We start from the raw sequence: 57,671 nt of genomic DNA on the forward strand, positions 1-57,671 counted from the left end.
GCGCCATCAGGTAATCCCCTTGTTGGCCACGGCCGTTGCCGCCAACCGCAACGTCAAACGGATATTGGCCTCCACACACCAGTCGCATGGAAACGCCGTTCTGCTGCGCCCAGTGCATCATCGACGCGGCAATGGTGATGCTGTGTTCAAAACTGCACCTTGGGTATGGGCCAGTATTGCTGGCAGGGTCGGCGTCCAGTACCAGCAGGAAATCCTGGTGGCTGATGCTGTCGAACTCTCGCACCATCATTTGCTGATGGCGGGCTGACGCAGCCCAATGGACGTGACGCAATGAATCGCCATGGCGATAGTCACGGATGCCAGCGTATTCATTGTGTGCCAGAGCAGCACTGCTGTGGGTCGGATTGGGTGCCATCGGTTGTGGCTGAGCAGCAGTGGTCGCCGGTATGGCGGTAATGGGCACAATTTCGGGTTCAATCAATAACTGGCAATGTGTCAGCGGCACTGTGCGGTAGTGGGTTTTCAGTCCGAATGGCCAGCTGCATCCAACTCGTACATGCGTTAGTTCGAATCGGCCGCGTTGGCCGGTTGCGACCTGGATGACAGGACGGTCCTCGGTTGTCCACCACACCAGAGTGCGGCGAGCGATTCCGGATTCTGTATTTTCTGAATCGGCGTTTTCAGTGTCAGTGCTTTCTGAATAGCTAGTCGATACGAAGGGTAACGACTGTTCGATCACACACATGGCCAATGGGTCATGGGAACGCAGTCGGTATTCAATACCGACCTGGCCATTGGCATGGGCCTGCCCGGATTGCCGAGCTGATACCTGCACGGAGCGTAATGGCAGCAGCGGCAGCAACCAGCTGGCCAGCCATAAGGCCAGCACCAGTGCCACCATGCCGTACAGCAGATTAATGCCACGATTCCAGGCCACCAGAAAACACACGACGGCGATCACCAACAACAGCCGATGGCCACCCAGCTGGGCTCGAATGGCTGCCAAGGCCGGGTGCGTGGACGCAGCCGCCATCAGACGGTCTCGGTTGTGCCGTTGGTATTGGCTGTCTGCCCGGGTGTTTGTCCAGAAGCTTGTCCAGACGAATGCCCAGAAGTCTGTTTGGCGTCGTCGTTCGGCTGCTTGGCAGTTGCCGCTGTCTGGTCTGGCAGTGGCAGGTCGGCAAACAGCTTGCTCCAGAACTCAGCCCGGGCTTCCGCTTTTTGCAGCGCCGGGTCGCGGAAAATAATCCGATGGCTTAATACCGGCTCGGCAAGAGTCTGTACCGTGGCTGGCGTCACCTGTTTTTTGCCGGTCAGCAAGGTCAGGGCTCGGGCGGCGCGCATCAGCGCCAGTGCGCCGCGTGGGCTGGCTCCCAGTGTGACTTGCGGATGCTCGCGGGTGGCGCGCACCAGTTGATTGATGTATTCGAGCAGGCCTTCGCCAAGCGGAATCTTGTCGCAATGGGCTTGCAGTGCTTGCAGGGCTTTTTCGCTCATCACCGGTTGCAGGGTGTCCAGTGGGTGGCCATTGAGCTGGGATTTCAGAATCTCCAGTTCCTGGGCTTCACTTGGGTAGCCCAATGACAGCCGCATAAAGAAACGGTCGAGCTGGGCTTCCGGCAGCGGGTAAGTACCGCTGAATTCAACCGGGTTTTGAGTGGCGATGACCATAAATACCTTGGGCAAGGCATGGATGTCGCGGTCGAGGCTGACGGTGCCTTCGGCCATGGCTTCCAGCAGTGCCGACTGGGTACGGGGCGTGGCACGGTTGATTTCGTCAGCCAACAAAAGATTGGTGAACACCGGGCCCTTGATCAGCTCAAAGCGATGTTCACTCTGGTTGTAAACACTGACGCCGGTAATGTCCGACGGCATCAGGTCGGGGGTACACTGCAGGCGTTTCATGTCCACCTGTACCGATTTTGCCAATGCCCGCGCCAGTGTGGTTTTGCCCAGACCGGGAACGTCTTCCAGCAGCAGGTGGCCACGGCACAGCAGGGTGGTGAGCGTCAGCAGCAGCGATTGAGGTTGACACATGACGACGGACGACAGGTTCTTGTGCAGTTGTTGCAGCGCGGCGACCGGGTTGCTCACAGGGAATTCCTTGAATGGCTGGGCAAATAGGTCGGTCAATATAAAGAGCCTGTGTGACAAGCGCAAAAATTGGCGCACATAACAGCCACTGCATTTGTTCTCAGAGTCGACAGTGGGGTCTTGTAACCAGCGGTTTTACTGGCACACTGAGGTATTCAGAGGGTTCCTTGCCTCATACTGGACGGATATGAAATCAGCCCAAATTATTTATAAGGCCATGGCGTGTGTTGGCGTTTCGCTGCTGTTGCAGGGGTGCTCGGATGATTCCTTGAGCCGCGCCATCAACAGCCCGCACCCGGCGGGTGAAGACAGCCAGCAAGTCGTTTATTACTCCAGCTTTTCCCAACGCCCGAAGCATCTGGACCCGGCGCGTTCCTACAGTGCTGATGAAGGCCGCTTTATTGACCAGATATACGAGCCGCCGCTGCAATACCACTATCTGAAACGGCCCTACGAGCTGATTCCGTCCACCCTGACCGAAATGCCCGTTATTACCTACACCGATGCCGACGGTAACCCGGTCGCGGAAAACGATCCTGCACTGGCCTTCAGCACCTATACGTTGACCATCAAACCGGGCATTCGCTATCAGCCGCACCCGGCTTTTGCGCAAAATGACCAGCAACAGCCACGTTATCGATTTGCCGATGCCGCCGCATCGGCGAGCTACCGAACGCTGGCGGATTTCACCGAAACCGGCAGCCGTGAGCTGGTGGCTGAGGATTATGTTTACCAGCTCAAGCGGATTGCTGATCCGGCCAACCTGTCGCCGATTCGCGGGGTGCTGGCGGAGTACATTGTTGGCATGGACGAATTTGCCGAAACCGTCAGCGAGGCCCGCAAGCAGCAAGAGAGTGATCCCCGTTACCAGCAAACGGGCTGGCTCGACTTGCAGCCGTTTGATCTTACCGGTGTGCAGGTGCTGGGCAAGTATCAATACAGCATTCGCCTGAAGGGCAAGTATCCGCAGTTCAAATACTGGCTGGGTATGCGCTTTCTGGCCCCGGTTCCCAGACTGGTGGACGAGTTTTACCACCAGCCCGGATTGGCCGATCGCAACATTGTGCTGGACTGGCACCCGGTCGGCACTGGCCCCTTCATGATGACGCAGAACGATCCCAACGAAGCCATCATTCTGCAACGCAACCCCAATTATCACGACGACCGCTATCCGTCAGAAGGCGAACCGGGCGACGCCGAACACGGCTTGCTGGCCGATGCAGGCAAGCGGTTACCCCTGATCGACAAGGCAGTGTATCGACTCGAAAAAGAAAGCATCCCGCTGTGGACCAAGTTCTTGCAGGGCTATTACGACCGTTCGGGCATTGGCAGCGACAGCTTTGATCAGGCGGTGTCGGTCAGCAGCACGGGTGTTGATCTGAGTCCGGAACTGAAAGACATGGGCATCAGTCTGAGTGTCGAAGTGGTGCCTGCTACCTATTACTTTGGCTTCAATATGCTCGACCCGGTGGTGGGTGGGCAGTCGTTGCCGGGAGCAGAGCAACAAGCCGATTCAGAAGCCCAGAAACAAGCCCAGAAACAAGCCCAGGAACGTGCTCGCAAACTGCGTCAGGCCATCGCCATTGCCTACAGCGAGGAAGATCGTATTTCCATTTTTCTGAATGGCCGCGGTGAGACCGCCCAAAGCCCGATTCCGCCGGGCATCTTTGGCTATCAGCAAGGGCCAGAGGGCATTAACCCTTATGTGTTTGACTGGAACCCGACCATTCGTAAGGAAGGCTCGGACAGCGTCGGCGCGCCGGTTCGCAAGCCCATTGACGTGGCTCGCAAGCTGCTGGCGGAAGCCGGTTACCCGGATGGCCGCGATGCCCAAACCGGTGAGCCGCTGGTGTTGAATCTGGATACCCCAACCGGTGGCGGTGCTGCCAGTGCGCAACAGGTTTGGTTGATCAAGCAATTCAAGAAGCTGGGTATTCAGCTGAATATTCGTGGCTCTGACTACAACCGCTTCAAGGACAAGATGCGTTCGGGTAACGCCCAGCTGTTCCAGTGGGGTTGGTCGGCGGACTACCCGGATGCCGAAAACTTCCTGTTCCTGCTGTATAGCAAGAATGGTCAGGTGATCACCGGTGGCTCCGGGGTTAACGCCAGCAATTTCAGCAATGCGGAATACGATCGCTTGTTTGAACAAATGAAGCTGATGCCGGATTCGCCAGAGCGACTGGCGCTGATTCGACAGATGCTGGAAATCTATCACCACGAGGTACCCTGGGCGTCGGGGCTGCATTTGCACTCTTACGTGCTGGATAACCCCTGGGTTCGTAACACCAAGCCTCATGGCATCAGTACCGCAACCCTGAAATACATGGGCATCGACAGTCGCATGCGTGAGTCGCTCCGAAAAGAGCGCAATCAACCGGTGTGGTCGCCGCTGTGGATTGTCGGGCTGGTGGTGCTGGTGTTGATGATTCCGGGTTATCAGGCCTATCGCCGCCGCCAGAACCAGCGCGTGCTGGTATCCCCCACAGCCAAAGGAGGGCACAACTGATGCTGGCATACATAGTTCGGCGTTTGCTGTACGCCATTCCGATTCTGATCGGGGTTAACCTGCTGACGTTTGCGCTGTTTTTTATGGTCAACTCGCCCGATCAGATGGCTCAGGCCCAGCTGGGCGACAAACATATGGACCCGCAGGCCATTGAGGCCTGGAAAGCCCAACGCGGCTACGACAAGCCTTTGTTTATCAACGATGCCGAAGACAGTGACGGCTTGCTGACCGACACCATTTTCTTCGATAAATCCGTGCGCCTGTTCGTGCTCGATTTTGGCAAATCGGACGAAGGCCGCTCAATCGCCGAAGACATCCTGCAACGCATGTGGCCAAGTCTGGCGGTGGCTCTGCCGACCTTTGTGATTGGTCTGGCGGTGAACATTGTCTTTGCCCTGTTTGTGGTGATGTTCCGCGCCAGTCTGTTTGATACTGCGGCCATGGTTGCCTGCGTGGTGCTGATGTCGATATCTGGGGTGTTCTACGTGTTTGCCGGTCAGTTCTTTTTTGCCCGGATGTGGAATCTGGTGCCTATCTCCGGATATCTGGGCGGAATGGATGCCATTCGCTTCCTGATCCTGCCAGTGATCATCGGCGTGATTGGTGGTATCGGCAGCGGCACCCGTTTGTATCGCACCTTGTTTCTGGAAGAAGCCAACAAGGATTACGTGCGCACCGCCCGCGCCAAAGGCGTGCCTGAATTGACGGTACTGTTCCGTCATATTTTGCCCAATGGCCTGATTCCGATTCTGACCAGTGTGGTGGTGGTTATCCCGTCGCTGTTTATGGGCAGCCTGCTGGTGGAGTCGTTTTTTGGCATTCCGGGGCTGGGCAGTTACACCTTGGATGCGATTCAGGCCCAGGACTTTGCCGTGGTGCGCAGCATGGTGTTTTTGGGTTCCATTTTGTACATCGTTGGACTGATCCTGACGGACATTTCCTACACCCTGGTTGATCCACGAGTGAGGTTGTCCTGATGGAAATGCTGATGACGGTAAAACCGGTGTTGCTGTGGAGCGACTGGCTGATTTTCCTGCTGGTGCTGACGCTGATTCTGTTTTTTATCAACCTCGGTAAAAACCCGGTGGCGCGCAAACGCTGGCGCTCGGTGTTTGCTTCCCGGGTGGGCATGGCGTCGTTTCTGGTGATTGTGTTTTACGTGCTGATCGCCTTGCTGGATTCGATGCACTTTCGGTATCCACTCGACAAACTCGAAGGTTCGGATGAGCAGCACTACAGTCAGGAGGTCAACAGCCTGCTGGACGTGGTGCTGGTGGACTTGCGTGGCCATGATGAAAAAACCTATTCGTCGCCATTCGCCATTCACTCGTTCTCGAAGGAAAACCGTACCCTCGACAACGGTCAGGTGGTACGTGATTACCCCAGACTGGAGTATGCCGGTAGCCACTTGCGCAAACACGAAACCGTTGGCTCCGATGTGTTTGAACGGTCAATGAATGCGCTGGTGGTGGGGCTCGGCATTGCGCTGGTACTGGCGTTGCTGATTCAGCTGCTGCGACGGCTGACCGGCAAACAGGCATCGGCATGGCTCCCCTGGAAAACCGTGTATCTGACGCTCGGCGGCCTGATTCTGGTGACCGTCTGGATTTTGCAGGTGGGCGGCTATTACCACATTCTGGGCACCAACAAGGTTGGTCAGGATGTGCTGTTTCAGGCGATTAAAGCAGTGCGCACCGGGGTATTGATCGGCACGCTGGCGACGCTGATCACCTTGCCGATTGCCGTAATACTGGGCATTGCCGCCGGCTATTTCAAAGGCCTGATCGACGACGTGGTGCAATACATCTACACCACGCTCAGTTCGATTCCCGGTATTCTGCTGATTGCCGCGTCGGTGTTACTGATTGATGTCTACATCGAAACCCATGCCGAGCAATTCCGGCTGTCGGCCGAACGGGCTGATTTCCAGTTTTTGGCACTGTGTTTCATTTTGGGTATGACCAGCTGGACCGGCCTTTGCCGCTTGCTGCGGGCAGAAACCCTGAAGGTGAGTCAGCTCGACTATGTGCAAGCCGCACGGGCTTTTGGGGTTAGCCACAGTCGTATTATTGGCAAGCACATCCTGCCTAATGTCACCCACATTGTGCTGATTGCGCTGGTACTGGATTTCAGTGGTTTTGTATTGGCCGAAGCGGTGCTGTCTTATATTGGCGTCGGGGTTGATCCGTCGATGGCCAGCTGGGGCAATATGATCAACGAGGCCCGCGCCGAGCTGTCTCGTGAGCCGGTGGTCTGGTGGTCGGTCAGTGCCGCGTTTGTGATGATGTTTGTATTGGTGCTGGCAGCCAACCTGTTTGCTGACCGCGTTCGTGATGCCTTCGACCCAAGGACGGTGAACTGATGTCGCTGCTTGAAGTTTCCAATCTCACCATTGAATTGCCTGCCAGTCGTGGCCCGTTTGCCAGTCCGGCACAGACATTGGTGAATGGCATTTCCTTCGCCATTGAGCCGGGTGAGATTCTGGCTCTTGTTGGTGAAAGTGGTTCGGGTAAATCGCTGACGGCCCTGTCTATCTTACGCCTGTTACCCGATGCACTGAGGATTACTGCAGGCAGTGTGCAGTTGCAGGGCGAAGAGCTGTTTGCCCTGACGGAAAGGCAGATGAATCGGGTACGTGGTTTCCGCGCCGCGATGATCTTTCAGGAACCGCAGGTGGCACTGAACCCGGTGCAAACCCTCGAACAGCAGATAGGTGAAGTGCTGACCCTGCACAAGGGACACACTGGCCAGGCTCGACGAGATGCCGTGGTTGGCTTGTTGCAGGAAGTTGGCATTCCCGACCCACAGCAGCGCCTGAGCTGGCACCCGCACCAGCTCTCTGGGGGTCAGAAGCAGCGCGTAATGATTGCCATGGCACTGGCGTGTGAGCCCGATTTGCTGATCGCTGACGAGCCAACCACGGCTCTGGATGTGACCATTCAAAAGCAAATTCTGGAGTTGCTGAATCAGCTGCGCAAACAGCGTCAGCTGGGTGTGCTGTTAATTACCCACGACATGGGCGTGGTGTCGGAAATGGCGGACCACGTCGCTGTGATGCGCCATGGCGACATTCTCGAATATCGCTCAGCAGCGGAGTTCTTTGCCAATCCCCAGCATGAATACAGCTGTCAGTTGATTCATTCATTACCGGAACGCCGTTTCCGACCTTCCCAGCAGCAGCCGCAAGCGCTGCTGACCGTAGATAACCTGAAAGTGTGGTTTCCACAGCGCCAGGGCATTTTGCAGCGTGTCGTGGGCCATACCAAAGCGGTGGATGGCGTGTCGTTGCAGATTCACAAAGGCGAAACCCTGGCTCTGGTCGGCGAATCCGGCTCCGGCAAGTCGACGGTCGGGCGGGCCATTCTGGCTCTGGAACCGGCGACCGAAGGCGATATCCGTTTTTCCGGACAGTCGTTGCAGGGGCTGTCTGACAAGCAGTTTTTGCCCTACCGAAAACGCATTCAGGTGATCTTTCAGGACCCGTTCTCGTCGATGAATCCACGCATGACCATTCGTCAAATTCTGGCCGAAGGCATGACCAGTCTGGGGTTGGCAGGCAAGGGAGAAGAGCACGAAGCCAAACTGGAGCAACTGCTGGAAAGGGTGGGACTGGAAGCCCAGCATCTGGATCGTTATCCGCACGAATTTTCTGGCGGTCAGCGCCAGCGCATCGCCATTGCCCGTGCCATTGCGGTTGAGCCCGAACTGATCATTTGTGACGAGCCAACCAGCGCGTTGGATGTGTCTATTCGTGGTCAGGTGATGGAGCTTCTGTTGGAGCTGCAGCGTGATATGGGGCTGAGCTATTTGTTCATCACCCACGATTTGTCGATCATTCCGCATTTGGCTCATCGGGTCGCTGTGATGAAAAACGGCGTACTGGTGGAACAAGGGCTGTGTGCTGATGTGATGGATGCCCCTCAGCACGAATACACCAGGGCATTGCTGGCAGCAGCGCCGGTGCTGTAATCAAGGGCAGAAATTTCACCGCAAAGGGGGATGAAACCGACATCGCCCTTGAATACCGCGCACTTGCCACCATAACCTGTGGCAATCGTTATTTTTGCCTGCCGGATTCCGAGGCAGGCCAATGTCTGGAGCATTGCGTGAGCCAACTGACCCAAAGCCAGGTAGAAACTGCCCTGGCGAGCTACACCGACCCGTACCTTGAAACCGATTTGATCTCAGCCGGTGCCTTGCGCTCGGTGCAGATTGAAGGTGCCCGTGTGGATGTTGAACTGGAGTTGGATTATCCGTCCGAATTCCTCAAGGGCGGTGTTGCCCAGTTGCTGCAAACGGCGCTGGAAAACATCGACGGCTGTGAGCAAGCGACCGTCAACATCGGTTGGCATGTAGACGCCCACAAAAGTCACGACGGCGGCGAAGCGCTGACGGGTGTGAAGAACATCGTCGCAGTGGCGTCTGGCAAAGGCGGCGTTGGCAAATCGACCACCACGGTGAATCTGGCCCTGGCGCTGGCCAAAGATGGCGCCAAAGTCGGCTTGCTGGATGCGGATATTTACGGTCCGAGCCAGGGCATCATGCTGGGTGTGGTGGACGGCACCCGGCCGGAAACCATCGAAGGTAAATGGTTTGTGCCAGTGGAGGCCCACGGTCTGAAAACCATGTCGATGGCGTACCTGGTTACCGAACAAACGCCAATGGTATGGCGTGGCCCGATGGTGGCCGGAGCACTGACCCAGATCCTGAATCAAACTCAGTGGGGCGAGCTGGATTACCTGTTGATCGACATGCCACCGGGCACCGGTGACATTCAGCTGACGTTGAGCCAGAAATACCCGATTGCCGGCTCAGTCATCGTCACCACCCCGCAGGATATTGCCTTGGCGGATGCCAAGAAAGGCGTCGAGATGTTCCGTAAAGTGGGCATTCCGGTGCTGGGTATGATCGAAAATATGAGCATGCACATCTGCTCGAACTGCGGCCACGCCGAACACATCTTTGGTGAACACGGCGCGGATCGTTTGGCAGAAACGTACAGCACCAGGGTGCTGGGTTCACTGCCGCTGGCCAAATACATTCGTGAGCAGGCCGATGCCGGTACGCCAGTGGTGGCAGCGGATGACAGCTCGGAAGTGGCCATGATGTATCGTCATGCAGCTCGCCGCTTGGCCGTTGCACTGGCTCGTGGTGGTGAGGCCGCCAGCGATATGCCAGAGATTGAAATCTCGGACGATTAATCTGTGTCTGCTGCCGTTGCCGCTGGATCGGGCATCGGCAGCAGAGCGGAAACTTACGGTTTCCGACGGATCTATTCAGCTGATAAGTGTTCTCATTTGGGTGCAAAAGCGTCAGGGCCTTACTGAATAACTCAGTGCCCGGTCCATACCAACCCTTTGTCAGGACAGACAATGACTCCCAGATCCATGCTTATCACTGCACTGGTGGCTGCCGGTGCTTTCTCCATTGCGCTGGCGTTAACCCAATCGCGCCAACATACCTCCAGTGACACCTTATCGACACCGACTTCGGATGCCACCCCGGCTGACCCGACGCCGAGTGATCCTTTGCAATTTCCAGCCGACGACTTCACGGTAGAAACGGTCACCGTGAAAACCGCCAGTGGCGATCAGCAGATCACGGTGCACAGCTACAAACACATTCCGTATGTCGCCAACCCGGTTGACGCAGACTATCAGAGCCTGGATGTGCAGGTGCCGGTGGCCATCAATGGTCAGCCGCTGGACGCCAGTGCCGCGCCGGTGCTGCTGAACATCAAGATTGGCGGCTACCGCTCGGTCAACAACGCCAACCCGGATCAAGGGTTTGGTGGGCGTCGTGGCGGCGAGGGTAAAAGTCGGCCTGGCCCTGGTGAGGGCAGAGCTCAAGAAAGGGTTCAGGGAACTGCTCAGGGAATGCAAGCAGGCCTGGAAGCGCCAGCAGAGGGCTTTGGTCCTCGTGATGGTGGCCGTAAAGGGCGTGATGGTTCTGATAGTAAGGGCCCAGGCCCGCAACGCGGTGCCCGGATGGGTGAAGGCATGGGCTCAGACAAGGCGCAGTTAGCGCTGGCCGCCGGCTATGTGGTGGTTACGCCGGGCGCCCGTGGCATCGATAACGTCAATGCCGACGGTATTTACTACGGCACGGCCCCTGCTGGAATCGTCGATTTGAAAGCGGCGGTGCGTTATATCCGTCACAACGATGCGGTGATGGCGGGTAACGCCAACTGGATTGTGTCAGCAGGTTGCAGCGCGGGTGGTGCCATGTCGGCGCTGTTGGGCGCTTCCGGCAATCAGGACTGGTACGCGCCGTATCTGAAGGCGCTGGGCGCAGCGGATGAGCGCGACAATATCTTTGCCAGCGCTTGTTACAGCCCGATCACCGACCTGGATCATGCCGATATGTCCTATGAGTGGATGTTTGGCTATCAGCCTCTGCGTGGTGAGCTGGTCGACCAGCAGGTATCCGGTCAGTTACAGCAGCAATACCGTGACTATCAGGCCGGGCTGGCCTTGCATGGACACCATGGTTTTGGCGTGTTGACGGCGGATAACTACGCCGACTACCTCAAGCAGCAATACCTGCAACCCATTGCCACAGCCCATATTCGCACGCTGGATGATGAAGCGCGGCAGCAGTACCTGACGGACAACAGCTGGATTCGTTGGGATGGCCAGCAAGCGGACTTTGACTTTGCAGACTATGTGGCTGATTTTGGCCGCATGAAAGGCGCACCGTCGTTCGACAGCTTTGAACTGTCGACGCCCGAGAATCAGCTGTTTGGTCTGGATAGCCAGCGCGCCAATCATTTCACGACGTTCAGTCAGGACTACAACTCGGCCTCCGAGGCGCCCTTGGCCGATGAGCTGCAACAGCGGGTGAATATGATGAACCCAATGTATTTTATCACCGCGCCCAAGGATCAATCGCGCAGCGATATCGCACCACATTGGTGGCTACGCAACGGCAGTCATGACAATAACAACGCCGCGGTGGTGATGTTCAATCTGGCGCTGGGGCTGGAACAGCAGGGCGTTGATGTGAATACCGCACTGTTTTGGGAGGGCGGTCATTGTGCCGATGATGACCCACAAGGCATGGTCGACTGGATTGCTGCCATTACCGGTTATCAAGCGGGTAGTGCGGGTCAATGATTGGCTGGAACTGAGTGAACAGCAGACATCAGAACAAGATGTCAGAAAACAAAAAAGCGGCCCTCCATGGCCGCTTTTTTGAGGTGGCGCCGTCATGGTTTCCCATTAACCAAACGCTCCTTGTTTGGGCTGACGCCCGGGTGCTGTGGCTTGGCCACATTCTGACAGCCACGGGTGGCTGCCTGGAATCTGATGCTTCGACCTGGTTCTACGTCGATAAGAGTGCTGTCGCTTTTGGCATAAACGCCAGCTAAGTCAGCCTTACTGTCATCAAAGTATCCGAGCTATTGATAAAAAGGAATATTAGATAATACCGTGGGGTTTGATCGAAAAATTAGAAAGGTTTTCCATTTGAGAAGCAATCTTATTGGTAGAGCCAATAGCGCTGCCAACGATCGAGGACTTTTTCAGGGTAGGTGGTGCGGCCAAGGCTGCCGTTGTAACGAGCCAGTGCCCGTATCCAGTTGCCTTTTTCCTTGTCGAGGTAATGTTTGAGAATGGTGCAGCCGTAGCGCAAGTTGGTGGCCATGCTCATCAGATTATCGTCTTCACGGCCAATCTCACGTTTCCAGAATGGCATGATTTGCATGTAGCCCTGGGCGCCTACACGGGACACAGCAAAGCGGTCGAAGGCACTTTCAACGTGAATAACCGCAAGCACCATTTCTGGCGAGATACCTGCCCGGGTGGCTTCCTGATGCACCAGCCGGAGGAATTCCAGCCGTCGTTTGCGGTTCTTGAGTTTGATCCAATTCATGCCAGCCAGTCGGGCTTGCATATCAACCAGCCAGACTTCGGCATCAAAACGATCAGGGAAAGACTCAGCAGCAGAGGCGGCTTCAAGCAGGGCCTGACGCAGCTCCGGGTCGTGATTGGGCATGGCTTCTGCCTGGCTCTGGAGTGAGAGGCCCCAGAGCAGGCAGCAGGTCAGCGATGCTGTGACAAGGGCGCTGAGGCCCTTGTGCAGTGGTTCTATCAGCATTTCGCCTGGGACGTCAGGAAGGCCACCAGTTCTTCAGCGGCAATTTCCTGTTTCTCATCGCTGCGACGCGCCTTGTACTCAATGGTGCCCGCTTCCAGGCCGCGATCAGAAATCACGATGCGGTGCGGAATACCCATCAGCTCCATATCAGCAAACTTGACGCCCGGGCTGGTCTTCTTGTCGCGGTCGTCCAGGTACACTTCCAGACCCGCAGCGGTCAGCTCGGCGTACAGAGCTTCGGTTTTTTCACGCACGGCTTCGGAGCGGTGGTAGTTCATTGGCACGATGCCAACGTGGAACGGTGCGATGGCGTTTGGCCAGATGATGCCATTGTCATCGTGGTTCTGTTCAATCGCAGCCGCAACCACACGGCTGATGCCGATGCCGTAGCAACCCATCATCATGGTGCGATCCTTGCCGTTCTCGTCCAGTACGGTGGCCTTCATGGCTTCGGAGTACTTGGTTCCCAACTGGAAGATATGACCGACTTCGATACCGCGTTTGATCTCGATGGTGCCTTTACCACATGGGCTTGGGTCGCCAACCACCACGTTGCGCAGGTCGGCAAATTCCGGCAGTGGCAGATCGCGCTCCCAGTTGATGCCGAAGTAGTGCTTGCCATCAATATTGGCGCCAGCGCCAAAATCAGACACGACGGACAGGGCATGATCGGCAATGATGCGCATCTTCAGGCCAACAGGGCCAATGGAGCCAGGGCCGGCACCGACGATTGGGCGCATTTCTTCTTCGGTGGCAAACTCAAAAGGAGAGGCCACACCGTCGAGTTTTTCGGCTTTGATTTCGTTCAGTTCGTGGTCGCCACGAACCAACAGGGCAATCAGCTCGTAGTTGCCATTTTCGTCTTTCTCGCCACGAACAATCAGGGTCTTGATGGTTTTTTCAATGGCAATGCCATGCTGTTCAACCAGAGCAGCAATGGTCTTGGCATCCGGGGTGTCCACCAGCTCCATGGCTTGAGTGGCTGCTGGGCGCTCGCCAACCGGTGGCAGTGCTTCTGCCAGTTCAACGTTGGCAGCGTAGTCACTGGCGTTGGAGAACACGATGTCGTCTTCACCAGAATCGGCCAGTACCTGGAATTCGTGGGACTTGGCACCACCAATGGAGCCGGTGTCGGCCATTACCGGACGGAAGTCGAGATCCATACGCTTGAACACGTTGCAGTAGGCTTCGTGCATCTTGTCGTAGGTCTCTGCCAGGCTTTCCTCGTTGGCGTGGAATGAGTAGGCGTCTTTCATGATGAATTCACGTGAACGCATCACACCGAAGCGAGGACGGGTTTCGTCACGGAACTTGGTTTGAATCTGGTACAGGTTCAGTGGCAGCTGCTTGTAGCTGCTGATGTTGTTACGAGCCAGGTCGGTGATGACTTCTTCGTGGGTTGGGCCAACACAGAAGTCACGGTTGTGACGGTCTTTCAGGCGCAGCAGTTCGCCACCGTACTGGAACCAACGGCCGGTTTCTTCCCACAGCTCGGCAGGTTGTACGGCGGGCATCAGTACTTCCTGGGCACCGGCGCGATTCATTTCTTCACGTACGATGTTCTCGACCTTACGCAGGGTGCGCAGGCCCAGAGGCATCCAGGTGTAAAGGCCAGCGGCCAGCTTGCGAATCATACCTGCACGCAGCATCAGCTGGTGACTAACAACAACCGCATCAGCGGGAGTTTCTTTTTCAGTGGCGATCAAAAATTCTGTTGCGCGCATATCAGCTCGTCGAATCCGGTTGTCAAAACGTGTAATTGGCCCCGATTCTACTGTCTGAGCTGGCTCGCGGCAATTTGGCGAATTATTTGATATTTTCGTCGTTTGTATACTTGTGTCGTATTCGGCGCTGGAATACTCTGCCGCCCAGTGTGCTGCGGTGGCACGCCTCTTAGCCCCGATCCAACAGGAAACCTTATGACCCCGGCTGATCAACTACCGGAATTCCAGATTCTTGAGCATGCTGACTTGCCGGTTTCGGAAGCCTGTCTGCGCAATCAGCAACCCATTGTGGATGTGCTGGAATCCGTGCTGGAGCCTCATTCGGTGGTGTTGGAAATCGGCAGTGGCACAGGCCAGCATGCGGAATACGTGACCGCCCGGCTGGCTGAGGTTACCTGGCAACCCTCGGAGCTGGCTGAGCGTATTTCAGTGATCAATGCCCGTCGATTGCGAGCTGGCCGTAATAATTTCCTGCCGCCTTTGGTTCTTGATGTGGCGCAGGACCTGTGGCCGGTGAAGCAGGTTGATGCCGTTTTTGCTGCCAACGTGGCGCATTTCATCAGCTGGCCGAAGTTGCGCAGTATGATGGCTGGTGTGGGGCGGGTATTGCGTCAGGCCGGAGTGGCGATTCTTTATGGCCCGTTTAATTACGACGGAGCGTTCACCAGTGATGGCAATAAGGCATTGGATGAGTGGGTCAAGCGGGACATCGACCCGGCAGCGGGCATCAAGGATATGGAACAGGTGGTGTTGGCGGCGCGCAAAGAAAAGCTGCGTTTGATTAAAGACATTGCCATGCCGGCCAACAACCGCATTCTGATTTTGAAAAAATACGCCTGATCAGGCTCTTACACTGTTTTCTTCACTGAAGCTGCGCAGTCGTGAGCGTTTACGGCCAGGCTGCTGTAGCTGAATCCATTCTTTCAATGGGGTGAAATCGACCCCCAACACTTCAAAAAATACCACCTGTTTGTCGTCCATCAGACTCACGGTTCGCACCAGTGCATCCAGCACGGGCTCCGACTCGGATTCCAGCGCTTTACTGATTAGGGTGGTGAGCTCTTCAACACTTTTATTGGCGCGCACTGCGTGCCCGTCGTGCAATTCCAGTTGCAGTTTCAGCACCTGAAGTGCCGTTTGAAGTGTGCTGTTGAGTCTCAGTCGTTTGATATCCATTGAAGGCTTCCTGATACAGCTAACAATTATTTTGTGAAGTAGATAACATTTTTTAGGTGTTCTGAGTTACAGCTTTGTTAAGAATGTTGTCTTTGTGGCACTTAATGGAACAAAGAACGGGTTTGCCAAGTGGTTAATTATACGGTGTGAAAAACAGCAGCCCGGCAGCCTCAGGACACTTTGTGCTCATCGCGGTTTCTTGTTCGGAAGTATCCCGCATTGGCCTGTGCTGAGCGGTGCGGGCCATCTTTCGGGCATAAAAAAACGCCCGGCGAACAAGCCCGCCGAGCGCTAAACAGGTAATTGGGTACCTGTCGGTTCCCTGAGAGCACAACGTAAACGACGCAAAGCCGTACGTTACTGTTGTTGTATCAAGATCAATGCCATCGACAGGATCGACCTGTTAGGGCAGCTGACCATGCTGACAATGTCGCTGTGCAGCTCGAAACAGGATGCGGTTGGGCATTGATAGAGCCAATTAATGCCCCTGCCTGTGTGATGTAGCGACAACGGCTGTCGCAAATTGGCAACCGATCACATGGGGTATGGTTTTAACGCAGGTTGCTGATGCTGTTGTGCTACCGCATGGGCCCATAACTATTCAGCCCGATGCGCAGCGGCAGTTCTTTGTCTGCATGTTGTGCGCTTTGTCAGTGCGTTTTTAGTCTGCTGGTTTTGTATGCGGCTGGGTTTGAGTGTGGCAGGGGTTTTGTGCGGAGATGCAGATAGCAAAACGCCCACCGTGCTCAGACTCTGTTGCCTGGTAGGGTGGGCGTTTCGAATGAACCGCGAGAAAAGCGCTTAGCGAGCGGCTTGCTTCTGGGCAGACTCAAGCTGAACGTAGTCGAGCAGGATGCGACCGGATTCTGTCAGTAGGGCATCCTCTTCGGCTTTTTCATCTTCTTTTTCGTCGGCCTCGTCAGCGTTTTCCGTGGCTTTGTCATCGGCGGCTTCTTTCTCGTCCAGCGACGTCAGCAGTTCCAGCCCTTTGGCTTTACGACGTTTGTTTTCCAGGTCCAGGCGCTTGGCATCGTTGGCATCACGTTCTTGCTTGCGCAGCTGCTCGTTAAGAGAGACATCCGTCTGTTCGCGCAGCTGCTCAACCAGTGCTTTCTGTTCGCGCATGAAGATGAAGTCCGGATCATCCTTGACGCGTTCGGCGTGCTCTTTGCGCAGCACCGCAATGGCGTTGGAAATCTGGTTGTCGTGTACGTACTTGGCCGGACGAATGGTGTCCCAGGGCAAGGCACGCTCCAGCGAGCTTTCGCCAATTTTGTCGGTATCAAACAGGGTTGGGTACAGGATGTCCGGGATCACGCCCTGGTTCTGGGTGCTGTCACCAGACACCCGGTAGAACTTGGCCTGGGTAATTTTCAGCTGGCCATGACGCAGTGGGCGCAAGGACTGTACGGTGCCCTTACCAAAGGTTTGGCCACCCACCACAATGGCGCGGCCATAGTCTTGCATGGCTCCCGCAAAAATTTCCGAGGCCGACGCGCTGAGGCGGTTAACCAGCACCACCAGTGGACCGTCGTACAACACGCTTGGGTCCTGGTCAGGCAGAACATCGACATTGCCGCGGGCGCTGCGTACCTGCACAACCGGGCCTTGAGGAATGAACAGGCCGGTCAGGCTGATGGCTTCTTCGAGGGAGCCACCGCCGTTGTTGCGCAGGTCGATCACCAGACCTTCAATATTCTCTTTGCGCAATTCCTTGATCAGCTTGGCGACATCTCGGGTGGTGCTTTTGTAGTCCGGGCGATTTTCCATCTTGCCCTGAAAATCAACGTAGAAGGTTGGCAGGTCGATCACGCCAATTTTGTGCTTCTTACCGTTTTCTTCGATGGTCATCACCTCTTTCTGAGCTGACTGCTCTTCCAACTTGACTTCATCACGGGTGATGGAAACCACTTTGGTGTCGGTGGTGGTGGCATCTGACGGGATGATTTCAAGGCGAACGGTGCTGCCTTTGGGGCCACGAATCAGGTCGACCACTTCATCCAGACGCCAGCCAATCACGTCGACGATTTCGCCATCTGCATCCTGACCAACGCCAATAATCTTGTCCGCAGGCTGCAGATTCTTGGCCTTGTCGGCCGGGCCTGCCGGCACCAGGCGCACCACCTTGGTGTATTCATCTTCGCTTTGCAGTACCGCACCAATGCCCTGTAAGGACAGGCTCATATTGATATTGAAGTTCTCGGTGTTGCGTGGCGAGAAGTATTGGGTGTGCGGGTCAAAAGAGCGGGTCAACGCATTCATGATGGCCTGATAGGCATCTTCCGGCTTGGTTTGGTGAATTCGATTCAACTGGTTCTGGTAACGCTTGTGCAGCAGCTCCAGCGCTGCCTTGTGATCCTTGCCGCTCATGGTGAGGTTAAGGATGGAGTTCTTCAGGCGCTTGCGCCACAGGTCGTCCAGCTCGGCGGTCGACGTCGCCCAAGGGGCGTTTTCACGATCAAGGTCGAGGCGCTCGGTATCATCGAAGCGGTAGTTGGCCGCGTTCTCATCCAGCTCCTTGATCATAAAGGTCAGGCGCTCATTGATGCGCTCTTCCAGACGATTGTATATGGCGAACGGGATGCTCAGGTCGCCACGCAGCAAAACGTCGTCCAGCTTCTTGCGGCTGCCGGTGAATTCGTTGATGTCGGATTGCAGGAAGTAGCTGCGGGTGGAGTCGAGGTCGTCCAGATACAGATCGAACACGCGTTCGGACAGGGCGTCATCGAGTCGTTGCAATTCGTAGTGGCCGCGCAGCAGGTTGTTGAGAATCTGCTGAGTAGTAACCGCTTGCTCGCGGGTTGGCTCAAGCGGTTGGATTGGTGTGCCAGGAACCACATCCGGGATCTGGGCAACCGCATTCAGGCTGCCAGCCAGAGTCAGGCACAGCAGCAGGGACGAAACAAAGGGTTTGAAAATCTTTTGATACATAAAATAGTCAGCCGGTTCGCTCAGTGTCTCGGGTAGGTATCCGCGTATTTGCTATCTTGCGGTGCATCGCTATTCTTTTTGACGCTATTGATTCACCATAAAACACGGCAATCAATATGCCAAGTATAGCCCGTTGTAATGCGGGTGATGGTGAAGTAGCCGGTAGCCCAAGTATAGATACAAATAACGAAAATAAATTCCCCCGCGCGACAATGGTCATGCGAGGAAGTGTCAATGCAGGAGGTAGTAGTATGGCGCGCATAACCCTTGATTTACCTGAAGAATTTGAATTCAAGGTGGATCTGGATGTACGGGTATCCGATATCAATTATGGCAATCATCTGGGTAATGACCGGATGGTGACCTTGCTGCACGAAGCGCGGCTGCGCTACCTGCGTCATTTTGATTTTGCCGAGTTCAATATTGGTGGGTTTGGTTTGATGGTAACGGACCTGGCCGTGTGTTTCCGGGCCGAGTCTTTTGTTGGCGATATGTTGACGTTTGAAATGAGCTTGACCGAATTCAACAAGTACGGCTGTGACATGGTCTATCGCGTCAGCAATGCCGATCAGGAGCGTTTGGTCGCAGAGGCCAAAACCGGCCTGGTATTTTTTGATTACGACGAACGCAAATTAGCCCGTGTACCGCCGGTGTTCTTGCAGCGCTGTGCACCGGACAGAGTCGGGGAATCGTAGGGGGAAGTAGCAGGGGAATAGCAGTATCAGGACGGCGACTGCTCAGCCGCCGTCCTGTTAAAGAAACTCAGGCTTCTTCAGAGCTGATGCCAAGGTCGTCGAAGTACTCGGTAATGAAGTCGAGGAAAGCGCGGCTTTTGGTCGCCAGATAACGGTTTTGCGGGAACACCACCTTGATGGTGCGAACCGGAATTTCAACATCACTGAACAGCCGCACCAGTTCGCCGGTTTGCAAGTGGTGGTCGGCAATGTAGGTCGGGATAGCAGTGATGCCCATGCCTGCCAAACACGCCTCATAGACCAGGTCGATGTCGTTGACCGACAGTTTGCGCTCGACGCTGGACAGGGTGAAGCCATGGTCTTTTTCAAACTGACGCAGCCAGTTGATACGGGCAAATTCCGCATTGGTGACCATCAGAATGCGGTGCTTGTTAAGGTCTTCCAGCGACGTCGGTGTGCCCCAGCTTTTCAGGTACTGAGGGGAGGCACAAATCACAATGTTCTGACGGGCGACCGGCTTGGCGATCAGGCGGGAATCTTCCAGCGTGCCAATGCGCAGAGCGAAGTCGTAGCCTTCCTTGACGATATCCAGTGGTCGATCAGAAATGTGCAGGTCGAAGCTGATGTCCGGGTACTTTTCTGAAAAATCATTGAACATGCGCGCCAGCTCGCGGCGACCAAAATTTGACATCGCCGTGATGCGCAAGCGGCCGCGTGGGGTAACGTCGAAATCCGTGACCAGCTTTTCTGCCTCGGAAATGGACTCGAGGATGTTCTCACAGTGCTGATAGAACATCTGCCCCGCTTCTGTGGGACTCACCGAACGAGTGGTGCGATTAAGCAGGCGTACACCCAAACGTTCTTCGAGGCCGCTGATCTGCTTGCTGACAGCGGACGGCGTGACGCCAAGTGCGTCAGCAGCAGAAGTGAAGTTGCGTGCACGCACCACGGAAACAAAGGTTTGCAGAGTGTCTATTCTGGACATAGGGCTAGGCGGCCATCGTTTGTGTAAGTCATCGAGCTTGCCGAAATTATAGTTAAATGAAAGGAAATAATCAGCTCTATTAGTTCCTGATTCTTGCAAGTGGCTCGATAAATAACATCTTTGACAGGAAATTACCGGTTTGGGGGCGACGGTCGCTCCTTTACGGCCCCCTTACTGATTTCTTGCCGTCTTTGGGTCAGGCCGTCGGCGGACCGTTTTGAACATGGCCATCCGGTTTTGCCTTGGCGGCCTTGGGGGATTTCAGGTTGATCAGCCCTGCCAGCACAATCAAGGCGGCCCCCGCGACGGTGGCCCAGGTCGGGATTTCATCCCAGAACAGCCAACCCATCAAGGCGCCGTACACCACTGCGCTGTATACGTACACACCGACTTTGCCGGTCGGGGCGATGCGATAGGCTTTGGTCATGGCTAACTGACCGGCAGTGGCCACTGCGCCCATGGCAACGATGACCCACCAGGCGGAGCTTGGCACTGGCTGCCAGTTGAGTAGCGCCGCCGGGAAGGACACCAGCGTGGCGACAACACCAAAATAGAACACGATGCGTTGGCTCGGCTCGGTGGCGGACATCCGACGAATGGTGACCTTGGCGAGTGCAGCCAAAAAGGCCCCCAGCAAGCCGACCAGCGCGGCCTGGGTCAAGGCGCTGTCGCCGCCAGGGCGCAGAATAACGAAGACACCGGCAAAACCGACCAGCAGTGCCAGCCAGCTATACTTGCCGGCGGGCTCTTTCAGCCACCACAGCGCGATCAACGGCATAAAGAAGGGACTCGACAGCTTGACCAGAAATGCTTCGGTCAGCGGCATGTTACCCAATGCCCAGAAGTAGCAGTACATGGCGCTGAGGCCAACGATGCCGCGCATCAGGTGCCAATGCCACTGGCTGGTCTTGAGCATTTGCGAGCCACTGCGAAGTAGCAGTGGCATCAGCACCAGCAGCCCAAACAAATTACGAAAGAAGACAACCTGTTCGGTGGACAGATCGTCTGACAGGGACTTGATGATAGCGCCCATGATGGCCAGCAAGGCTTCGCCAGCCAGCAAGAACAGAGCACCGCGTTTGATATCCTGGGACAAGAACGAATCCGGGTCTTTAAAAATGGAAGATAGCCACTATTTAACGGTTTGATGACCGTTGTTTTCTCGGTTCGCTGCTCTCCTGTGCGTGCTTACGGGAGACGCTGCATGAAGCTGCTGGTTGATAGCGGCTGTTGGTTGATAGCGATAGTGGTGTGAAGACAGCAGAGTATATCGGATGTGAACCGTCGGGTGTGCTGGGAATGTCTATTAATTATTTTAAATTTTAACGTGATGGACTTGAAATATGTTCAAGTTGACTCCAGATAAGGATCATCACAAAGAACTGCAGCGGTCGCGTGTTGTGTAACAAAGTCTGCAGTCATTACGTTGGAGATTTTTCGTATGCGTATGGATCGTTTGACAACCAGTATGCAAAACGCCCTGGCTGAAAGCCAGAGTCTGGCACTGGGACAAGACCACAATCAAATTGACACTGTGCACTTGCTGTTGGCACTGCTACAGCAAGCTAATAGCTCGGTAAAAGACGTGCTGCGCCGTGGTGGCGTGCATGTGCCGCAATTCGAGCAGCGTCTGCAAACAATATTGAGCGACCAGCCGAAGGTCAGCGCACCGGATGGCCAGATTCAGATTTCTCCGGAGTTGGGCCGACTGCTGAACCTGACCGAGAAGAAAGCCCAGCAGATGCACGACCAGTACGTATCCAGCGAAGTGTTCTTGCTGGTGGCACTGGAAGATCGTGGTGCAGTCGGCAAGGCGCTGAAAGACGTCGGCCTGACTGCCGAAGCTGCAGAAAAAGCAATCAAAGATATGCGTGGTGGTGAAACTGTGAAAGACGCCAATGCCGAAGACAGCCGTCAGGCACTGGAAAAATTCTGTATCGACCTGACCGAGCGGGCTGAAGCGGGCAAGCTCGATCCAGTGATTGGTCGTGATGAAGAAATTCGCCGCACCGTCCAGGTGTTGCAGCGCCGTACCAAAAATAATCCGGTGCTGATTGGTCCGCCAGGTGTGGGTAAAACCGCCGTGGTGGAAGGTCTGGCTCAGCGCATTGTGAATGGCGAAGTGCCGGATACGCTTAAAAACAAACGCATTTTGTCACTGGATATGGGCGCACTGGTTGCCGGGGCCAAATACCGCGGTGAGTTTGAGGAGCGTCTGAAAGCCGTGCTGAAAGACGTGTCCAAAGAAGAAGGCCGCATTGTGCTTTTTATTGACGAGCTGCACACCATGGTTGGCGCTGGTAAGGGCGAAGGCTCCATGGATGCGGGCAACATGCTCAAACCGGCGTTGGCCCGTGGCGAACTGCACTGCGTGGGTGCTACGACGCTGGATGAATATCGCGAGTTCATTGAAAAAGACGCCGCGCTGGAACGTCGTTTCCAGAAAGTGCTGGTGGACGAGCCATCCGTGGAAGACTCCATCGCCATCCTGCGTGGCCTGAAAGAACGTTACGAAGTGCACCACGGCGTGCAGATTACCGACAGCGCCATCATTGCGGCGGCCAAACTGTCACAGCGCTACATTACCGATCGCCGTTTGCCGGACAAAGCCATCGATCTGATCGATGAGTCGGCCTCGGTGATCCGTATGGAAATCGATTCCAAGCCGCAGGAAATGGATCGTCTTGAGCGTCGTTTGATTCAGCTGAAGATCGAGCGAGAGGCTCTGAAGAAAGAAAAAGACGACGCAGCCAAGGCGCGTTTGAGTGGTCTGAACGAAGAAATTAACAAGGCAGGTCGTGCCTATGTAGAGCTGGAAGAAGTCTGGAAACACGAAAAAGCCCTGCTGGAAGGTGCCAGCAAAGCCAAGGAAGAACTGGAACAGGCCAAACTGGAACTGGATGCTGCGCGCCGCAGTGGTGACTTGTCGCGCATGTCTGAATTGCAGTACGGCAAAATCCCGGAACTGGAAAAGCAGCTGGCCAACGCCAACGAGGCCGAAGCGACAGGCACTCAGGAGTTCACCTTGCTGCGTAACAAGGTGACCGAAGACGAAATTGCCGAAGTGGTATCGCGCTGGACCGGTGTGCCGGTGACCAAAATGCTTGAAGGTGAGCGTGAAAAACTGCTGAAAATGGAAGAGGTTCTACACGACTCGGTGGTTGGTCAGGACCAGGCCATTCAGGCAGTATCCAATGCGGTACGTCGCAGTCGGGCGGGACTGTCTGATCCGAATCGTCCGAACGGCTCGTTCCTGTTCCTTGGCCCTACTGGTGTGGGCAAGACCGAGTTGTGCAAGGCGTTGGCGACCTTCCTGTTCGACAGCAAGGACGCCATGGTGCGGATTGATATGTCTGAATACATGGAGAAGCATTCGGTGGCTCGCCTGATTGGAGCGCCTCCGGGCTATGTCGGTTACGAAGAGGGTGGCTACCTGACCGAAGCCGTGCGCCGTAAACCGTATTCGGTGATTTTGTTGGATGAGGTCGAAAAAGCGCACCCGGATGTTTTCAATATCCTCTTGCAGGTGTTAGATGATGGTCAGCTGACCGACGGTCAGGGCCGCAAGGTCGATTTCAAAAACACCGTGTTGGTGATGACGTCGAACCTGGGCTCGGATGTCATCCAGACCCTGTATAAAGACGAGCCATACGAGCAAATGCGTGACGCCGTGATGGAAATTGTTGGTGCGCACTTCCGCCCTGAATTCATTAACCGGATTGACGAAGCTGTGGTGTTCCATCCACTGTTGAAAGACCAGATTCGTGGCATTGCCGATATCCAGCTGCAACTGTTGCGAGGCCGCTTGATGGAGCGGGAGCTGACGCTGGAACTGACGGATGCTGCGTTCACTCGGCTGGTGGACATTGGCTACGACCCGGTATTTGGAGCACGTCCTCTTAAGCGGGCGATACAGCAGTGGATTGAAAATCCGCTGGCACAGGACATTTTGTCTGGCAAGTTTATGCCGGGTGACGTCATCCTGGGCGATGTTGCTGAAGACGAAAGTGGCAAGGCCCGGCTGGTGTTTCGCAGCCAGTAAGGCCAAATCCTGAAGTGACGGCGGTTCACCGCCGTCTTTAATATGCTATTGATAGAATTGTTGTTTGTGTTCACTATAGCCCCGCCTTGGCGGGGCTTTTGCGTTTAAATGCGATAGATTCCTAACTGGAAAGTCTGTTTTCTGAACGGCAGGTGACTGTATTTGCGTACGCCGCGGGCGTTTTAAGTCAGAATAGTGGCTGCACGTGTCATTGCTCCCATCAATAAATGAGCTAGCATGCTGTGCCACACTGAATGGAATCTATTTGGAATTGATCGATGATGAATCGCTTTTGGGCTTCTTCGGCACTGATCGCCGTATTGGCAGCCACAACCGGCTGCGCAACCACTTCTACCTCTGATGTGTCCGCAGCCCCTGTTGAGCAGCCGCAGGCTGTGCGACTGGCACAAGAATCTGAACTGCGTTGTTACGGTAAGGCCGGTGTGTATATCCAGGACGAAGAACGTCGCGTGCGCATTGCGCTGGGTCGCCGTCCAACCGCTGGTTACAACGTGATGGTGACTGAGTCGACCGTAACCGGAGCTTCGGTAACGCTGCATTTTCGCGAGACTGCCCCAGAGCCCGGCATGATGGTGCCGCAAGTGCTGACCTATCCGTGTTTGCGCGTCTCACTGCCCGATAACTGGGGCCATCTGCACGTGGTGGATGACAGCAGTGGTGCGGAGTGGGATTTCTATCACTCTGGCTATAACAGCGTCAGCGGTGATTCTTGAGCATTATTCTTGGCATTGACCCCGGCTCCCGCTTGACGGGATTCGGGGTGATTCGTGTGATTGGCCAAAAAACGGAATACCTGACCAGCGGCTGCATTCGCTGCGGTGAAGGTGAGATCCCTGACCGGCTCAATATCATTCATAGTTCGATTTCCTCATTGATTGATCAGGTGCAACCGGATCAATACGCCATTGAACGGGCTTTCATGGGTAAAAACGCCGACTCTGCCCTGAAGTTGGGTCAAGCCCGTGGTGTAGCGCTTTTGGTTGCTGCCCAGAAGGGCCTGCCAGTGTTTGAATACGCGCCTCGTGCCATCAAACAGGCAGTGACCGGTATGGGTGGCGCCGACAAAACTCAAATCCAGCACATGGTGCAAAGTTTGCTCAAGTTGCCAGGCAAGCCGCAGGCGGATGCCGCCGATGCGTTGGCGATTGCGTTGTGTCACGCCTTTATGGTCAATAATCTGGCCATTACCTCCGGCCGTACATCTGGCCGACGCTCCCGTTCCATGCGCAGTTTTGTGCCCCCGTCGAGCTAGCCGAATCTGTTGAGCTGGCGCTCCCTTTACTGCTACGCTAGGCCGCTTTACAAACAGGTAAACTCGCTATGATCGGCCGCTTGCAGGGCATTCTGCTGGAAAAATCTGCTCCTGAACTTTTATTGGACGTTAACGGTGTGGGCTACGAAATTCAGGCTCCGATTTCCACCTTTGCCGTCCTTGGCCGAATCGGTGATCCGGTAATTCTCTATACCCATCTTGCCATCCGCGAAGACGCCCATCAGCTGTATGGTTTCAGCGACAAAAGCCAACGCACGTTGTTTCGCACCCTGATCAAGGTCAGTGGTGTCGGGCCAAAACTGGCGCTGGCCATTCTGTCCGGTATGGACGTCAATGCATTTGCCAGCTGCGTACACGCCGAAGACGTAACGGCGCTGACCAAGTTGCCAGGGGTCGGCAAAAAAACCGCTGAACGTTTGATTGTTGAGATGCGTGACCGCCTCAAAGAGTGGCAGTCCGCTGGCCCATTATGGGACGCCGTCGACCAGCAAGCGCAAGCGTCTGCCGACTCCATGCTGCAAGACGCTGAATCGGCGCTGGTAGCGTTGGGCTACAAGCCAACCGAAGCCGCCAAAATGCTGAACAAGGTTGCCGGTCAGGCCGACAGTTCGGAAGATCTGATTCGTCTGGCGCTTCGCAACAGTCTGGGTAACGCATGATAGAAACAGATCGCTTCATCAGTCCGATCAGTACGCCGTCGGAAGACCATCAGGACCGCGCCATTCGTCCCAAGCAGCTGGCTGACTACATCGGTCAGCCTGCTGTGCGGGAGCAAATGGAAATCTTTATTGGTGCTGCTCGCGCCCGTAACGAAGCATTGGACCATACGCTGGTGTTTGGTCCGCCGGGCCTGGGTAAAACCACGCTGGCCAACATCATTGCCGAGGAGATGGGTGCGTCGATCAAGTCAACGTCAGGGCCGGTGCTTGAAAAAGCCGGTGATCTTGCGGCCTTGCTGACCAACCTTGAATCTGGCGACGTACTGTTTATCGACGAGATTCATCGCCTTAACCCGGCGGTGGAAGAAGTGTTGTATCCGGCGATGGAAGATTACCAGCTGGACATCATGGTCGGCGACGGCCCTGCCGCCCGTTCGATCAAGATTGACCTGCCACCATTTACCCTGGTGGGTGCAACGACCCGGGCAGGTTTGCTTACCTCGCCATTGCGGGACCGTTTTGGCATCGTTCAGCGTCTGGAGTTTTATAACGTTGATGACCTGTCACACATTGTCTCCCGTTCCGGACGCCTGTTAGGTCTGGAAGTGGACGATCACGGTGCGACGGAAATTGCCCGCCGCTCCCGTGGCACACCGCGTATTGCCAACCGCTTGTTGCGACGGGTGCGGGATTACGCTCAGGTGAAAGGCAATGGTCAGGTCGACAAACAGTGCTCCGATCTGGCGTTGAACATGCTTAACGTCGATTCCCAGGGCTTTGATCATATGGACCGTCGGTTGTTGCTGACACTGATGGAAAAATACGATGGCGGCCCGGTCGGTGTGGATGCGTTGGCGGCCAGTATTGGCGAAGAGCGCGATACCATTGAAGATGTGTTGGAACCCTATCTGATGCAGCAAGGCTACATCACTCGTACGCCGCGTGGCCGCACGGCCACCAAGTTGGCGTATCTGCACTTTGGACTGGACCTGCCAGACCGGTTTGGAGCGTCCGAATGACACAGTTTGATTGGCCAGTGCGTATCTACATCGAAGATACCGACGCTGGCGGCATCGTGTATTACGCCAATTATTTGCGATATACCGAGCGCGCTCGCACCGAATGGCTGCGGGCAATGGGCATCAGTCAGGAGCTTTTACGAGAGCAGGGCATTCTGTTTGTGGTTACCTCGGTGGAAGCCAAATATCGCAAGCCGGCCCGTCTTGATGATGAACTCAATGTATCGGTTCAAGTCGATAGTATCGGCAAGGCGAGGCTGGGTATCCGTCATCAGGTCACTCGCATGGCAGAATCGGGTCAGTCGGAAGTGTTGGTAGAAGCGGGCGTTACCATCGCCTGCATGTCGACTGCCGGTAAGGCCATGGCCATCCCGAAACAGATTTTGGAAAACATTCAGGGTAACTAACCCGACCGAGAGAATCAGGAGCTGTAGTGAACGAGTCCCTTTCCATTTTTGGTTTGATCGCCGAAGCCAGCATTGTGGTGCAGCTGGTGATGTTGTTGTTGCTGGCAGCCTCGGTTGGCAGCTGGGTGGTGATTGTCCAACGCAGCCGCCTGCTGTCGGCCAGCAAGGCAGAGCTGCACGACTTCGAGGATCGGTTCTGGTCTGGCGATGACCTCAACGAGCTGTACCGCGAATGTCAGGCCAAGGAAGAGACCAGCTCGATCGAGAATGTGTTCATGGCCGGTTTGAAAGAATTCGGCAAGATGCGTCAGCAAAGCGCCTCCGATCCGGATGCGGTTATTGCCAGCTGTCAGCGTGCCATGCGCATTGCCATTACCCGCGAAACCGAAGCGCTGGAGCAGCACCTGCCGATGCTGGCAACGATTGGCTCTACCAGTCCGTACGTCGGTCTGTTTGGTACGGTGTGGGGCATCATGCACTCTTTCCATGGTTTGGCGGCGGTTAAGCAAGCCACCATTGCGACTGTGGCACCGGGTATTTCGGAAGCGTTGGTGGCAACGGCTATGGGTCTTCTGGCGGCCATTCCAGCGGTTATTTTCTACAACCGCTTTGCCACTCGCGTTGATCAGCTGTCGACCGGTATGCACACCTTCGCGGATGAATTCTCCTCGCTGCTGTACCGTCAGGCGTTGCGTTTGAAGCAGGGGGCCAAGCCAACCTCAGGAGCCAACTGATATGGAACCGATGCAATATCCGGTTGCCAAGCGTCGGCCAATGGCTGAGATCAATGTGGTTCCCTACATTGACGTTATGTTGGTGCTGCTGATTATTTTCATGGTGACGGCCCCTATGCTGGTGCAAAGCGTGCCGGTGGATTTGCCGCAGGTGCAATCGGCGCCGACGGAAATTGAGCCCGACGACAACACCCTGATTGTGTCTGTGACCAGCGCCGGGGAATATTTCATCGAGCGTGAGGAAGGCAACACCAAGCCGATGTCGCTGGCGCAAGTTCAGGACTACATCAGCAAGGTCAAGGCGCAGGTTGAAAGTACCCGGGTAATGGTGCGTGGCGATGAACAGGTGCCATACGGTCGAGTGGTGGCCTTGCTGGGCGGCTTGCAAAGCGCTGGCATGCAAAACGTGGGATTGATTACCGAAGCGCCGGACCCGGATGGTGGTCGTGAAAAATAAGCTGTTTGCACCGTCGTCCTATACCCCAGCGGTGTTTGCCGCTGTGGTGCTGCACGTGCTGGTGGGTCTGGTGTTCTGGTTTCAATGGCCAGCTGATGAGCCACAGCTGCCGCAGCCTGTGCCAAAACACATTGTGGCTACTGTGGTGCAGGAAGAAAACCGTGCCGCTGCTGAGCGCAAGAAACAGGAAATCCAAAAACAGCAGGCTGAGCGCAAGCGTCAGCAGCAGTTGGCGGAGCAGAAGCGTAAGGCACAGGAGCAAGCGGCCCGCAAGAAACGCGAAGCCGAGGCGCTGAAAAAGAAACAGGCTGAGCAGACTGCCCGGGAAAAGGCCGCCCAGGCCCAGCGGGCAAAAGAACAAAAAGCCCGGGAGCAGAAGGCCCAGGAGCAAAAAGCCAAAGAAGCGGCTGAGCAGGCCCGCCTGCAAAAACTGGCGGAAGAGAAAGCCGCCGCCGAGCGTAAGAAACAGCAGCAGGCCGAGCTTGAACGTCAGCTGAAAGAAGAACAGCAAATGCTGGAACGCATGGCGGCAGAGCAGGCCGAGCAAGAGCTCCGGGAACGAGAAGCCGCAGAGCGTTTGGCCAAGGAGCGCGAGGAAGCGGTCATCAGTTACACCGCGCAATTACGCGACAAGATTGAGCGCAGCTGGCAGTACCCGCCCGGCGTCGAGCCGGACCAACAAGTGACGGTTCGGATTAACCTGGTGCCTACGGGTGAAGTCATTGCCGTGACGGTGGTGAAGGGCAGCGGCAACTCGGCACTGGACCGTTCGGTAGAGCAAGCGGTGATGAAAGCATCACCGCTGCCAGTGCCCAAGGATATCAAGGTGTTTGAAAGCAATTTCAGAACCTTCACGATTAACTTCAGACCGGAGAATGCAACGTGGTAACTCGATGGTTAGGGTTTGTTGCCCTGATGGTGGTGGCATTGGCTGCCAGAGCGGAGTTGGTGATTGAAGTCACCCAGGGAAAGCAGTCGGCCATTCCCGTGGCTGTGGTGCCTTTTGCCTGGGTGGGGCCAGATGCCTTGCCAGAAGACGTCAGCGGTATTGTTGCCAATGATCTTGGTGGTTCTGGCTACTTCCGGGTGATGCCGGAAAGCAACATGATTACCAAACCGGCCACGGCGGACGAAGTGGTCTATTCAGAATGGAGTAATTTGCGCCAGGATTTCGTGGTGGTGGGCAACATCAGCCGCGACGGTGATGGCTATGCGGTGGAATTCTACGTGATGGACGTACACCAGAAAGTGGAACTGCTTCGCCATCGCGTGAAAGGCAAGGGAACTCAGTTGCGCGATATTGCTCACTATATCAGCGACTTTGTGTTCAAGAAGTTGACCGGTATTCCGGGGGTGTTCTCGACCAAGCTGGTGTACGTCACCACCAATCGTGACCGAACTCGTTTTAACCTGAACTACGCCGATGCCGATGGTGCCCGCGAGCAGCTGATCTTCTCGTCCGATCAGCCGATCATTTCGCCGGCCTGGGCTCCGGATGGCAAGAAAGTAGCCTATGTGTCGTTTGAAACCGGCCGTACGGCGATTTACTTCCAGGAACTGGCAACCGGCAAGCGTGAGCTGGTTCTGAAGATGAAAGGCTCAACCAGTGCGCCAGCATTTTCGCCAGATGGGACCAAATTGGCGTTTGTGCACTCTTATTTGGGCAATCCGGACATTTATGTCCTTGACTTGAACACCCGTAAGACGGAACGTCTTACCAATCACTACGCGATTGATACCGAGCCGCAATGGATGGCCGATAATCGCCACCTGGTGTTTACCTCCAGTCGTGCTGGCGGACCGCAGATTTATCAACTGGATACCAGTAATAAAGCGGTCAAACGGATGACATACGAGGGTAATTATAATGCCAGGGCCCGGGTCACGGATGATGGTCGCAAGTTGATTTATGTGCACCGCAGTGGAGAGAGCTTCCATATTGCGTCACAGGATCTCAGAACCGGTATGGTTCAGGTGCTCACCAGCGACACCGATCTCGACGAGTCGCCCAGTGTTGCACCTAACGGAAGTATGGTAATTTACGCAGCCAGTGAAGCTGATCGCAGCATCTTGGCGGCAGTATCGGTGGATGGAGATGTTAAATTCCGCCTGCCGTCCAAGTACGGTGACGTCAGAGAGCCTGCGTGGTCACCAATTTTTTAAAAAGTAAAACCATTGAGTGGAGTGGGAAAACAGTTATGCAAAAGAATGCATTGTACAAAGCGTTGGGTTTGACTCTGGGCGCACTGCTGGTGACTGCATGTTCAAGCACTGGCGAAGTTAACGAAGGCGAAGCAAGCAACACCACCGCTTCTGCACAAAGCCAGACCAAAACTACCAACGGTTCTGCCAGCAGCAACGGCACCACCGCAGTAGACACCTCTGCTGTAAGCGGTGAATCCCTGAAGTCTGAAATGTCTCAGGCTGAAGCGGCTCTGATGGAGCAAACTGTTTTCTACTTTGACTTCGACCAGTCCACCATCAAGAGCGACAGCAAGGCTGCTCTGATGGCTCACGCTGCGTACCTGAAGTCTCACAGCAGTGCTCGCGTTGTACTGGAAGGTCATGCTGATGAGCGTGGCACAGTAGAATACAACCTGGCTCTGGGCGAGCGTCGTGGTATGGCGGTACGTCGTTACCTGCTGGCCAACGGTGCAAGCGCTTCCCAGCTGGAAGTAGTTAGCTTCGGTGAAGAGCGTCCAGCGGTTATGGGTCACAACGAATCCAGCTACGCCAAGAACCGTCGCGTAGAGATCAAGTACCAGAGCCGTTAATTTATGAAAGCCCATTTTGTCCTCTGTGCGCTGTTGGTGTCGTCTTTCAGCGCCACGGCGGAGGAGTGGGTTTCGGTTGGAGCAGCGCCTAGCGTTGCTCCCGCCTCCTCCTCTGACACCGCGCCAGTTCTGGCGAGCCCTCAAACCCCTGTCGTCGCCGATGCGTCTTCTGAATCTGCCGATCCTTCGCTGGTGAACGAGTTGCTGATGCAAATCGAACAAATGCAGCAGGAATTGTCGATGCTGCGTGAGCAGCTGGATCAGCAAGGCAATGAATTGCGCGAACTGCGACAGGACAGTGATAACCGCTATCTCGATCTTGATCGTCGAATCGTGTTTCTGACCAACGAGGCCGACAAGCAAGTGGCCGCCCCGGTAGCTGCTACTCCGTCTGCTACGGCCGGACAGACGCCACAGGAGGCGTATGCCGCGGCAATGCAGTTGGTGAAGGACAAGGAATTCGAAAAGGCCAATGCGGCGTTTGATGAATTCGTCCAGAACCATCCTGACAGCAATCTGGTTGCCAACGCCTACTACTGGAATGGTGAAATTTCGCTGGTGCGTGGGGACTACCCGGCTGCACTGGCCAATTTCCGTCAGGTAGTGGATCAGTACCCGGACCACAGCAAAGCGGCAGATGCTTCCTACAAATATGCGGTGACCTTGCATCGCAGTGGTAAGGATGCGGAAGCGCGTCAGTGGTTGCAGAAAGTGATCGATACCTACAAGGGGAGTTCACAAGGCACTGTCAGGCTGGCCGAGACCTATTTGAAGAAAATTTCCGTAAACCCTTAATTTTTTTAACAAAAAGGGTTGCCAAGCGGAAAAAGATCAGTAGTATATGCGCCTCCTTCGGGTCGTTAGCTCAGTTGGTAGAGCAGTTGGCTTTTAACCAATTGGTCGCTGGTTCGAATCCAGCACGACCCACCACTCAAACATTGACTGAGCGTTTGGTGGGTATGAAGGAGTCGCCTACGGTACTTTGGCCGTAAGCGAGCAATCTGAAGTGGGTCGTTAGCTCAGTTGGTAGAGCAGTTGGCTTTTAACCAATTGGTCGCTGGTTCGAATCCAGCACGACCCACCACTTCTTGAAGCATGCATTTGCTCGAAGTACGGGTTGTAACATTCTGAAGTGGGTCGTTAGCTCAGTTGGTAGAGCAGTTGGCTTTTAACCAATTGGTCGCTGGTTCGAATCCAGCACGACCCACCACTCTTCAGCTGTTCGCGGAGGAGTACAGGGTAAAAATTTGAAGTGGGTCGTTAGCTCAGTTGGTAGAGCAGTTGGCTTTTAACCAATTGGTCGCTGGTTCGAATCCAGCACGACCCACCATTTCAAACCTCATCAGATATTCCAAAGACGGGTCGTTAGCTCAGTTGGTAGAGCAGTTGGCTTTTAACCAATTGGTCGCTGGTTCGAATCCAGCACGACCCACCATATTCCCAAAGGGAGAAAGCGTATGCTTTCTCCCTTTTTCGTTTCTGGACACACCACACTGTTACCGTCAGAAAGGTTGCCCCTGTGATACACTGCGGCCAATCGTGAGAGCGGTGTTTTACAACAGAGAAGAATATGAGCCAGCTTGAGAAACAGGAACAACGCAATATCGTTCAGGACTACTGGTCCGCTCCGGAGCCGGAGCTGGCACCGGATCAGGTCGCTGAATACAAGGAACGCATCCGTGAACTACTGAAACGTGAAGATGCGGTCCTCGTCGCCCACTATTACTGTGAACCGGAGATTCAGGCGCTGGCCGAAGAAACCGGTGGGTGTGTTTCTGATTCCCTTGAAATGGCCCGCTTCGGTGCCAATCATCCTGCCAGCACCCTGATCGTTGCGGGTGTTCGCTTTATGGGTGAAACCGCCAAGATCCTGTCTCCTGAAAAGCGGGTGTTGATGCCAACATTGGACGCTACCTGTTCATTGGATCTGGGTTGTCCGGCAGATGAGTTCTCACAGTTCTGTGATCAGCACCCGGATCGTACCGTGGTGGTGTACGCCAACACCTCGGCAGCAGTAAAAGCCCGTGCTGATTGGGTGGTGACCTCCAGTATTGCACTGGATGTTGTGAATCACCTTAATGGCAAGGGCGAGAAGATCATCTGGGCGCCGGATCGTCATTTGGGCGACTACGTTCGCCGTGAGACCGGTGCTGACATGATTCTGTGGAACAGCGAATGCATCGTCCATGATGAATTCAAGGCGCAGGGTCTGAAGGATCTCAAGCAGGTGTATCCGGACGCTGCCATTCTGGTGCACCCCGAAAGCCCGCAGTCAGTAGTGGAAATGGCCGATGCGGTGGGTTCTACCAGTCAGTTGATCAAGGCCGCTCAGGAGTTGCCGAACGAAACGTTGATCGTTGCTACTGACAAGGCGATTTTCTACAAGATGCAGCAGGCCGTACCAGGCAAGTTGCTGATTGAAGCGCCAACGTCAGGCAATGGTGCGACCTGTCGCAGCTGCGCTCACTGCCCGTGGATGGCCATGAATGGCTTGCGCAACATTGCTGAAGTGCTGGAAAACGGCAATCAGGAAATCTTTGTTAACGAAGCCTTGCGTAAGGATGCTATCCGCAGCTTGCAACGTATGCTGGATTTCAAAGCCTGAATCGATACCTGACAAAACGGCCGCTCATTGAGCGGCCGTTTTTGTTTATGGGGTTGGTTTGTAGCGCTGATCTGTATGCGGCTTGAGAATGGCCTGAAAATGAGCGGGGGTTTAGAACTTGCGATCACCCTTGGCAATTTGACGCAGGCGCTCTTTGAGGGCTTCCTGGCGTTGGAAGTTGCCTTGCTTTCCCGCTTCCTTGATGGCCAGATCCATCTGCCGGATGGCCTGATTCTGCTGGCCATTGAGGTACAGGTATTCTGCATTGGCGTGGTAGGCCACCATGTTCTGGTGGGCGTCCGCTGCTGATTGCGCCAGTTGATACCACGCTTCTGGCGTGCCGGGGCGGTCCTCAGCCAGTTTGCGCAGGACGTCTGTGCTTTGCTGGACCTTGCCAGAGTGATCCAGAATCGTCGCGTAGGCCATGATCAGCTGGTAGCTGCCCGGATAATACTGCATGCGTTGTTCCAGCAGTTGAATGGCTTCGGCGCTGTTGCCCAGCTGGTGAAGGGTTTGGGCTCGAACGACGGTGGCGGCGGGGTCGTTCTGGTAGTCACTGTCGATGCCATCGAGGTGTTTCAGTGCCGCCTGGTAGTCGTCGGCAATGAATGCCTGTTCGGCCAGAATCAATCGTGCTGCGCTGCGTCTGACCGTGTCCTTGCTTTGCAATTCGGCCGTCATAGCGGGGATGACCTGCTCCGGTGTCAGCTGGTAGCGAATGCGGGCACGATCTTTCAACACCATAAAGTCAAAGCCTACCTCGCGTGGCTGGGCGGGGTAATTTCCGGCCCGCGCCCCGGCATCGGCAACCCGGTTCATAGTTAATGGGTGGGTCAGCAAGAATTCTGGCGGGTTTCCGCCCATGCGGTTGGCTGCCATCATTTGAGTGAACATGCCCGGCATGGCGTTCGGGTCGTAACCGGCTTCTACCAGGGTTTTCATACCGAGCCGGTCCGCTTCCCGTTCCCAGCTGCGGCTGTAGGCCAATTGATCCTGAATGCTTGCTGCTTGTCCGGCCATGATGCCGGCAATGCCTGCGTCGGGGTTGTCGCTGAGAGCGATCAGCAGAATGCTGGCCAGCAGCGTTGCGATGGCCACCGGTTCCTGTTGCGACGCGCGCTCCAGTTGGCGGGCAAAGTGGCGCTGACTGAGGTGGCCAAGTTCGTGGGCCAGTACCGCGGCCAGTTCATCCTCATCTTCCGCAAACAGCATGATGCCGAGGTTGATGCCAATGATGCCGCCGGGTACGGCGAAGGCATTCAGCTCGGCTTTGTCGATAATGACGAACTCAAATTCACTTTGCTGGGCGCCGCTGTGGGGAATCAGCCGGTAAGCCATGTTCTCCAGAAACTCGACCGCCAGCGGGTCCTTGATGGTTTTTGCGCTTGCTCTGAGTTGGCGCAGCCAGTTGCGTCCGAGGTCGTGTTCCTGTTGCAGCGACACCACGCCGGAGGCGCTGTCGCCCAGTGTCGGCAGGTCGTTGGCATCGGCCTGAACCGGGCTGGCTGAAAGCAGGCTTTGGCTGGCAATAAGGAGGGCGAGGGCAAGTCGTTTCAAATCAGTTTCCGTTGACGGCTTGTAGTTCTTGTCTGGTTGCAATGGCTTGGGGCTGAAAGCCTTTGGCCGAGGCTGTGTACTTGTTTGTTGTCTTTATCTAACGAAAGTTAGATTTACAATGTCGTGCGGCACAGCTCAATGGTACACAGAGTTGATTCATTTACGCTCTGTTTGAGACTATCCTGCCTCTTTGGTTTCACCTAATTGCGGATGATGAATCGCGTGACCCAGCAAATACCCAGTGATGAGAAGCTCGATGCAACGGATGTCAGCTGTCCTTTGCCTCTATTAAAAACCAAGATGGCATTGAAAAGCATGAGCCGCGGTAAAATTTTGTGGGTAATCGCCAAGGATGCCGGTTCGTGGCGTGACATTCCCAAGTATCTGGGAATGTCGGAGCATGAGCTGGTGCACCTGGAAGAAGTCGATGGTGAGTACCATTACTGGATTCGCAAGGGAGATAAAGCATGATTCAGGTGTTTCGACGCTGGATCGACCGGTATTTGTCCAATGAAGAAGCGCTGCTGCTGCTGTTACTGATTACGGCGTTCCTGCTGGTTGTGGTGTTTCTGGGGCAGGTGTTGGCGCCTTTCCTGACAGCAGTGGTGATTGCCTACTTGTTGCAGGGCAGCATGCAGTATCTCAAACGGCGTGGTTGTGGCCATTTGATGGCCACGGTGGTGGTGTTTCTGATGTTTGTCGGAGTCATGCTGACCGCCTTGTTTATTATTTTGCCGGCTACCTGGCGGCAGCTGTCGCAATTGTTTACCGAGCTGCCTCATATGGTCGGGCAAGGGCAGGATTTGTTGCTGCTGTTGCCGCAGCAGTACCCGGATCTGGTCACCGATGAACAGGTACGTGGCTGGGTGAATCAGGCCCGTGAGGAAGTGGCTTCGATGGGGCAGTGGTTGCTGAGCTTTTCGATCACAGGCCTTACCGCCTTTATGGCAATGCTGATCTATTGTGTGTTGGTGCCGATTCTGGTGTTTTTCCTGCTGAAAGACTCCACTGCCATTGTTAATTGGTGCGTGTCGTTTTTGCCGGCTCGTCGCAAACTGCTGGATGACATCTGGTCTGAGATGGACTTGCAGATTGCCAACTACATTCGTGGCAAGGCGCTGGAAATCGTCATTGTTGGCGGCGTGTCATGGGCTGCCTTTCTGCTGCTGGGGCTTGAATACGCAGCACTGCTGGCCATTGGTGTTGGCTTTTCTGTATTGGTGCCTTACATCGGCGCGGCGGTGATCACTATTCCGGTGGCCCTGGTGGGCTACATGCAGTGGGGGCTTGAAAGCCAGTTTATCTGGCTGATGGTGGTCTACGGCGTGATTCAGGCGCTGGATGGCAATGTGTTGGTGCCGCTGCTGTTCTCTGAGGTGGTGAACCTGCATCCGGTGGCCATTATCGTCGCGGTGTTGATCTTTGGTGGCATTTGGGGATTCTGGGGCGTGTTCTTCGCCATTCCGCTGGCGACCTTGTTCAAGGCGGTGATTCAGGCCTGGCCCGGGCATCATGTGGAACATAGCGACGACGCTACTCACTAAGTCTGTTCAAGGATTCTCCGGAATCCGCTTTTTCGGCGCTTCTAAACTGTCCGTGCTTGTCACTCAGGGTTACCGTCAGTAGTATTGCGCTCTTGTCTTTTACGGCTTCTGTTTATGGTGAATGAATCGCAGAGGCCGATCGTTATGTGGAGTAAGAATTCATGATCACCGGCAGCATTGTCGCATTGGTAACCCCAATGCATTCCGATGGGTCCCTGGACTGGGAAGCTCTCGACGGCCTGGTGGAATTCCACATCAAACATGGCACTGACGCCATTTTGCCTGTTGGAACCACCGGAGAGTCTGCAACACTGAGCACAGAAGAGCATTGTGCGGTGATCAAACGGGTGGTCGACAAGGTGGCGGGTCGTCGTCCTGTGATTGCGGGCACCGGCGCTAACAGCACCGCCGAAGCCATTGAGCTGCATCAGGAAGCCAAGCAGCTGGGCGCCGATGCAGGCTTGTCTGTGACTCCTTACTACAACAAGCCACCGCAGCGTGGCTTGATCAAGCATTTTGAAGCCATTGCTGCTGCCGTTGACCTGCCGCTGTGGTTGTACAACGTACCGGGCCGTACTGGCGTTGATATGCTGCCGGAAACCGTTGCTGCTCTGGCGGACGTTGAACAGATCACTGCCATCAAGGAAGCCACGGGCGATATTGATCGTGCTCGCAAGGTGATTGAACTGGTGGGTGACCGTATGGCGGTTTACTCCGGTGACGATCCAACCTGTCACGAACTGATTCTGGCGGGCGGCAAGGGCAATATTTCTGTGACTGCCAACGTAGCGCCGAAGTTGATGCACGACATGTGCATGCTGGCATTGGACGGCAAGGCCGACGAAGTTCGTGCCATGCAGGAAGCGCTTGCACCACTGCATGCCGGAATGTTCTGCGAATCCAACCCGGTTCCTGTGAAGTGGGCAATGGCGCGCATGGGCCTCATGAAAAACGGCATTCGCTTGCCGCTGGTTGAAATGGATGTGCGCTACGCGCCGAAGGTCGAACTGGCCATGAAAGGTCTGGAGCTGATCTGATCCTATGAAGTACCTGATTCTGGCCATGATCGCAGGCCTGAGCGGTTGCAGTACCCTGTTTGGTGACAAGTTCCGGGATCGTGCAGACGACTACCTGACCGCCAAACCCGCCAAGGAAGCGGTTGACCTGCAAGGTCAGCCGTTGGCAAAAACCGATTCCTTGCCAATTCCTGAGTTGGCTCGCGAGGTTGAACAACCGGATGCTTTCGAGCTGCCGCAACCCCAGCGTCTGGTGGTTGAGGCCGCAGAGCCGGAATCCCAGTCCGCTTCTCTTAACCAGTTCAACTCGACCGAGCTGAACCCGCGTCTGGATCGCGATGGCTCCGGCAGTCGTATTCTGCGACTGGACGGTAACTTTGCCCTGACCTGGGCGGAAGTGACCGAAGCGCTGGCCGCGTCTGACATCAACATGGTCGACCTCAACCGCAGTCTGGCAACCTGGTATCTGGAGTTGCAAACGGTACAGCAGGAAGACACTCGGGGTTGGTGGTCGCGTTTGTGGAATCGTGAACCAGAGTCTGAAACCACAACCTACTTGCTGAAGCTTAACCGGGCTCATAACGGCGTGTACCTGTCTTTGCTGTCCGATGTGGATGCACTGGCCGACGATGCCCTGGCTGAGTCGGTGTTTGTTGAGATCAAGACCCAGCTTGAGCGGTGAGGTACGTTTCGCTCGGGAGTGGCAGTAAAGGCAACTCCACGCTGATTGAACACAACAACCGCAGTTTGTTGATCGACTGCGGTTTCAGTCGCAAGAATTTACTGGTGCGTTTGCAGCAGGCTCAGGCCGATGGTCATCAGCTTGAAGGTTTGCTGGTCACACACGAGCATTCAGACCACGCCAAGGGTGCGATGGCGGTTTGCGAGTTGTTCGATATTCCCCTGTATTGCTCGGCGGGTACCGCAATCCACATGAAATGGACCGACCATCGATTGTGGAATCGGTTAAACTGTGGCGATCAGGTCGACTTGGCGGGTATGAAGGTGGGTGCCATTACGGTGCCTCATGATGCCCGTGAGCCATTGCAGTTTGTGGTGGAAGGCGGCAACCGCAAGCTCGGTGTGCTGTCCGACCTTGGGTCTTTGACACGACGCATTGTGGATGCCTATCAGGGCTGTCATGGCTTGCAGCTGGAAGCCAATCATGACCCGGATATGCTCAAGGTAGGGCCTTACCCGCCGTCGCTGCAAAAGCGGGTTGCAGGGCCGTATGGCCACCTCAGCAATGCCCAATGTGCCGAGTTGATCGGCCAGATTCACTGGTCCGGTGTCCAGCACATTACTGCCGGTCACATCAGTGAAAAAAACAATCATCCGGAGCTGGTCTTTGGAGAACTGAGCAAGGTGCTGGGCCATTTGGCCGAGCAAGTAGAAATCCTTGCCCAGGATGATATTTCCGGTTGGCGAGAGCTTTGACGGCTGCGTGCCTGTTGGCCTCGTCACCTTTAATTCGTAACAATCAAATCTATGCGGAGATTCCTGATGGAAAAACGCGAGCTGCTTTACTCCGGTAAAGCCAAATCGGTGTATAGCACAGACAACCCGGACACTATGGTTCTGGAGTTCCGTAACGACACCTCTGCATTCGATGGCAAAAAAGTAGAACAGCTGGATCGTAAAGGCATGGTGAACAACAAGTTCAACGCCTTCATTATGACCAAGCTGGAAGAAGCCGGTATCCCGACTCACTTCGAAAGCCTGTTGTCTGACACTGAGTCTGCGGTTAAGCGTCTGGACATGATTCCACTGGAATGTGTGGTTCGTAACGTTTCTGCTGGCAGCCTGTGCCGTCGTCTGGGCGTTGATGAAGGCATCGACCTGGACCCGCCAACGTTTGAGCTGTTCCTGAAAAACGATGCGCTGGGCGACCCAATGGTTAACGAATACCACGCGCGTTCTTTCGGTTGGGCTGAAGAAGCACACATCGAAATCATGAAGAAGCTGACTTTCCAGGTGAACCAGGTTCTGAAAAAGATGTTCGATGACGGCGGTCTGATTCTGGTCGACTACAAGCTGGAATTCGGTCTGTACAAAGGCGAAGTGGTACTGGGTGACGAATTCTCCCCGGACGGTTGTCGTCTGTGGGACAAGGAAACCCGCGAGAAGCTGGACAAAGACCGCTTCCGTCAGGGCCTGGGCAACGTGATCGAAGGCTACGAAGAAGTTGGCCGTCGTATCGGTGTTCAGTTCTGATTTAGCGACAGCAGTATAAAGAAACAGGCGGAAGCCTGTTTTTTTATGCCTGCGGCTGACTGTTTGAACGTTTGTTCCACTTTGTAAGCCGATATCGTTGTTATCATGTGCACCATATTCATCGGCGGCCGTTATTAGCTTCAATGCGTTTGGATTTTGTCAGAGCAACGACACAAGACTTTGGTATTTTGATGTTTTTAAGGGCACACTTGGACTGATACGTGTCTACCCGGTTGCCGGATTGAACCTGAAATCTAACTCCTAACAGGAATGGGATTCCGATTATGAAAAAGACCCTGATTGCAGCAGGTATTGTTGCACTTGCTCCGCTGTCAGCTCAGGCTGACCTGTTGTTCACCGTTGGTGCCAAGGCCAGTGTTTGGCAGGCAGAGCCAACCGGTCAGCTGGACGATGGCTTGTCTGTTGAAGGCGACGGCCTGGATCTGGAGCAGGAAAACGGTCAACAAATCACCGTATTCTTCGAGCACCCGGTGCCGTTTTTGCCAGATGTAAAAATCAAGCAAACCGCGCTGGAACTGGAAGGTACCGGTGTTGCTACTGCGACCTTTAATGGTCAGGTGTACGCAGGTGAAGTCGATACCACGCTGGACCTGAGCCACACCGACCTGACCCTGTACTGGGGCTTGCCTCTGCCGCTGCCATACCTGGACATCAACTTTGGTGTGACTGGCCGTCAGTTGGACGGTTACGCCGAAGTTACCAGCACAACCACTTACGACAAGGTTGATCTGGATCTGGTGCTGCCAATGGTTTACGGCGAAGTGAAGCTGGATACGCCATTTGGCCTGTACGCAGGTGCCGACATCAACTATGTAAGCTACGGCGACAACCTGATGTCCGACGTCAGCTACGGTCTGGGCTACACCTTCCCGATTCCAGTGGTTGATCTGGGTCTGGAAGCAGGCTACCGCGCCCTGAAACTGCAAACCGATCCGGACGATGTAGATATCGAAACCGATCTGGATATTTCCGGTATGTACTACGGTGCGTCTCTGTCTGTTGGTTTCTGATTTTAGATTCCGATCCCAGGAAGCTATAAACGACAGGCACAAAAAAAGCGGCTGATCAGCCGCTTTTTTATTGCCCGTTGATTGCCTTTCGCCGAACGGAGAAAGGCAATCGGGCGGCATCAGATGATGCTCAGTTCCTGCAGTTCAGCGATCAGGCTGTCAACCGACAGGCCTTCTGCTGCAATGCTGGCGTCGGCACCGTCAGCGCCACCGGCAACCAGTGCAACCAGACCGGCGTTCTTGAGGATTTCTGCGCTTTCGGCAGTGCCGATAGCGGCCAGACGGCCCATTTCGAACAAGCGGCGATCCAGAGCGTTAACCAGTTCGTCGGCGTTAACCGCGTTGATGGCAACAACGGCAGGCTTCTGGTTGAAACGACGGGCTTTTTCAGCCGCAGAAACGGCGTCGGTGCTGCCGGAACCGGAGGATTCACCGACGATCATGCCGGCACCAATGGTGACATTGGTCAGACGATCGATGACGATGAAAGCACCAGTGCCATGCACCTTGCTGTAGGCGTCAAACGGAACGGCTTTGTCGAGGGCAACCTCAACCAGTGCGATTTCGTTCAGTTTGACTTCTTCTGCCTGGCTCTGCTCCATGGTGTTTACGTCCACCAGATGGTGGATTGAGCTGAAGGCACCCGTGCTGGAGCTGGAAGCAAATTTCAGGTCGTAGGCGCGACCCGGAACCATGGACTTTTCAGTCATCCACACCAGTTCGGCATTGAAGCGGTTGCCAACAACCGGCTGATCTTCAATCTTGACGATCACGTCGCCACGGGAGATGTCGATCTCGTCTTCCAGGGTCAGCGTGACGGACTGGCCAACAAAGGCCTGATCCAGATCACCGTCCCAGGTCACAATGCGGTCAACCTTGCTGGTTTTCTGGGAAGGCAGTGCCATTACAGTGTCGCCCGGACGAACGATACCGCCGGCGATGGTGCCGCAGAAACCACGGAAGTCCAGGTTTGGACGGTTAACGTACTGAACTGGCAGACGGAAGTTTTCGAGGTTCTTGTCTTCGGCAACTTCAACGGTTTCCAGAATTTCCATCAGGGTCTGGCCGGTGTACCACGGAGAGCGCGCGGAGCGGTCTACCACGTTGTCGCCGTCCAGTGCGGAAATTGGTACGCAACGGATGTCGGTCAGGTTCAGCTTTTCAGCAAACTCCAGGTAGTCTTTCTGGATTTCATTGAAGCGTTCTTCGCTGAAGTCCATCAAGTCCATCTTGTTAACCGCAACCACCACGTGCTTGATGCCCAGCAGGGAGGCAATAAAGCTGTGACGTTTGGTCTGGGTCTGAACGCCGTAACGGGCATCAATCAGGATGATGGCCAGCTGACAGGTGGAAGCACCGGTCGCCATGTTACGGGTGTACTGTTCGTGTCCCGGGGTGTCGGCAATGATGAACTTGCGCTTGGCAGTCGAGAAATAGCGGTAGGCTACGTCAATGGTGATGCCTTGTTCACGCTCAGCGGCCAGGCCGTCTACCAGCAGGGCCAGGTCAGGGCGGTCACCGGTGGTACCGACTTTGGCGCTGTCTTTGGTTACGGAAGCCAGCTGATCTTCGTAGATCATCTTGGAATCGTACAACAGACGACCAATCAGAGTGGATTTACCGTCGTCCACGTTACCGCAGGTGAGGAAGCGCAGCAGCTCTTTGTTTTCGTGCTGCTTCAGGTATTCCAGAATGTCGGTGGAAATCAGATCGGACTGGTGAGACATCAGAAGTAACCCTCTTGCTTCTTCTTCTCCATGGAGCCGGAAGAGTCGTGGTCAATTGCACGGCCCTGACGCTCGGAGGTGGTGGTTAACAGCATTTCCTGAATGATCTCAGGCAGCGTAGCGGCTTCGGATTCCACTGCGCCGGTCAGTGGGTAGCAGCCCAGTGTGCGGAAGCGCACGGACTTCATTTCTGGCACTTCGCCTTCTTTCAATGGCAGACGGTCGTCATCAACCATGATCTGCATGCCATCGCGCTCTACAACCGGACGCTCAGCGGCAAAGTACAGCGGAACGATGGAGATGTTCTCGAGGTAGATGTACTGCCAGATATCCAGTTCGGTCCAGTTGGACAGAGGGAATACACGGATGGATTCGCCCTTGTTCACTTTACCGTTGTAGATGTTCCACAGTTCCGGACGCTGGTTTTTCGGGTCCCAGCGGTGCTTGCTATCGCGGAAGGAGTACACACGCTCTTTGGCGCGGGACTTCTCTTCGTCACGACGAGCGCCACCAAAGGCTGCGTCGAACTGGTACTTGTCCAGAGCCTGTTTCAGGGCCTGGGTTTTCATGATGTCGGTGTGCTTGGAGGAACCGTGGGTGAACGGGCCGATGCCTTGCTCAACACCTTCCTGGTTGATGTGAACCAGCAGATCCATGCCAACTTCTTTGGCCATCTTGTCGCGGAATTCAATCATTTCCTTGAATTTCCACGTGGTGTCCACGTGCAGCAGTGGGAAGGGTGGCTTGCCCGGGAAAAAGGCCTTACGAGCCAGATGCAGCATTACCGCAGAGTCTTTACCGATGGAGTAGAGCATCACCGGGTTGTCGAACTCGGCAGCAACTTCGCGGATGATATGGATACTCTCCGCCTCCAGCTGCTTCAGGTGCGTGAGTTGGTAGTCACTGATCATGGAAGATTTCTCAGAAGTTGGACTTGAATGCTTTCGGGGCAGCCATGGCTGGCTGTTCACACTGGCGCTTGATCCAATGCGCCCGACTTTAAAATCGGTGGGACTATATCAAGGCGTGAGGCATATAAGAAGGTGGTCTTAATTCGATTTGGTTCTAAATATAGAGTCCGCTGCTTCGGTGGGTTTGGGCTGTGCTGCGGAAGATTGCGGGCGGCAGCCGGGCTTGAAGGTCGCTCCTTGAGATGCCTGGCGTTGTTGGATTGTCTGTGTCAGTTAATGATGGAGGGATTTCCTGAATCATAGTGAAGCTTGACGCCGCATCCAGATCTGCTGGGCAGACTTCAAAAGCCGACAAAGCATACAGAACGCTGTTCACCAGCGCCTTGATGGGGCGGGCTTCCATTGATGTTTTTGGCGTGGTCGGCTACATTTCGCACCCCAAAACCAGCCGTTGGAGTTAGCCCGTGACCACCCCTTGGGAGCTTTACCAAGCCGATCTGAAGCGCGACGATTTTTCTTATGACCCTGCCCAGGAAATGGCGGTCAAGCATTTGCAGCGTTTGTTTGATGATCTGGTTGCGGCCAACGAGCGTCAATCCGGTAAGGGTTTGTTCGGCAAGCTGTTTAACCGCAAAAAGCCAGAGCCGGAAAAAGGCCTGTATTTTTGGGGTGGTGTTGGCCGCGGCAAGACTTATCTGGTCGATACTTTTTACCACGCGCTGCCGTTCGAGCGAAAAATGCGCACGCACTTTCACCGTTTTATGCAGCGTGTGCATGGTGATTTGACCAAGCTGGCCGGCGCCAAGAACCCGCTGACCATCGTGGCCGACCAGATTGCTGAAGAAGCCATTGTGATCTGCTTCGATGAATTCTTTGTGTCCGATATCGGTGATGCCATGATTCTGGCTGGCCTGATGCAGGAGTTGTTTGATCGCGGTGTGACGCTGGTTGCAACCTCCAACATCGTGCCAGACGGTCTGTATAAGGACGGCTTGCAGCGCGACCGTTTTATCCCCGCCATCAAGCTGTTGAACAAGTTCACCGAAGTGGTCAACGTCGATAGTGGGGTGGATTACCGTTTGCGTACGCTGGAGCAGGCGGACCTGTATCACTTCCCGTTGAATGCAGACAGCGAAGCGGCCATTCAGAAGAACTTCGATGCGCTGGTGCGTGATGCCAGTCAGGTCACACTGGATACCGACGTTGAAATTCTGGGCCGTAATATCCGTGCCAAGGCGGTGTATGACGATGTCGCCTGGTTCGATTTTTACGCTGTGTGTGACGGTCCGCGTTCGCAAAATGACTACATTGAGTTGGGCAAGGAATTTCATGCCATTCTGGTTTCTAACGTGCCTGTGATGGGCGTTAAGAATGACGATCTGGCGCGCCGCTTTATCAACCTGATCGATGAATTCTACGATCGTGGTGTGAAAGTCATCATGAGTGCGGACGCCGCTATTCCGGATATTTACGGTCAGGGTAAATTGGAATTTGAATTCCAGCGCACCACGTCCCGTATGCTGGAAATGCAATCCCGCGACTATCTGGCGCGCGAACACAAATGTGATTGAGGCTTTTCTGAAAGCTTTGAACAAAGAACGCGGCTGATGCCGCGTTTTTTATGGATGCAGCTTTCAGGGCAGAGTTATCTGAACGGAGCTGTTTGGAGCGGTTGTGATCCGCTTCTCAACTGCGTAAATGGCTGCGTTGTACAGCATTGAACACAGGCTCTGCCATTGAAACAATCTGCGGATTGAATGTGAGGAGATCAATGAATGAATTCGACTGAGGCGGCTATTGAGCCTACCGAAAAACCCCGTGGCGTATTGCTTACGCTGTTTTTGGGTCTGGCGCTGTTGGTGAATCCGGTAATGGCAATCGGCTATTTGACAACACCGGAGAGCTATCAGGAGTTCTTCCCGGGAGTACCTGTAGAGGTGTTCTATGGCATGGGCACTGTCTGTCTGATTAATACGTTGTTAGTGGTATTAATCTGGTGCTGGAAGAAAGTCGGGGTGTATGGGTTCTATGCATCGACGGCGGTGGCGTTTGTTTTGAATCTTTATTTGGGAGTGGGGATTGGCAGTGCCATTTCAGGCCTGATAGGGGCTGCCATTCTGGCTTTGCTGGTTAGAAAGCGCTGGCAGTGGTTTTCCTGACACGCTCAAATACTTGTGTGGAATCAGAACCAGTTGAATAGAAGGGCCAGCAAAGAAAGAGCTGGTGCGCGACGCGCCCAGCCCGGTAATTCGTTACTGCGATCGATAGCCAATTCTGAAGCCACCCCAGTGGCGACCCTTCACCATGATTGGCACCGATAAATCGTGCATTACTTCCCCGGTATCGCGTTTGTAGGTTTGCAATAGCAGCGGTTGGGTGTTCGAGCCACAGCGTGAGCCGGTGCGGTCGTTGAAGATGCGCTTGGTGCGGCTGTTGACCAGGTCCTGATCGCGATTGCCGGTTAATGGCTGGCTGTACTTACGGTTGTGAGTAGGGAAGTAACCGTTAACGTCTACGGCGCCGGCATAAGCGATGTGCGGGTTGCGCTCCAGAATGGGCTCCTGAATGGCGGGCAATTGGTCGTCGGTAAAGCTGTCATAACGGGTGTTATATTTCTTCGGCTCGGTGTTGGCAACGGGCTGGTAATTGGTATCGAACAAGTCGTTGAGGTTCATTCGGCCGCTGTCGATGGCTTGTTCGAACAGGGCGCTGATCGCCGCGCTGGCTTGTAGTGCTTCCCGTTTGGCGGCGTCGTGGGACTGCCCCAGTTCACCATCACCAAAGGCTTCGTAAATCTTTTCGGCTGTTTCGGACAGTTGCAATGACTGATCTGAAATGGACGAAATCTCTCGTTCTGTGTGCTCAAGACGATTGCTTGTTTCGCTGACAATGCGCGAAATTTCCTGAATATGGGCGCTGTTGTCCTGAACGTTGGCGGCTATGGAGCTGACGGTGGTCTGGATGGTTTCCGAGCGGCTGTAAATTTCGTTGAGTTTCTCACTGACCGTCTGGGTCATCTTCACGCCTTCGTCGATGACGACCGTCAGTTCCTGGCTGTTGGCGACAGCATCCTTGATGGATGAGTTGATTTGGTTCACGGTGGCGCCAATCTGCTCTGTTGCGCTGGAGGTTTTGGCGGCCAGCGCTCTTACTTCATCGGCAACGACGGCAAAGCCTCGGCCCTGCTCGCCTGCGCGGGCTGCTTCAATGGCGGCATTCAGAGCCAGCAGGTTGGTTTGCTCGGCAATATCACTGATTACATGGGTAAAGCCCTTGATCTGCTCGGATTTGGATTCCAGTTGCGCAATCAGCTCGGCATTGGCGTTCACCCGGTCGCGGGTGCCTTCCATTTGCGGAATGGTGTCATCAACGGACTGTTTGCCGGATAAGTTCAGCGCTTTTGCGTGGTCGGCGGCTTCCGCCGCATCGCGGGTCTGCTCCACCATGGCTTCGATGGCGGCGGAAATTTTCTGTGCCGAATCGACAATGCGGCTGGTGTCTTCGACCTCAGCGTGGATTTTTTCGCGCATTTGGTCGGAGGCAAACGACATTTCGGCGGCGGCAATGGCAATTTGGCCGCCGTGGGATGACAGGTCTTGCTTCAGTCGGCGGGTGGATTCCAGCTCGCGGGCGATGGTTTTGGCCTCTTCCGGTAAATCATCCGGGATTGGGTCACCGCTTTTCAGGTTGGCAAGGGTTTCCAGGTGGTTGTTACCGTTGCGACCTGTGAGTGTAGTTATGAATACGCTGGCGCCAAGGGCTGCCGTTATGGCGGGCAAATATTCTCCCGACCCGGTGAGGTAAGACAGGCTGGCGCCCACCAAGGCGCCAACAAGGGCTGCGATAAGACTGTTTAGGTACATGTTTGGATGTCCGGAAACCATGATCTAACAAAAAGCGTAGACAATAATCTTCCGGAGTGAGGTGCTGTTGGTGGAATAGGGGACAAAAAGCCCTATTGCTAAAGGGGACATCTATTTAATCCTGCACGGCTCTCGGCTCGGGCCTCCTGCTTCGCCCTACCTCCTGCATCCATGCAGTCGTGCGCGAGCGTTGCCGTTGTTCAGGGCAAGGCGACGAATGCAGCGGAATGACGAGTCCTTTCCAAGTTCGTCAACACCGCACTGGGCGACGGCAACCCGTGCCCTGCGGGGGCTGCCGGATGATCTCGACTCTGTGTCGCCGACTTTTGACTTGACCCGTCAGGCCTGCAAGTCGGCTTCGTGATTCGAACCCATCCGGTAGCCCAGAGCGAGCACCGGATTAAATAGATGTCCCCTAAAGGCTATCGGAGAGCGAGCCTGGTGCTTCTTGATAATTTAGTGGAAAGAAGGGGAGTGACGAAATGTGCGAGCAACAAAGCGCAGGATGCGAACTCTTCAAAGCAACTTGCAGAATCTGAAGATGAGCAAAGTGATAAAACGGAAACATCAGTAAGAAACTGATAGGAGAATAAAAAACTGAAATTTCGACGACTGTCGAGAAGAGGTTGGTGCCCAAGGAGAGACTCGAACTCTCACGAGCGTAAGCTCACTGCGACCTGAACACAGCGTGTCTACCAATTCCACCACCTGGGCAATTTTTAGGCTGGTTGTTTCCAGCTCGGATTGACTGTTCCGACTCAGTTTTCACCACACTCAACATGTTGTTGAATAATGGTGCCCAAGGAGAGACTCGAACTCTCACGAGCGTAAGCTCACTGCGACCTGAACACAGCGTGTCTACCAATTCCACCACCTGGGCATTTTTTAACTGGTGTTTTCCAGCTCAGAAGTTTAACTGTTCTGATTCAGTTTCCGCACCATCACCAAGACACTTGAAATAAGAAGCTTGTAAATGGTGCCCAAGGAGAGACTCGAACTCTCACGAGCGTAAGCTCACTGCGACCTGAACACAGCGTGTCTACCAATTCCACCACCTGGGCATTTTTATACTGGTTGGGTCCAGTCCGGCAAGCCGGTAAATCAAGTGCAAACAACGTTTAAGTTTGGTGCCCAAGGAGAGACTCGAACTCTCACGAGCGTAAGCTCACTGCGACCTGAACACAGCGTGTCTACCAATTCCACCACCTGGGCGTTTGCAACTTGTAACTGACCTCAATCACGATTTGGTACCAGAGGCCGGACTCGAACCGGCACACCCGTTAAGGCGGGGGATTTTGAATCCCCTGCGTCTACCAATTTCGCCACTCTGGCGTGACTGAGTAGCTGTCAGTGGCCGCGTATACTACAGCCGAAATTTCGTCTGTCAAACATTTTTTTCAAGTTATTCCTTAACTTAGCGAAACTTGTTGGGTAATCTTGCTGCTGTATTCGAATGCCTATTGTCACCGCTATCTGTATAGCTGTGCTTCAACTGAATCCCTCTCATGAAAACCAGTGACTTTAATTTTCACCTGCCAGACGAGCTGATTGCCCGTTACCCGGCAGAAGAACGCACGGCGTCGAGGTTATTGAAACTCGATGGTCAAACCGGCGCGTTAACAGATAGTACCTTTAAGGACGTTCTGGACTTTGTTCAGCCTGGCGATTTGTTGGTATTCAACAATACCCGCGTGATTCCGGCGCGACTGTTCGGCGAAAAGGAAACCGGCGGCAAGGTAGAAATGCTGGTTGAGCGTTTGCTGGACGACAACGAAGCATTGGCCCATGTAAAAGCCAGCCGCTCTCCAAAGGCCGGTCAGATACTCAAGGTTGCTGGCCATAATGTGGAAGTACTTGGCCGTCAGGGCACGCTGTTCCATTTGCGTTTTGACGCCGAAGGCAGTGTGCTGGAGTTGCTGGAACAGGCGGGTCATATTCCTTTGCCTCACTATATGGAACGCGAAGATAACGACTTTGACCGTGAACGTTATCAAACCGTGTATGCCGAAAAGCCTGGCGCCGTCGCGGCGCCGACGGCGGGCTTGCATTTTGATGATGCGTTGTTGGATGCGATTCGTGAAAAGGGCGTGAAGACCGAGTTTGTCACCCTGCACGTGGGTGCCGGTACGTTTCAGCCAGTCAAGGTTGATGATGTTACCCAGCATGAAATGCATGCCGAGTACATTGAAGTCAGTGAACAGGTTGCCAACGCCGTAAAACAGACCCGCGCCAATGGCGGTCGTGTGATTGCGGTCGGTACAACCTCGGTACGCAGCCTGGAAAGTGCCAGTACTTCCGGGGTGATCGAGCCATTTCAGGGCGACAGCCGTATCTTTATCTACCCGGGTTACCAATTCCGGTCGGTTGACGCCATGATCACCAACTTCCATTTGCCGGAATCGACCCTGATCATGCTGGTGTCTGCTTTTTGTGGCAAAGAGCACACCATGGCTGCGTATGAGCATGCCGTTGCCGAACAATACCGTTTTTACAGCTATGGCGATGCCATGTTGCTGACCCGTCCACAGAGCCCGGATTTCGTACCGGCCTCTAATGACGGTGCTGAGGAGATCCAATGAGTTCCGAAACCAACAAGTCCGCTCAATCTGCCCGCCAATGCATGATGAGCTTCGAGCTGATGACCAGCGACGACAGCAGCCATGCCCGACGCGGTAAAATTTCCTTTCCGCGCGGCGATATCCAGACTCCGGCGTTTATGCCGGTGGGCACTTATGGCTCGGTGAAGGGGCTGAACCCGGATCAGGTAGAAGAGCTGGGGGCCGACATCATTCTTGGCAACACTTTCCACCTGATGCTGCGTCCGGGCACGGAAGTGATCAAACAGCACGGCGACTTGCACGACTTCATTGGCTGGAACAAACCCATTCTGACCGACTCCGGCGGTTTTCAGGTGTTCAGCCTGGGCGATATGCGCAAGATCACCGAAGAAGGGGTGACCTTTCAGTCTCCGGTGAATGGCGACAAGGTGCTGATGACGCCGGAAAGCTCAATGCAGGTTCAGCGTGATCTGGGTTCTGACATTGTGATGATTTTCGACGAGTGCACGCCGTACCCGGCGACCGAAAAAGAAGCCGCGGATTCCATGCGGATGTCATTGCGCTGGGCGGAGCGTTCCAAGGCCGCTCATGGCGACAATCCGTCGGCGCTGTTTGGCATTATTCAGGGCGGTATGTACGAAGACCTGCGCGATGAGTCGCTGCAAGGCCTGACCGATATCGGCTTTGATGGTTACGCCATTGGCGGTCTGAGTGTGGGTGAGCCAAAGCCGGACATGCTGCGCATTCTGTCTCACACCACGCCGAAAATGCCGCAAGATAAACCTCGCTATCTGATGGGGGTTGGCAAACCGGAAGACCTGGTTGAAGGGGTTCGTCGCGGTGTCGATATGTTCGATTGCGTGATGCCAACCCGTAATGCCCGTAACGGCCATCTGTTTACGTCCACCGGCGTGCTGAAAATCCGCAACGCCGCAAATCGTAACGATACCGGGCCAATTGATGCGGAATGTGACTGCTACACCTGCCGCACCTACAGCCGTGCTTACCTGTATCACCTTGATAAATGTAGGGAAATTCTGGGTGCAACCTTGAACAGCATTCACAATTTGCACTACTACCAGACCCTCATGGCTGGTTTGCGCCGTTCTCTGGAAGAAGGTACATTTGCGAGCTTTGTAGATGACTTTTATGCCAAGCGTGGCAGAACAACGCCACCTTTGGACGCGCCAGAAAGCCCTGAACAGAACGTTTGATCAGGCTTGGCCACCGTTTCATAACGTCGTCGTTGATGCGGCGGCGTAAAATAAGTGTCGTGTGCCCATGATAGGGTAGCCGGGATGTTTTTGGAGAAATAACTAGATGAAAGCTTTGTTCGCTCTGATCGCGATGTCTGTATCCAGCGCTGCGCTGGCTGAAGGTGCTGGTGAAAGCCCAATGGGTGCCATGGGTCAGCTGGTCTTCCTGGGTGGTTTCCTGTTGATCTTCTACTTCCTGCTGTGGCGTCCACAGTCCAAGCGTCAGAAAGAGCACAAGGAACTGATCGGCAACCTGAACAAGGGTGATGAAGTGGTCATGGCTGGCGGCATGCTGGGTCGTGTAACCAAGGTTTCTGAAGACTTCGTTGTGCTGGAAGTAGGCAATGGCATTGAACTGCCAGTGCAGAAAATTGCAGTAACCATGGTGCTGCCAAAAGGCACCATCAAGGACGTTCTGGGTTAATTCCCTTCCACCACAGCCGTAACACAGGTTACGGCTGTGTCTGATCCGAGTATTCACAAGGGCAGGTTATGCTCAACAAATATCCCCTATGGAAAAACCTGCTGATACTGTTTGTATTGGCATTGGCCGCTGTTTATGCAGCGCCGAATCTGTATCCACCCGATCCCGCCATTCAGGTGACTCCAGCGCAAGCTGGCGCGGAAATGTCCCAGAGCGTTGTCAGCAACGTAAATGAAATCCTTCAGCAAAACGGCATTGATGTGCTGGCAGACGAAGTCAACGGCAGCACCGCGCTGGTGCGTTTGACCTCTTCCGAGCATCAACTGGCGGCCAAGGATCTGGTACAACGCGAGTTGGGTGACGATTACATTGTTGCACTTAACCTGGCGCCGACGACGCCGGACTGGCTGTTGTCGATGGGCGCGGGCCCGATGACACTGGGTCTGGACCTGAGCGGCGGTGTGCACTTCCTGATGGAAGTGGACATGGAAGACTACATGGCTGGTCGCATCAAGAACTACCGCGAAGAGCTGCGCACCCGCCTGCGTGAAGAAGGCATTAAATACCGTCGTGTAGTGGTTGAAGGCAACCACATTGACGTTCACTTTGTGGATGCTGCGGTACGCGACGAAGCCGACTCTTTCCTGTCTCGTGAATACCCGGAATTCCTGCGTGAAGACCTTGATGAAAACGACCGTTATCTGGTGCGTTTGTCTGTGACCGAACAGAAAATCAAGGAACTGGAAGACTATGCGCTGAAGCAAAACCTGACCACCCTGCGTAACCGGGTGAATGAGCTGGGTGTTGCCGAGCCGCTGGTGCAGCGTCAGGGCCGCAACCGCATCGTAGTTGAGTTGCCGGGCGTACAAGATACTGCTGAAGCCAAGAAGATTCTGGGCAAGGCAGCCAACCTGGAATTCCGTCTGGAAGCCGAGCCAGGTGCTTCTCGCATTACCACTGAAGAATACCCGTTCCGCAGTGACGAGTTCCGCACTGCGCGTCTGCAAAAAACCGTGATTACCACCGGTGACAGCGTGACCAACGCTCAACCGTCGTTTGATGAAAACGGCATGCCACAGGTGAACATTGACCTTGATTCCAAGGGCGGTGCCATCATGGCGCAGGTAACCCGTAAGGCGATCAAACGTCGTATGGCAGTGTTGTTCGTTGAGCGTAAGCCGAAGACCATTTATGAAATGGTAGACGGCGTTGAACAGCCAAAAACCATTCAGGTGGTGGAGAAGTCCATCATCTCGCTGGCCACCATTCAGAGCCAGCTGGGTTCCTCGTTCCGTATTACTGGTCTGGAATCTGCTGAAGCATCCGAACTGGCCCTGTTGCTGCGCGCTGGTGCGCTGGCAGCGCCGATGTACTTTGTTGAAGAACGTACCGTTGGCCCAAGCCTGGGTAAAGAGAACATTCAGCAAGGTACCAACTCGGTGATTCTGGGTCTGGCGCTGGTGCTGGTGTTGATGACCGTTTACTACCGTGTATTCGGCCTGATCGCCAACGTGGCGCTGATTGCCAATATCGTGGTGCTGATTGCCCTCATGAGTATTGTTGGCGCCACGCTGACGCTGCCGGGCATCGCCGGTATTGTTCTGACCGTCGGTATGGCGGTGGATGCCAACGTGCTGATTTTCTCGCGTATTCGTGAGGAATTGCGGGCCGGTCGCTCACCACAGCAAGCCATTCACGAAGGTTACAACCGTGCCTTTACCACCATTCTGGATGCCAACCTGACCACGCTGATTGTGGCGGTGATTCTGTTCGCGGTAGGTACCGGTCCGGTGAAAGGCTTCGCCGTTACCCTGTCGTTCGGCATCATCACCTCCATGTTCACTGCGATCATGTTGACCCGTGCGCTGACCAACTGGATTTACGGTGGTCGCCGCCTGCAAACCCTGTCCATCGGAGGTAACGTCTGATGAAATTTGCCTTCGACTTTATGAAGTACCGTCGCTTTGCGCTGCTGTTTTCTGGCGCATTGTTGCTGGCTTCGATCATTTCCCTGTCTGTGCAAGGTCTGAACCTGGGTCTGGATTTCACTGGCGGTACGCTGCTGGAAGTTCAATACGAAAAAGCCCAGCCAGTGGAGCAGATTTCATCTGCGCTGGAAGCCGCAGGCTACAAGGACGTCACGGTGCAGACCTTTGGTTCTGAAACCGACATCCTGATGCGTATGTCCGAAGCCTTCCGTGCCGACCTTGGCAACGAGGTTCTGCAAGTGCTGCAACAAGTTGACGCCAGCAACCAGCTGACGCTGATGCGCAGCGAATTTGTGGGTGCCAACGTGGGCGAAGAGCTGCGTGACCAGGGCGGCCTGGCGCTGCTGATGGCATTGGGTGTGGTGATGATCTACGTTGCCGCGCGTTTCCAGTTCAAGTTCTCAGTGGGCTCGGTTGCTGCCTTGTTCCACGACGTGTTGATTACCCTGGGTGTATTCTCCTTGTTCCAGCTGGAATTCGACCTGACTGTGCTTGCGGCCTTGCTGGCGGTGATTGGTTACTCGCTCAACGACACCATCGTTGTCGCGGACCGTATTCGTGAAAACTTCCGTACCATGCGTCACAGTGATGCAGCGGAAATCATGAACAACGCCATCAACAAAACACTGGACCGTACCCTGATGACGTCCTTCACCACCATTCTGGTGCTGTTGGCGCTGTTGTTTGTGGGCGGTGAGTTAATCCATAACTTTGCCATGGCGCTGACCGTGGGTATTGTGATTGGTACTTACTCATCCATCTATGTTGCCGCGACCCTGTTGATGGCGCTGAATCTGACCCGCGAGGATTTGATTCCGCCAGAGATTGAGGAAGAGATCGACGACCGTCCGTAAGCACCTTTGCAACGGTCATATCATCACATGCCGCAGCCCTTGGGTTTGCGGCATGTTTGTTTCTGGCGTTCGGTTAATCCGGACTGCCCCTATTTTGAAAGAGTGTTTTCATGCTGAGTTATCTCCATTCCTTTCACGCTGGCAACTTTGCCGATGTTCTGAAGCACTTTGTGCAGGTTGAGGTGCTTGAATACCTGCATCGCAAGGACAAGCCGTTTGTGTACATTGATACCCACTCGGCGGCGGGCATGTATCAGCTGGAGTCGGCAGAATCCGGCAAAAACCGGGAATACCTCACCGGTATTGCCAAACTTGATGCCAAGCAATGGCCGGAACTGGCCAGCTATCTGGCGTTGGTTGAACAGGGGCGGGCAGAGCATGGGGCAACCACTTATCCTGGCTCGCCGTGGTTTGGCTGGCAGATGCTGCGGGAGCAGGATCAAGGCTATCTGTTTGAACTGCATCCTCGGGAATTTGGCAGTCTGGAGCAGCTGACGTATCGAGAGCGCCGCATCAAGGCGCGTAACGAAGACGGTTTTCAGGGGCTGGTGGCCTTGCTACCGACCAAGGCTCGTCGCGGCCTGGTATTAATTGACCCACCTTACGAGATCAAAACCGATTATCAGACCGTGGTTGAAACCGTTGAAAAGGCGCACCGACGCATGGCAACGGCAACTTACGCCATCTGGTATCCGGTGGTGGATCGTGACCGCATTGATGAGATGGAGCGGCAGTTCCGCAAAACCGGTATCCGCAATATCCAGGTGTTTGAACTGGGCTTGCAGGCAGACACGGAAGGCCGTGGCATGACCTCGTCAGGCATGCTGGTGGTGAATCCGCCGTTCACCCTGATGCAGAAAATGCAGGATGTACTGCCTCGATTGGCGCAGCATCTGGGTGGTAGTAGTGGTCAATTCCGCTGCGAAACCCTGGTCGAAGAGTAAATCTGCTGTAGAGAGGGCAGGAGCGGGTTATCCGTCTGCTTCGCCCTCGTCGCTGCTCTTTTCTTTTTTCTTTACCTTTTTGCTTTCCGGTTCGGGAGTGGCTTCAGCAAGCGGCGTTTGTTCGGTAATGGCTTTTACCGCCTGATGGCGAATGCGTCGCTCGGCGGAAATGGCGTAAAACTGCTGGCTCAGCTCGTCTACCACGCCGATGCATTGCACCGTGTTGCGGGTGCAAATTTCTTCGGCGATCACCGCCGGTGCAAAGAAAAACCCATGTCCCTGACTGCCAAAGGCTTTTAACAATGCCGAATCGTCAAACTCGCCGGTGATTCTTGGTGTGATGCCCGTGCGGTTGAACCAGCTCAGCAGATCGGTTCTAAGACCTGATGCGGTATCGGTTGGCAACAGCACTGGCGCATCGGTCAAGCATTGCGGGAAGGGTCTGCGTTGCTGGGCGGTGTCTGGGTCCGATTCAGACACGCTTGCTACGTGGCGCTCAATCAGGTCGGTGGTGGCGAAGCACGCCAGTCGGCTTTGCCCCAACAGTTGGTTAAAGCAGCGAATGTTCATACCCGGCGGAATAGGACTGTCAGCCAGCACCAGATCGAGTCTGTGAACCGCCAATTCCCCAAGCAGTACCGACATTTGCTCTTCGTGGCACACCACCCGCATCTGGCCGGGCAGGTCGAGGGCTGGCAGTAGCAACCGGTGGGCAATGGACTTGGGTAAGGCATCGACAATGCCGACCCGGAATTCCGTTGGCCGCTCGGTAATGCCCAGATTCATCACTTCCTGCAGCTCGTCGCCTAACTGAAAGATCTGTTTGCAATAATCCATCGCCACGTGGCCGGCGTCGGTCAACTCCAGGCCGCGGCCGGATTTCACAAGCAGATTGACGCCCATGTCGTCTTCCAGCAACTTTAGCTGGCCACTGATGGTCTGCGGTGTAACGTTCAGACGTTCAGCGGCACCCTGGACGCTGCCTTCCGCAGCAACGGCGTGAAAATACTGCAAATGCTTGTAGTTAAGACGTCGCATACTTCGTAAAAACCGAGCTATTGGTGTTAGTTAATTCGAATATTATTTTCGACGACGGTTCCATAAAATAGCAAGCTGTTGGAAAACAAATCCTAAGGAGAATATCTATGAGTCGTCCAGACTATCTGAACTCCAAGCCTGCCGAGAGTCGTGTTGACTCCGTTGTGCTGGAGCAGCCACAGAACAGTGCCGTTACGGCGGACGGCCGTAAGGTTCTGCGCAATACCTACATGCTGCTGTCCATGACACTGTTGTTCAGTGCCGCGGTAGCCGGTGTTTCCATGGCCATGAACTTGCCGCACCCGGGCTTCATCCTGACGCTGGTGGGTTACTTTGGTTTACTGTTTGCGGTTCACAAGACCAAGGACAGCGCGATGGGCATTCTGTCTGTTTTCGCACTGACCGGCTTTATGGGTTACACCCTGGGCCCGATTCTGTCCATGTACGCCAGCATCCCGGGTGGTAACGGCATCATCATGAATGCTCTGGGCACCACCGGCCTGATCTTCTTCGGTATGTCCGGTTGGGTGCTGTCTACCGGTAAGGATCTGTCCGGTTGGGGCAAGACCCTGATGGTCGGCAT

The 57,671-nt window shown here is 54.8% G+C and carries 51 protein-coding genes and 10 tRNA genes (2 of these 61 only partly in view); 43 read left to right on the forward strand and 18 right to left on the reverse strand.

The annotated features are described in order from the left end of the window. Window positions 1-994, reverse strand: partial view of a DUF58 domain-containing protein gene (locus ACXADJ_RS04375; protein WP_475063512.1) — the 5' portion only. Its footprint begins 323 nt before the window's first position; only the first 994 of its 1,317 coding nucleotides appear in the window; its start codon is at window positions 992-994; its stop codon lies beyond the left edge, outside the window. After that, window positions 994-2,055, reverse strand: coding sequence for an AAA family ATPase (locus ACXADJ_RS04380; protein ID WP_475063515.1), 1,062 nt, complete (start codon window positions 2,053-2,055; stop codon window positions 994-996). Before ACXADJ_RS04380 ends, ACXADJ_RS04375 begins: the two co-directional genes overlap by 1 nt. Before the next feature lie 187 nt (window positions 2,056-2,242). Here ACXADJ_RS04380 and ACXADJ_RS04385 point away from each other — a divergent pair, with 187 nt between their 5' ends. The 7 genes from ACXADJ_RS04385 (at window position 2,243) to ACXADJ_RS04415 (ending at window position 11,933) form a co-directional block, all read left to right on the forward strand. After that, a complete protein-coding gene (locus tag ACXADJ_RS04385) occupies window positions 2,243-4,564 on the forward strand; it encodes an ABC transporter substrate-binding protein (protein ID WP_475063517.1) in 2,322 nt (773 codons plus the stop codon). Then, window positions 4,564-5,541 (forward strand): ABC transporter permease, encoded by a 978-nt coding sequence (locus tag ACXADJ_RS04390; RefSeq protein WP_475063519.1) that lies wholly within the window; start codon window positions 4,564-4,566, stop codon window positions 5,539-5,541. Before ACXADJ_RS04385 ends, ACXADJ_RS04390 begins: the two co-directional genes overlap by 1 nt. Then, window positions 5,541-6,926, forward strand: a complete 1,386-nt coding sequence (locus tag ACXADJ_RS04395; protein ID WP_475063523.1) for an ABC transporter permease — start codon at window positions 5,541-5,543, stop codon at window positions 6,924-6,926. Before ACXADJ_RS04390 ends, ACXADJ_RS04395 begins: the two co-directional genes overlap by 1 nt. After that, complete coding sequence (locus tag ACXADJ_RS04400; protein ID WP_475063527.1) at window positions 6,926-8,533, forward strand: ABC transporter ATP-binding protein; 1,608 nt, start codon at window positions 6,926-6,928, stop codon at window positions 8,531-8,533. Before ACXADJ_RS04395 ends, ACXADJ_RS04400 begins: the two co-directional genes overlap by 1 nt. 137 nt (window positions 8,534-8,670) lie before the next feature. Then, the gene (gene apbC, locus ACXADJ_RS04405) at window positions 8,671-9,765 is read left to right on the forward strand and encodes an iron-sulfur cluster carrier protein ApbC (protein ID WP_475063529.1); all 1,095 of its coding nucleotides are present in this window, start codon (window positions 8,671-8,673) and stop codon (window positions 9,763-9,765) included. A 171-nt stretch (window positions 9,766-9,936) separates the two neighbouring features. Then, window positions 9,937-11,679: a subtype B tannase gene (locus tag ACXADJ_RS04410; RefSeq protein WP_475063531.1), complete on the forward strand. Its 1,743-nt coding sequence runs from the start codon at window positions 9,937-9,939 to the stop codon at window positions 11,677-11,679. 38 nt (window positions 11,680-11,717) lie between these two features. After that, a complete protein-coding gene (locus ACXADJ_RS04415; RefSeq protein ID WP_475063533.1) occupies window positions 11,718-11,933 on the forward strand; it encodes a hypothetical protein in 216 nt (71 codons plus the stop codon). A gap of 110 nt (window positions 11,934-12,043) precedes the next feature. Here ACXADJ_RS04415 and ACXADJ_RS04420 read toward each other — a convergent pair whose 3' ends face one another. Both ACXADJ_RS04420 and ACXADJ_RS04425 read right to left on the reverse strand, forming a co-directional pair. Continuing rightward, window positions 12,044-12,559: a lytic transglycosylase domain-containing protein gene (locus ACXADJ_RS04420; RefSeq protein WP_475063535.1), complete on the reverse strand. Its 516-nt coding sequence runs from the start codon at window positions 12,557-12,559 to the stop codon at window positions 12,044-12,046. Window positions 12,560-12,654: 95 nt separating this feature from the next. Further along, entirely contained in the window at window positions 12,655-14,385 is a 1,731-nt protein-coding gene (locus ACXADJ_RS04425; protein WP_475063537.1) for a proline--tRNA ligase, read from the reverse strand. A gap of 195 nt (window positions 14,386-14,580) precedes the next feature. Here ACXADJ_RS04425 and ACXADJ_RS04430 point away from each other — a divergent pair, with 195 nt between their 5' ends. Then, a complete protein-coding gene (locus tag ACXADJ_RS04430; protein ID WP_475063539.1) occupies window positions 14,581-15,225 on the forward strand; it encodes a DUF938 domain-containing protein in 645 nt (214 codons plus the stop codon). On the opposite strand, the gene ACXADJ_RS04435 is transcribed toward ACXADJ_RS04430, so the two are convergent. After that, the gene (locus tag ACXADJ_RS04435; protein ID WP_475063541.1) at window positions 15,226-15,561 is read right to left on the reverse strand and encodes a hypothetical protein; all 336 of its coding nucleotides are present in this window, start codon (window positions 15,559-15,561) and stop codon (window positions 15,226-15,228) included. An 801-nt stretch (window positions 15,562-16,362) separates the two neighbouring features. Beyond that, window positions 16,363-18,492, reverse strand: a complete 2,130-nt coding sequence (locus tag ACXADJ_RS04440; protein ID WP_475063543.1) for a carboxy terminal-processing peptidase — start codon at window positions 18,490-18,492, stop codon at window positions 16,363-16,365. Window positions 18,493-18,743: 251 nt separating this feature from the next. Here ACXADJ_RS04440 and ACXADJ_RS04445 point away from each other — a divergent pair, with 251 nt between their 5' ends. After that, on the forward strand, window positions 18,744-19,187 hold the full coding sequence (locus ACXADJ_RS04445; RefSeq protein WP_475063546.1) for an acyl-CoA thioesterase: 444 nt from the start codon (window positions 18,744-18,746) through the stop codon (window positions 19,185-19,187). A gap of 67 nt (window positions 19,188-19,254) precedes the next feature. Here ACXADJ_RS04445 and ACXADJ_RS04450 read toward each other — a convergent pair whose 3' ends face one another. Then, on the reverse strand, window positions 19,255-20,172 hold the full coding sequence (locus ACXADJ_RS04450; RefSeq protein WP_036536661.1) for a LysR family transcriptional regulator: 918 nt from the start codon (window positions 20,170-20,172) through the stop codon (window positions 19,255-19,257). 196 nt (window positions 20,173-20,368) lie between these two features. After that, complete coding sequence (locus ACXADJ_RS04455; RefSeq protein WP_475063550.1) at window positions 20,369-21,268, reverse strand: DMT family transporter; 900 nt, start codon at window positions 21,266-21,268, stop codon at window positions 20,369-20,371. 345 nt (window positions 21,269-21,613) lie between these two features. Here ACXADJ_RS04455 and clpB point away from each other — a divergent pair, with 345 nt between their 5' ends. The 18 genes from clpB (at window position 21,614) to nadA (ending at window position 34,163) form a co-directional block, all read left to right on the forward strand. Continuing rightward, window positions 21,614-24,214 carry an ATP-dependent chaperone ClpB gene (gene clpB / locus ACXADJ_RS04460; RefSeq protein WP_475063552.1) on the forward strand — a complete coding sequence of 867 codons (2,601 nt, stop codon included), beginning with the start codon at window positions 21,614-21,616 and terminating at the stop codon, window positions 24,212-24,214. A 278-nt stretch (window positions 24,215-24,492) separates the two neighbouring features. Further along, the gene (locus ACXADJ_RS04465) at window positions 24,493-24,948 is read left to right on the forward strand and encodes a protease complex subunit PrcB family protein (RefSeq protein ID WP_475063556.1); all 456 of its coding nucleotides are present in this window, start codon (window positions 24,493-24,495) and stop codon (window positions 24,946-24,948) included. Continuing rightward, on the forward strand, window positions 24,945-25,487 hold the full coding sequence (ruvC, locus tag ACXADJ_RS04470; protein ID WP_475063559.1) for a crossover junction endodeoxyribonuclease RuvC: 543 nt from the start codon (window positions 24,945-24,947) through the stop codon (window positions 25,485-25,487). Before ACXADJ_RS04465 ends, ruvC begins: the two co-directional genes overlap by 4 nt. Before the next feature lie 68 nt (window positions 25,488-25,555). Beyond that, window positions 25,556-26,167, forward strand: coding sequence for a Holliday junction branch migration protein RuvA (gene ruvA, locus ACXADJ_RS04475; protein ID WP_475063562.1), 612 nt, complete (start codon window positions 25,556-25,558; stop codon window positions 26,165-26,167). Next, window positions 26,164-27,186 (forward strand): Holliday junction branch migration DNA helicase RuvB, encoded by a 1,023-nt coding sequence (gene ruvB, locus ACXADJ_RS04480; RefSeq protein ID WP_475063564.1) that lies wholly within the window; start codon window positions 26,164-26,166, stop codon window positions 27,184-27,186. The genes ruvA and ruvB overlap by 4 nt, the downstream gene beginning before the upstream one ends. Then, window positions 27,183-27,593, forward strand: a complete 411-nt coding sequence (ybgC, locus tag ACXADJ_RS04485; protein WP_475063567.1) for a tol-pal system-associated acyl-CoA thioesterase — start codon at window positions 27,183-27,185, stop codon at window positions 27,591-27,593. The genes ruvB and ybgC overlap by 4 nt, the downstream gene beginning before the upstream one ends. Before the next feature lie 26 nt (window positions 27,594-27,619). Further along, the gene (tolQ, locus tag ACXADJ_RS04490; RefSeq protein ID WP_028294194.1) at window positions 27,620-28,327 is read left to right on the forward strand and encodes a protein TolQ; all 708 of its coding nucleotides are present in this window, start codon (window positions 27,620-27,622) and stop codon (window positions 28,325-28,327) included. 1 nt (window position 28,328) lies between these two features. Further along, window positions 28,329-28,784 carry a protein TolR gene (gene tolR / locus ACXADJ_RS04495; protein ID WP_475063569.1) on the forward strand — a complete coding sequence of 152 codons (456 nt, stop codon included), beginning with the start codon at window positions 28,329-28,331 and terminating at the stop codon, window positions 28,782-28,784. Then, window positions 28,774-29,673 carry a cell envelope integrity protein TolA gene (gene tolA, locus ACXADJ_RS04500; protein WP_475063571.1) on the forward strand — a complete coding sequence of 300 codons (900 nt, stop codon included), beginning with the start codon at window positions 28,774-28,776 and terminating at the stop codon, window positions 29,671-29,673. Before tolR ends, tolA begins: the two co-directional genes overlap by 11 nt. Next, window positions 29,667-30,947, forward strand: coding sequence for a Tol-Pal system beta propeller repeat protein TolB (tolB, locus tag ACXADJ_RS04505; protein WP_475063573.1), 1,281 nt, complete (start codon window positions 29,667-29,669; stop codon window positions 30,945-30,947). The genes tolA and tolB overlap by 7 nt, the downstream gene beginning before the upstream one ends. Before the next feature lie 35 nt (window positions 30,948-30,982). After that, window positions 30,983-31,558: a peptidoglycan-associated lipoprotein Pal gene (gene pal / locus ACXADJ_RS04510; protein ID WP_028294190.1), complete on the forward strand. Its 576-nt coding sequence runs from the start codon at window positions 30,983-30,985 to the stop codon at window positions 31,556-31,558. Between the two features lie 3 nt (window positions 31,559-31,561). Further along, window positions 31,562-32,353: a tol-pal system protein YbgF gene (gene ybgF / locus ACXADJ_RS04515; protein ID WP_475063576.1), complete on the forward strand. Its 792-nt coding sequence runs from the start codon at window positions 31,562-31,564 to the stop codon at window positions 32,351-32,353. A 59-nt stretch (window positions 32,354-32,412) separates the two neighbouring features. Further along, a tRNA-Lys gene (locus ACXADJ_RS04520) sits at window positions 32,413-32,488 on the forward strand. A 78-nt stretch (window positions 32,489-32,566) separates the two neighbouring features. After that, a tRNA-Lys gene (locus tag ACXADJ_RS04525) sits at window positions 32,567-32,642 on the forward strand. A gap of 50 nt (window positions 32,643-32,692) precedes the next feature. Continuing rightward, window positions 32,693-32,768 (forward strand) — tRNA-Lys (locus ACXADJ_RS04530). Between the two features lie 44 nt (window positions 32,769-32,812). After that, a tRNA-Lys gene (locus tag ACXADJ_RS04535) sits at window positions 32,813-32,888 on the forward strand. Between the two features lie 29 nt (window positions 32,889-32,917). After that, window positions 32,918-32,993 (forward strand) — tRNA-Lys (locus ACXADJ_RS04540). Window positions 32,994-33,128: 135 nt separating this feature from the next. Next, the gene (gene nadA, locus ACXADJ_RS04545) at window positions 33,129-34,163 is read left to right on the forward strand and encodes a quinolinate synthase NadA (protein WP_475063578.1); all 1,035 of its coding nucleotides are present in this window, start codon (window positions 33,129-33,131) and stop codon (window positions 34,161-34,163) included. A 111-nt stretch (window positions 34,164-34,274) separates the two neighbouring features. Here nadA and ACXADJ_RS04550 read toward each other — a convergent pair whose 3' ends face one another. Beyond that, window positions 34,275-35,720, reverse strand: coding sequence for a M48 family metalloprotease (locus ACXADJ_RS04550; RefSeq protein ID WP_475063581.1), 1,446 nt, complete (start codon window positions 35,718-35,720; stop codon window positions 34,275-34,277). Between the two features lie 213 nt (window positions 35,721-35,933). On the opposite strand from ACXADJ_RS04550, the gene ACXADJ_RS04555 reads away from it, so the two are divergent. From ACXADJ_RS04555 to ACXADJ_RS04585, 7 genes are all read left to right on the forward strand, one after another. Continuing rightward, on the forward strand, window positions 35,934-36,191 hold the full coding sequence (locus ACXADJ_RS04555; RefSeq protein ID WP_156879074.1) for a sulfurtransferase TusA family protein: 258 nt from the start codon (window positions 35,934-35,936) through the stop codon (window positions 36,189-36,191). Beyond that, window positions 36,188-37,264: an AI-2E family transporter gene (locus ACXADJ_RS04560; RefSeq protein ID WP_475063583.1), complete on the forward strand. Its 1,077-nt coding sequence runs from the start codon at window positions 36,188-36,190 to the stop codon at window positions 37,262-37,264. Before ACXADJ_RS04555 ends, ACXADJ_RS04560 begins: the two co-directional genes overlap by 4 nt. Before the next feature lie 161 nt (window positions 37,265-37,425). Further along, window positions 37,426-38,301 (forward strand): 4-hydroxy-tetrahydrodipicolinate synthase, encoded by an 876-nt coding sequence (gene dapA / locus ACXADJ_RS04565; protein ID WP_475063585.1) that lies wholly within the window; start codon window positions 37,426-37,428, stop codon window positions 38,299-38,301. Window positions 38,302-38,305: 4 nt separating this feature from the next. Further along, window positions 38,306-38,962, forward strand: a complete 657-nt coding sequence (gene bamC, locus ACXADJ_RS04570; protein ID WP_475063589.1) for an outer membrane protein assembly factor BamC — start codon at window positions 38,306-38,308, stop codon at window positions 38,960-38,962. Next, window positions 38,959-39,717 carry an MBL fold metallo-hydrolase gene (locus ACXADJ_RS04575; RefSeq protein WP_028294184.1) on the forward strand — a complete coding sequence of 253 codons (759 nt, stop codon included), beginning with the start codon at window positions 38,959-38,961 and terminating at the stop codon, window positions 39,715-39,717. The genes bamC and ACXADJ_RS04575 overlap by 4 nt, the downstream gene beginning before the upstream one ends. A gap of 66 nt (window positions 39,718-39,783) precedes the next feature. Next, window positions 39,784-40,494: a phosphoribosylaminoimidazolesuccinocarboxamide synthase gene (gene purC / locus ACXADJ_RS04580; protein WP_028294183.1), complete on the forward strand. Its 711-nt coding sequence runs from the start codon at window positions 39,784-39,786 to the stop codon at window positions 40,492-40,494. A 284-nt stretch (window positions 40,495-40,778) separates the two neighbouring features. Then, window positions 40,779-41,525, forward strand: coding sequence for a TIGR04219 family outer membrane beta-barrel protein (locus ACXADJ_RS04585; RefSeq protein WP_475063592.1), 747 nt, complete (start codon window positions 40,779-40,781; stop codon window positions 41,523-41,525). 119 nt (window positions 41,526-41,644) lie between these two features. Here ACXADJ_RS04585 and cysN read toward each other — a convergent pair whose 3' ends face one another. Both cysN and cysD read right to left on the reverse strand, forming a co-directional pair. Beyond that, a complete protein-coding gene (cysN, locus tag ACXADJ_RS04590; RefSeq protein WP_028294181.1) occupies window positions 41,645-43,252 on the reverse strand; it encodes a sulfate adenylyltransferase subunit CysN in 1,608 nt (535 codons plus the stop codon). Then, window positions 43,252-44,163: a sulfate adenylyltransferase subunit CysD gene (cysD, locus tag ACXADJ_RS04595; RefSeq protein ID WP_036536646.1), complete on the reverse strand. Its 912-nt coding sequence runs from the start codon at window positions 44,161-44,163 to the stop codon at window positions 43,252-43,254. Before cysD ends, cysN begins: the two co-directional genes overlap by 1 nt. A gap of 464 nt (window positions 44,164-44,627) precedes the next feature. Here cysD and zapE point away from each other — a divergent pair, with 464 nt between their 5' ends. Both zapE and ACXADJ_RS04605 read left to right on the forward strand, forming a co-directional pair. Next, entirely contained in the window at window positions 44,628-45,734 is a 1,107-nt protein-coding gene (gene zapE, locus ACXADJ_RS04600) for a cell division protein ZapE (protein ID WP_475063595.1), read from the forward strand. Window positions 45,735-45,938: 204 nt separating this feature from the next. Beyond that, window positions 45,939-46,322, forward strand: a complete 384-nt coding sequence (locus ACXADJ_RS04605; protein WP_475063597.1) for a hypothetical protein — start codon at window positions 45,939-45,941, stop codon at window positions 46,320-46,322. Between the two features lie 93 nt (window positions 46,323-46,415). Here ACXADJ_RS04605 and ACXADJ_RS04610 read toward each other — a convergent pair whose 3' ends face one another. The 6 genes from ACXADJ_RS04610 to ACXADJ_RS04635 form a co-directional block, all read right to left on the reverse strand. Continuing rightward, window positions 46,416-47,942 (reverse strand): methyl-accepting chemotaxis protein, encoded by a 1,527-nt coding sequence (locus ACXADJ_RS04610; RefSeq protein ID WP_475063599.1) that lies wholly within the window; start codon window positions 47,940-47,942, stop codon window positions 46,416-46,418. A gap of 711 nt (window positions 47,943-48,653) precedes the next feature. Then, window positions 48,654-48,740 (reverse strand) — tRNA-Leu (locus tag ACXADJ_RS04615). Between the two features lie 79 nt (window positions 48,741-48,819). Next, a tRNA-Leu gene (locus ACXADJ_RS04620) sits at window positions 48,820-48,906 on the reverse strand. Between the two features lie 94 nt (window positions 48,907-49,000). Further along, window positions 49,001-49,087: transfer RNA gene (locus ACXADJ_RS04625), tRNA-Leu, on the reverse strand. A gap of 64 nt (window positions 49,088-49,151) precedes the next feature. Next, window positions 49,152-49,238 (reverse strand) — tRNA-Leu (locus tag ACXADJ_RS04630). A 33-nt stretch (window positions 49,239-49,271) separates the two neighbouring features. Then, a tRNA-Leu gene (locus tag ACXADJ_RS04635) sits at window positions 49,272-49,358 on the reverse strand. A gap of 173 nt (window positions 49,359-49,531) precedes the next feature. Here ACXADJ_RS04635 and queA point away from each other — a divergent pair. From queA to ACXADJ_RS04665, 6 genes are all read left to right on the forward strand, one after another. Then, window positions 49,532-50,605 (forward strand): tRNA preQ1(34) S-adenosylmethionine ribosyltransferase-isomerase QueA, encoded by a 1,074-nt coding sequence (gene queA, locus ACXADJ_RS04640; protein ID WP_475063601.1) that lies wholly within the window; start codon window positions 49,532-49,534, stop codon window positions 50,603-50,605. 44 nt (window positions 50,606-50,649) lie between these two features. Continuing rightward, window positions 50,650-51,798, forward strand: coding sequence for a tRNA guanosine(34) transglycosylase Tgt (gene tgt / locus ACXADJ_RS04645; protein WP_028294176.1), 1,149 nt, complete (start codon window positions 50,650-50,652; stop codon window positions 51,796-51,798). Window positions 51,799-51,904: 106 nt separating this feature from the next. After that, window positions 51,905-52,264 carry a preprotein translocase subunit YajC gene (gene yajC / locus ACXADJ_RS04650; RefSeq protein WP_028294175.1) on the forward strand — a complete coding sequence of 120 codons (360 nt, stop codon included), beginning with the start codon at window positions 51,905-51,907 and terminating at the stop codon, window positions 52,262-52,264. Between the two features lie 68 nt (window positions 52,265-52,332). Continuing rightward, the gene (secD, locus tag ACXADJ_RS04655) at window positions 52,333-54,192 is read left to right on the forward strand and encodes a protein translocase subunit SecD (RefSeq protein WP_028294174.1); all 1,860 of its coding nucleotides are present in this window, start codon (window positions 52,333-52,335) and stop codon (window positions 54,190-54,192) included. Beyond that, on the forward strand, window positions 54,192-55,106 hold the full coding sequence (secF, locus tag ACXADJ_RS04660) for a protein translocase subunit SecF (protein ID WP_475063604.1): 915 nt from the start codon (window positions 54,192-54,194) through the stop codon (window positions 55,104-55,106). The genes secD and secF overlap by 1 nt, the downstream gene beginning before the upstream one ends. 110 nt (window positions 55,107-55,216) lie before the next feature. Then, window positions 55,217-56,050: a 23S rRNA (adenine(2030)-N(6))-methyltransferase RlmJ gene (locus tag ACXADJ_RS04665; protein ID WP_475063606.1), complete on the forward strand. Its 834-nt coding sequence runs from the start codon at window positions 55,217-55,219 to the stop codon at window positions 56,048-56,050. A gap of 27 nt (window positions 56,051-56,077) precedes the next feature. Here ACXADJ_RS04665 and nhaR read toward each other — a convergent pair whose 3' ends face one another. Next, a complete protein-coding gene (nhaR, locus tag ACXADJ_RS04670; RefSeq protein WP_475063608.1) occupies window positions 56,078-57,088 on the reverse strand; it encodes a transcriptional activator NhaR in 1,011 nt (336 codons plus the stop codon). Between the two features lie 107 nt (window positions 57,089-57,195). Here nhaR and ACXADJ_RS04675 point away from each other — a divergent pair, with 107 nt between their 5' ends. Further along, window positions 57,196-57,671, forward strand: partial view of a Bax inhibitor-1/YccA family protein gene (locus tag ACXADJ_RS04675; RefSeq protein WP_475063611.1) — the 5' portion only. Its footprint extends 238 nt past the window's final position; only the first 476 of its 714 coding nucleotides appear in the window; the start codon lies at window positions 57,196-57,198; its stop codon lies off the right edge, out of view.

The organism is Oceanobacter sp. ABM4_470 (assembly GCF_056158645.1).

Coding starts and splice junctions, on each gene's coding strand:
- ACXADJ_RS04385 (WP_475063517.1), top strand. CDS start 2,243: ATGAAATCAGCCCAAATTATTTATAAGGCCATGGCGTGTGTTGGCGTT.
- ACXADJ_RS04390 (WP_475063519.1), top strand. CDS start 4,564: ATGCTGGCATACATAGTTCGGCGTTTGCTGTACGCCATTCCGATTCTG.
- ACXADJ_RS04395 (WP_475063523.1), top strand. CDS start 5,541: ATGGAAATGCTGATGACGGTAAAACCGGTGTTGCTGTGGAGCGACTGG.
- ACXADJ_RS04400 (WP_475063527.1), top strand. CDS start 6,926: ATGTCGCTGCTTGAAGTTTCCAATCTCACCATTGAATTGCCTGCCAGT.
- ACXADJ_RS04410 (WP_475063531.1), top strand. CDS start 9,937: ATGACTCCCAGATCCATGCTTATCACTGCACTGGTGGCTGCCGGTGCT.
- ACXADJ_RS04415 (WP_475063533.1), top strand. CDS start 11,718: ATGTCAGAAAACAAAAAAGCGGCCCTCCATGGCCGCTTTTTTGAGGTG.
- ACXADJ_RS04420 (WP_475063535.1), bottom strand. CDS start 12,559: ATGCCCAATCACGACCCGGAGCTGCGTCAGGCCCTGCTTGAAGCCGCC.
- ACXADJ_RS04425 (WP_475063537.1), bottom strand. CDS start 14,385: ATGCGCGCAACAGAATTTTTGATCGCCACTGAAAAAGAAACTCCCGCT.
- ACXADJ_RS04430 (WP_475063539.1), top strand. CDS start 14,581: ATGACCCCGGCTGATCAACTACCGGAATTCCAGATTCTTGAGCATGCT.
- ACXADJ_RS04435 (WP_475063541.1), bottom strand. CDS start 15,561: ATGGATATCAAACGACTGAGACTCAACAGCACACTTCAAACGGCACTT.
- ACXADJ_RS04440 (WP_475063543.1), bottom strand. CDS start 18,492: ATGTATCAAAAGATTTTCAAACCCTTTGTTTCGTCCCTGCTGCTGTGC.
- ACXADJ_RS04445 (WP_475063546.1), top strand. CDS start 18,744: ATGGCGCGCATAACCCTTGATTTACCTGAAGAATTTGAATTCAAGGTG.
- ACXADJ_RS04450 (WP_036536661.1), bottom strand. CDS start 20,172: ATGTCCAGAATAGACACTCTGCAAACCTTTGTTTCCGTGGTGCGTGCA.
- clpB (WP_475063552.1), top strand. CDS start 21,614: ATGCGTATGGATCGTTTGACAACCAGTATGCAAAACGCCCTGGCTGAA.
- ACXADJ_RS04465 (WP_475063556.1), top strand. CDS start 24,493: ATGATGAATCGCTTTTGGGCTTCTTCGGCACTGATCGCCGTATTGGCA.
- ruvA (WP_475063562.1), top strand. CDS start 25,556: ATGATCGGCCGCTTGCAGGGCATTCTGCTGGAAAAATCTGCTCCTGAA.
- ruvB (WP_475063564.1), top strand. CDS start 26,164: ATGATAGAAACAGATCGCTTCATCAGTCCGATCAGTACGCCGTCGGAA.
- ybgC (WP_475063567.1), top strand. CDS start 27,183: ATGACACAGTTTGATTGGCCAGTGCGTATCTACATCGAAGATACCGAC.
- tolR (WP_475063569.1), top strand. CDS start 28,329: ATGGAACCGATGCAATATCCGGTTGCCAAGCGTCGGCCAATGGCTGAG.
- pal (WP_028294190.1), top strand. CDS start 30,983: ATGCAAAAGAATGCATTGTACAAAGCGTTGGGTTTGACTCTGGGCGCA.
- ybgF (WP_475063576.1), top strand. CDS start 31,562: ATGAAAGCCCATTTTGTCCTCTGTGCGCTGTTGGTGTCGTCTTTCAGC.
- nadA (WP_475063578.1), top strand. CDS start 33,129: ATGAGCCAGCTTGAGAAACAGGAACAACGCAATATCGTTCAGGACTAC.
- ACXADJ_RS04555 (WP_156879074.1), top strand. CDS start 35,934: ATGAATCGCGTGACCCAGCAAATACCCAGTGATGAGAAGCTCGATGCA.
- ACXADJ_RS04560 (WP_475063583.1), top strand. CDS start 36,188: ATGATTCAGGTGTTTCGACGCTGGATCGACCGGTATTTGTCCAATGAA.
- dapA (WP_475063585.1), top strand. CDS start 37,426: ATGATCACCGGCAGCATTGTCGCATTGGTAACCCCAATGCATTCCGAT.
- bamC (WP_475063589.1), top strand. CDS start 38,306: ATGAAGTACCTGATTCTGGCCATGATCGCAGGCCTGAGCGGTTGCAGT.
- purC (WP_028294183.1), top strand. CDS start 39,784: ATGGAAAAACGCGAGCTGCTTTACTCCGGTAAAGCCAAATCGGTGTAT.
- ACXADJ_RS04585 (WP_475063592.1), top strand. CDS start 40,779: ATGAAAAAGACCCTGATTGCAGCAGGTATTGTTGCACTTGCTCCGCTG.
- cysN (WP_028294181.1), bottom strand. CDS start 43,252: ATGTCTCACCAGTCCGATCTGATTTCCACCGACATTCTGGAATACCTG.
- cysD (WP_036536646.1), bottom strand. CDS start 44,163: ATGATCAGTGACTACCAACTCACGCACCTGAAGCAGCTGGAGGCGGAG.
- ACXADJ_RS04605 (WP_475063597.1), top strand. CDS start 45,939: ATGAATTCGACTGAGGCGGCTATTGAGCCTACCGAAAAACCCCGTGGC.
- queA (WP_475063601.1), top strand. CDS start 49,532: ATGAAAACCAGTGACTTTAATTTTCACCTGCCAGACGAGCTGATTGCC.
- tgt (WP_028294176.1), top strand. CDS start 50,650: ATGAGCTTCGAGCTGATGACCAGCGACGACAGCAGCCATGCCCGACGC.
- yajC (WP_028294175.1), top strand. CDS start 51,905: ATGAAAGCTTTGTTCGCTCTGATCGCGATGTCTGTATCCAGCGCTGCG.
- secD (WP_028294174.1), top strand. CDS start 52,333: ATGCTCAACAAATATCCCCTATGGAAAAACCTGCTGATACTGTTTGTA.
- secF (WP_475063604.1), top strand. CDS start 54,192: ATGAAATTTGCCTTCGACTTTATGAAGTACCGTCGCTTTGCGCTGCTG.
- ACXADJ_RS04665 (WP_475063606.1), top strand. CDS start 55,217: ATGCTGAGTTATCTCCATTCCTTTCACGCTGGCAACTTTGCCGATGTT.
- nhaR (WP_475063608.1), bottom strand. CDS start 57,088: ATGCGACGTCTTAACTACAAGCATTTGCAGTATTTTCACGCCGTTGCT.